At 48.9% G+C, this 57,671-nt stretch carries 36 protein-coding genes (2 of these 36 cut by a window edge); 29 read left to right on the top strand and 7 right to left on the bottom strand.

Features of this window, described 5'->3' with window-relative positions:
* A protein-coding gene (locus tag AC6ESO_RS27655; protein WP_497094222.1) for a Gfo/Idh/MocA family protein crosses the window boundary here: on the top strand, window positions 1–239 show its end. It extends 862 nt beyond the left edge of the window; the window shows 239 of its 1,101 coding nt (coding positions 863–1,101); its start codon lies off the left edge, out of view; its stop codon occupies window positions 237–239.
* 72 nt (window positions 240–311) lie between these two features.
* A complete protein-coding gene (locus AC6ESO_RS27650; RefSeq protein ID WP_497094221.1) occupies window positions 312–776 on the top strand; it encodes a DinB family protein in 465 nt (154 codons plus the stop codon).
* Here AC6ESO_RS27650 and sspI read toward each other — a convergent pair.
* Window positions 769–1,008, bottom strand: coding sequence for a small acid-soluble spore protein SspI (gene sspI, locus AC6ESO_RS27645; protein ID WP_497094220.1), 240 nt, complete (start codon window positions 1,006–1,008; stop codon window positions 769–771). The two genes, AC6ESO_RS27650 and sspI, sit on opposite strands and share 8 nt — an antisense overlap.
* Window positions 1,009–1,152: 144 nt before the next feature.
* Between sspI and AC6ESO_RS27640 the strand changes: the two genes are divergently transcribed.
* Together AC6ESO_RS27640 and AC6ESO_RS27635 are read left to right on the top strand one after the other, a co-directional pair.
* Window positions 1,153–1,818, top strand: a complete 666-nt coding sequence (locus AC6ESO_RS27640) for a potassium channel family protein (RefSeq protein WP_497094219.1) — start codon at window positions 1,153–1,155, stop codon at window positions 1,816–1,818.
* Between the two features lie 31 nt (window positions 1,819–1,849).
* Window positions 1,850–2,638 (top strand): TrmH family RNA methyltransferase, encoded by a 789-nt coding sequence (locus AC6ESO_RS27635; protein ID WP_497094242.1) that lies wholly within the window; start codon window positions 1,850–1,852, stop codon window positions 2,636–2,638.
* A gap of 134 nt (window positions 2,639–2,772) precedes the next feature.
* On the opposite strand, the gene AC6ESO_RS27630 is transcribed toward AC6ESO_RS27635, so the two are convergent.
* Window positions 2,773–4,590: a cache domain-containing sensor histidine kinase gene (locus tag AC6ESO_RS27630; RefSeq protein ID WP_497094218.1), complete on the bottom strand. Its 1,818-nt coding sequence runs from the start codon at window positions 4,588–4,590 to the stop codon at window positions 2,773–2,775.
* A complete protein-coding gene (locus tag AC6ESO_RS27625) occupies window positions 4,587–6,143 on the bottom strand; it encodes a response regulator transcription factor (protein WP_497094217.1) in 1,557 nt (518 codons plus the stop codon). Before AC6ESO_RS27625 ends, AC6ESO_RS27630 begins: the two co-directional genes overlap by 4 nt.
* Window positions 6,144–6,296: 153 nt before the next feature.
* On the opposite strand from AC6ESO_RS27625, the gene AC6ESO_RS27620 reads away from it, so the two are divergent.
* From AC6ESO_RS27620 to AC6ESO_RS27590, 7 genes are all read left to right on the top strand, one after another.
* Window positions 6,297–7,247 carry an ABC transporter permease subunit gene (locus AC6ESO_RS27620; protein ID WP_497094216.1) on the top strand — a complete coding sequence of 317 codons (951 nt, stop codon included), beginning with the start codon at window positions 6,297–6,299 and terminating at the stop codon, window positions 7,245–7,247.
* Between the two features lie 17 nt (window positions 7,248–7,264).
* Window positions 7,265–8,161 (top strand): carbohydrate ABC transporter permease, encoded by an 897-nt coding sequence (locus tag AC6ESO_RS27615; RefSeq protein ID WP_497094215.1) that lies wholly within the window; start codon window positions 7,265–7,267, stop codon window positions 8,159–8,161.
* Between the two features lie 45 nt (window positions 8,162–8,206).
* On the top strand, window positions 8,207–9,994 hold the full coding sequence (locus AC6ESO_RS27610) for a type 2 periplasmic-binding domain-containing protein (protein WP_497094214.1): 1,788 nt from the start codon (window positions 8,207–8,209) through the stop codon (window positions 9,992–9,994).
* Between the two features lie 109 nt (window positions 9,995–10,103).
* Entirely contained in the window at window positions 10,104–12,041 is a 1,938-nt protein-coding gene (locus AC6ESO_RS27605) for a right-handed parallel beta-helix repeat-containing protein (RefSeq protein WP_497094213.1), read from the top strand.
* The gene (locus AC6ESO_RS27600; RefSeq protein ID WP_497094212.1) at window positions 12,038–12,937 is read left to right on the top strand and encodes an aldo/keto reductase; all 900 of its coding nucleotides are present in this window, start codon (window positions 12,038–12,040) and stop codon (window positions 12,935–12,937) included. Before AC6ESO_RS27605 ends, AC6ESO_RS27600 begins: the two co-directional genes overlap by 4 nt.
* 20 nt (window positions 12,938–12,957) lie before the next feature.
* Window positions 12,958–14,886 carry a DUF8034 domain-containing protein gene (locus tag AC6ESO_RS27595; protein ID WP_497094211.1) on the top strand — a complete coding sequence of 643 codons (1,929 nt, stop codon included), beginning with the start codon at window positions 12,958–12,960 and terminating at the stop codon, window positions 14,884–14,886.
* On the top strand, window positions 14,883–16,481 hold the full coding sequence (locus AC6ESO_RS27590) for a glycoside hydrolase family 43 protein (RefSeq protein WP_497094210.1): 1,599 nt from the start codon (window positions 14,883–14,885) through the stop codon (window positions 16,479–16,481). Before AC6ESO_RS27595 ends, AC6ESO_RS27590 begins: the two co-directional genes overlap by 4 nt.
* 116 nt (window positions 16,482–16,597) lie before the next feature.
* Here AC6ESO_RS27590 and AC6ESO_RS27585 read toward each other — a convergent pair whose 3' ends face one another.
* Complete coding sequence (locus AC6ESO_RS27585; RefSeq protein ID WP_497094209.1) at window positions 16,598–17,776, bottom strand: helix-turn-helix domain-containing protein; 1,179 nt, start codon at window positions 17,774–17,776, stop codon at window positions 16,598–16,600.
* A gap of 381 nt (window positions 17,777–18,157) precedes the next feature.
* On the opposite strand from AC6ESO_RS27585, the gene AC6ESO_RS27580 reads away from it, so the two are divergent.
* The 10 genes from AC6ESO_RS27580 to AC6ESO_RS27535 all read left to right on the top strand — a co-directional run bounded on the left by AC6ESO_RS27580 (window position 18,158) and on the right by AC6ESO_RS27535 (window position 40,086).
* A complete protein-coding gene (locus AC6ESO_RS27580; RefSeq protein ID WP_497094208.1) occupies window positions 18,158–26,704 on the top strand; it encodes an InlB B-repeat-containing protein in 8,547 nt (2,848 codons plus the stop codon).
* 525 nt (window positions 26,705–27,229) lie between these two features.
* Complete coding sequence (locus tag AC6ESO_RS27575; RefSeq protein WP_497094207.1) at window positions 27,230–29,020, top strand: sensor histidine kinase; 1,791 nt, start codon at window positions 27,230–27,232, stop codon at window positions 29,018–29,020.
* The gene (locus AC6ESO_RS27570) at window positions 29,013–30,614 is read left to right on the top strand and encodes a response regulator (protein WP_497094206.1); all 1,602 of its coding nucleotides are present in this window, start codon (window positions 29,013–29,015) and stop codon (window positions 30,612–30,614) included. The genes AC6ESO_RS27575 and AC6ESO_RS27570 overlap by 8 nt, the downstream gene beginning before the upstream one ends.
* 107 nt (window positions 30,615–30,721) lie before the next feature.
* Window positions 30,722–32,116 (top strand): ABC transporter substrate-binding protein, encoded by a 1,395-nt coding sequence (locus tag AC6ESO_RS27565; protein ID WP_497094205.1) that lies wholly within the window; start codon window positions 30,722–30,724, stop codon window positions 32,114–32,116.
* Window positions 32,117–32,179: 63 nt separating this feature from the next.
* Window positions 32,180–33,058 (top strand): carbohydrate ABC transporter permease, encoded by an 879-nt coding sequence (locus tag AC6ESO_RS27560; protein WP_497094204.1) that lies wholly within the window; start codon window positions 32,180–32,182, stop codon window positions 33,056–33,058.
* Window positions 33,058–33,876, top strand: a complete 819-nt coding sequence (locus AC6ESO_RS27555) for a carbohydrate ABC transporter permease (protein WP_497094203.1) — start codon at window positions 33,058–33,060, stop codon at window positions 33,874–33,876. The genes AC6ESO_RS27560 and AC6ESO_RS27555 overlap by 1 nt, the downstream gene beginning before the upstream one ends.
* Before the next feature lie 33 nt (window positions 33,877–33,909).
* Window positions 33,910–34,995: a hypothetical protein gene (locus AC6ESO_RS27550; protein ID WP_497094202.1), complete on the top strand. Its 1,086-nt coding sequence runs from the start codon at window positions 33,910–33,912 to the stop codon at window positions 34,993–34,995.
* 9 nt (window positions 34,996–35,004) lie between these two features.
* Window positions 35,005–37,008: a discoidin domain-containing protein gene (locus tag AC6ESO_RS27545; RefSeq protein WP_497094201.1), complete on the top strand. Its 2,004-nt coding sequence runs from the start codon at window positions 35,005–35,007 to the stop codon at window positions 37,006–37,008.
* 30 nt (window positions 37,009–37,038) lie between these two features.
* Window positions 37,039–39,150 (top strand): alpha-galactosidase, encoded by a 2,112-nt coding sequence (locus AC6ESO_RS27540; protein ID WP_497094200.1) that lies wholly within the window; start codon window positions 37,039–37,041, stop codon window positions 39,148–39,150.
* A 15-nt stretch (window positions 39,151–39,165) separates the two neighbouring features.
* Window positions 39,166–40,086 (top strand): aldose epimerase family protein, encoded by a 921-nt coding sequence (locus tag AC6ESO_RS27535; protein WP_497094199.1) that lies wholly within the window; start codon window positions 39,166–39,168, stop codon window positions 40,084–40,086.
* 51 nt (window positions 40,087–40,137) lie between these two features.
* On the opposite strand, the gene AC6ESO_RS27530 is transcribed toward AC6ESO_RS27535, so the two are convergent.
* Window positions 40,138–41,013: a helix-turn-helix domain-containing protein gene (locus AC6ESO_RS27530; protein ID WP_497094198.1), complete on the bottom strand. Its 876-nt coding sequence runs from the start codon at window positions 41,011–41,013 to the stop codon at window positions 40,138–40,140.
* A gap of 216 nt (window positions 41,014–41,229) precedes the next feature.
* Here AC6ESO_RS27530 and AC6ESO_RS27525 point away from each other — a divergent pair, with 216 nt between their 5' ends.
* Window positions 41,230–44,565, top strand: a complete 3,336-nt coding sequence (locus AC6ESO_RS27525) for a DUF5107 domain-containing protein (RefSeq protein WP_497094241.1) — start codon at window positions 41,230–41,232, stop codon at window positions 44,563–44,565.
* A 70-nt stretch (window positions 44,566–44,635) separates the two neighbouring features.
* Here the strand turns inward: AC6ESO_RS27525 and AC6ESO_RS27520 are convergent, their stop codons facing one another.
* The gene (locus AC6ESO_RS27520) at window positions 44,636–45,526 is read right to left on the bottom strand and encodes a LysR family transcriptional regulator (protein WP_497094197.1); all 891 of its coding nucleotides are present in this window, start codon (window positions 45,524–45,526) and stop codon (window positions 44,636–44,638) included.
* A gap of 236 nt (window positions 45,527–45,762) precedes the next feature.
* Here AC6ESO_RS27520 and AC6ESO_RS27515 point away from each other — a divergent pair, with 236 nt between their 5' ends.
* The 7 genes from AC6ESO_RS27515 to AC6ESO_RS27485 all read left to right on the top strand — a co-directional run bounded on the left by AC6ESO_RS27515 (window position 45,763) and on the right by AC6ESO_RS27485 (window position 57,418).
* The gene (locus AC6ESO_RS27515; RefSeq protein ID WP_497094196.1) at window positions 45,763–47,517 is read left to right on the top strand and encodes a sensor histidine kinase; all 1,755 of its coding nucleotides are present in this window, start codon (window positions 45,763–45,765) and stop codon (window positions 47,515–47,517) included.
* On the top strand, window positions 47,510–49,195 hold the full coding sequence (locus AC6ESO_RS27510) for a response regulator transcription factor (RefSeq protein ID WP_497094195.1): 1,686 nt from the start codon (window positions 47,510–47,512) through the stop codon (window positions 49,193–49,195). The genes AC6ESO_RS27515 and AC6ESO_RS27510 overlap by 8 nt, the downstream gene beginning before the upstream one ends.
* A gap of 80 nt (window positions 49,196–49,275) precedes the next feature.
* The gene (locus tag AC6ESO_RS27505) at window positions 49,276–50,982 is read left to right on the top strand and encodes an extracellular solute-binding protein (RefSeq protein WP_497094194.1); all 1,707 of its coding nucleotides are present in this window, start codon (window positions 49,276–49,278) and stop codon (window positions 50,980–50,982) included.
* A gap of 79 nt (window positions 50,983–51,061) precedes the next feature.
* A complete protein-coding gene (locus AC6ESO_RS27500) occupies window positions 51,062–51,973 on the top strand; it encodes an ABC transporter permease (protein ID WP_497094193.1) in 912 nt (303 codons plus the stop codon).
* Between the two features lie 12 nt (window positions 51,974–51,985).
* On the top strand, window positions 51,986–52,870 hold the full coding sequence (locus AC6ESO_RS27495; RefSeq protein ID WP_497094192.1) for a carbohydrate ABC transporter permease: 885 nt from the start codon (window positions 51,986–51,988) through the stop codon (window positions 52,868–52,870).
* Window positions 52,871–52,914: 44 nt separating this feature from the next.
* Entirely contained in the window at window positions 52,915–55,359 is a 2,445-nt protein-coding gene (locus AC6ESO_RS27490) for a glycoside hydrolase family 38 N-terminal domain-containing protein (RefSeq protein ID WP_497094191.1), read from the top strand.
* Window positions 55,346–57,418 carry a DUF5054 domain-containing protein gene (locus tag AC6ESO_RS27485; protein ID WP_497094190.1) on the top strand — a complete coding sequence of 691 codons (2,073 nt, stop codon included), beginning with the start codon at window positions 55,346–55,348 and terminating at the stop codon, window positions 57,416–57,418. The genes AC6ESO_RS27490 and AC6ESO_RS27485 overlap by 14 nt, the downstream gene beginning before the upstream one ends.
* A gap of 210 nt (window positions 57,419–57,628) precedes the next feature.
* Here AC6ESO_RS27485 and AC6ESO_RS27480 read toward each other — a convergent pair whose 3' ends face one another.
* Window positions 57,629–57,671, bottom strand: the 3' portion of a protein-coding gene (locus tag AC6ESO_RS27480; protein ID WP_497094189.1) for a helix-turn-helix domain-containing protein. It continues 2,279 nt past the right edge of the window; only the last 43 of its 2,322 coding nucleotides appear in the window; its start codon lies off the right edge, out of view; it ends in the stop codon at window positions 57,629–57,631.

Below are 57,671 nucleotides of genomic sequence, written 5' to 3'. Positions count from 1 at the left end.
AGGTTCCGTTCACGCACGGCAATACCGATAATAACCGCGGCATCGGCGTAGCGGATATGGCACGTGCGATTGTCGAAGGCGGTCAACACCGCGCTAATGGGGCAATGGCTTATCATGTTCTTGAAGCGATGCATGGTATCCATGATGCATCCCGTGACGGCAAACACTACGTGATGGAGAGCACCTGCGACCGTCCGGAGCCGATGCCTGCGCTTGAAAGCGATACAGCTGTCGTATAAGATACACAGAAAAAGACATTCAAACCGCGTCTTGGTTTGAATGTCATTTTTCTATCTATAGGAGGGTCGCTTATGATCTCGAATGCCATTCGCAGCATGGAAGCTATGCTGGTTTCCGTGCCACAACGATTCCGATCTCTTGATCGTAACGAAATCGTGCAGCCCCTTTCGGAAGGGAAATGGTCGCGCCTACAGCTGCTGGGGCATCTATGCGATTCATCCATCCATAATTTATGCCGATTTGTTCAAATCGATGGGCATACTGAAGCAATACCGGTCATCGTTGCCTACGACCAAGAGAATTGGGTGAAGGTTCAGCGATATGTCGATGCTCCCCCGGAAGATGTACTTTCGTTATGGGTGAGCCTTAATCAATCCGTCTTGCGAGTTATAACAGGCTTATCGTCATCAAGCTTAGCACGTACAGGACAGTTCCCAAGCGGAACTACAGTCACATTAGAGTGGCTGATCAATGATTATGTCGATCATATGGAGCATCATTTACAGCAAATATTCGGGAACGAAGTCGTCAGCTAGGACTCGGGGATGCCGTTTCCGCCGCAGGATGGAGCTCGTCGTAGAGCGCCTGCACCATACGGTTGCGATCACTTTCGCCGCTGTTTTTCCAAATCATTTCAAACAGTACTCCAAGTCCAGGGAGTGCTTTCTCATCGCTTCCGATGGAGCCTTCAATGACGTCGGTCAATTCTTCCCCTGTTAAATTTTCTACCCGACGAACGATTGCCTGCCGCAAATCAAGATTGTTCAATCTGATCCCTCCATCACATACAGATTCGAGGTTTAATATCTCCTTATGGCCTTGATTTCATGCCGGAGGATGACGCAAGGCGTTCGGATATATAAGGAAATTGTGCTATAATAAGCTCAAATTGCTTCAAGGGAGATGGAAGTCTTGCCGAATAAGCAGTACGCGGTAATTGGCATGGGGCGGTTTGGTACAAGCGTCGCTCAATCGCTGTCAAAGCTTGGGTTTGACGTGCTGGCGATCGATTCGAATGAGCAGAAAATCGAAGACGTGTCCAATTGGGTGACGCATGCCGTAGCTGCAGATTCCACGGATGAAGATACGATGCGCTCACTCGGATTGCGTAACTTCGATGTTGTTGTTGTGGCGATTGGCGCAGACATTCAAGCGAGCATTCTAACGACGCTTATTTTGAAGGAATTTGGCGTTCCACAGCTGATCGTGAAAGCGCAAAGCGAGCTGCATGGCAAGGTGCTGACGAAGATCGGTGCGGACAAAGTCGTGTTTCCGGAGCGGGATATGGGCATGCGCGTTGCTCATCACTTGATCTCCCCCAACATCCTGGAGTACATAGAGCTGTCCAAGGATTACAGCATCGTCGAGATCAAGACTCCATCCTTTGCCGTCGGCAAAAACTTGAAGCAGCTTGATATTCGCGCCAAATACAAATGTAATGTACTCGCGATCAAGACAGGGAGCGAGCTCAATATTTCTCCTTATGCGGAGGATGTTATTAAAGCGGACGATGTGCTGGTTATTGTGGGCAAGAGTGAACATTTATCTGAATTAGAGCTTGATTATGCGGAAGGCTGATAATAGCGTGCAAACGAACAATAAACGAATGATGAGCATTACTTCAGTGCAAAATGAGAAAGTAAAAGCGATGGCTGCCTTGTTGGAGAAGAAGCACCGGGACCGTTCGGGCCGCTTCATTATCGAGGGGGTCCATTTGGTGCAGGAGGCGCTTCTAGCCGGTGCCGATGTGGAAACCATCGTGATCGATATGGAACGCGGTGTACCGGGCGAGCTCCGTACGCTGCTCAGCCAAACCGATTGCGAGCTGATTGAAGCTACTCCGGCTGTAATGGCCAAATGTACGGGCACGGACTCTCCGCCGCCGGTATTCGGCGTGGCTGCGAAGCCTTATGCGGATGTGTCCAAGCTGTATCAGCAGGACTCGCTGGTTGTCGTGCTGGATGGCGTGCGCGATCCCGGCAATGTAGGCACGATCATCCGCAGCGCTGACGCGGTCGGCGCTCATGCCGTCGTCCTCGGACAAGGCTGCGTCGATCTCTACAATCCGAAGACGGTGCGTTCTACGATGGGCTCGTTGTTCCATCTTCCGGTCATCGAAGGGAATCTCAGCGAGCTGCTGCCTGAAGCTAAGAAGCACGGAATTTCCCTTGTCGGGACAAGCCTGCAAGCATCGGCTACCTGTTACAGCTATAACTGGAGCGGGCCAACTTGGCTGCTGATGGGCAGCGAATCGCAAGGATTATCAGCGGATGTACTGGGGCAAGTAGATACGAGCATCATCATCCCGATGCACGGTCATTCGGAATCGCTTAATGTGGCGATGGCGAGTACGATTCTATTGTATGAGGCGCTAAGGCAGCGTCGGTACGCGGAGTAGGTTGCGCTGCTTAATTGTGAGTTGTAATTCATTTTGGCACTAGTTGTAACATTGTTTGGCATAGCGTAAAAACACCAAGTAGGCCAATCCTTATCATTGATAAGGGGTGGCCTACTTGGTGTTGCTTTGCCTAATTAAACGTTGCCAATCTCGAGCTCGGCCGCTTTGATCTCATGCGGTTGTCTGCAAGGGATTCGAACGATAATCGTCGTTCCTATGAGCTCGGAGCTCTCGATATCCAAACCGTAGGCTGGTCCAAACAAAAGCTTGATCCGCTCGTTAACGTTGTACAATCCTATGCTTCCTCTGTCGGAAGATTGTGAAGAGCGGGTCAGTTTTTGCCTGATTTCATTCAATTTCTCCGGTCCAATGCCGCTTCCGTTATCAGCTATTGTGATACGGAGATCATTCTCATTCCTATAACCCTGGATCGTAAGCAGATTGTTCTGACGCTTACGGTCGAAGCCGTGTATGAGGTAATTCTCGATAAGCGGCTGGAGAATCAATTTAATGACGCCATACCCCATAATCGATGGTTCGACTTCGATCTGGTAGTGAAAGAAGTTTTGGTATCTCGCATTGAATATTGTGAGGTACATGTTGCATAACTCGATTTCTTCAGCTAAAGTGACGACCGAATCTGCTTTGAGCGATGCCCGGAAGAGAGCAGCGAGCGACTGAATCATCTCTCCGCCCTCGTCATTCCCGTCGATCTCCAGTCTAGCTCGGATCGCTTCTAGGGAGTTGTACAAGAAATGAGGATTGATCTGATTCTCGAGTATTTTCATTTCCGCGATTTTTTGCTGAAGCTCGTAGACGTAAGACTTATTAATATGGTCCTGCAGGCTGTCGCACATTTTGTTGAAGTGGATGGCGATTTGTTCGAATTCATTATCTTTATTGTTTAAAGGGATCCGGTAAGCCAAATTGCTTTCAACCGTCTTGCTCATCGCTTTGACGATCCGGTTAACCCGCTTGGATATGATGCTAGTCACAAGAAAATAAACCGAGAAGATGAAGAGCAACAGAATAATGGCTGCGATATAAGTGGAGTTGTTAAAAATATTCAGCTGCTTCTTCAATGCTGACTTGGGCAATACGGCCGCATAGATAAAAGGGTCTTTATCGGAGCTGGCCATTCTGACAATGCTGTCCTCGGCCAACATCACGGAATCCGACGATTGGCGGAGCTGCTCGAAGTAGGGATATTTTCGCCCGTAATAGGCCGAAGACGAGTCGAACACAACCTCTCCATCCCTCGTTAACACAAGCAGATAGCCTTTCATGTCTTTGCCGAATTGATTGATGGTATATTGCAGATCGTCCATCCTGAATTCTACGATGAAACGGCCAAGAAAGAGACTGGAGCTCGGGTAGTAAAAGTTACTGGCGACGTCAAAGTAGTTCTTGGATGCTTGGGAGGCCACATATTCCCCCGGATGGGCAGGAATGATAAAGCTTTCCTGTGACGCATCCCGTAAACGGGGAATGTTCTGCAGGATCGCTTCCGTATGGTCAAAGAAGGCATAGTCCAAATCATACATGTACAAATAAGCCTTCTGCGAATGGCTGTTATAGAAGATGAGGTTGTTAATGTTAGGGTCAAGGCTTAATAGGTCTTCGAGTTTGTAAGCCATGTTCTTTCTCTCATAGGAGTCTAAGGGCACAGAGTCTGACTGGTCTGTAACGTCCATCATACTCATGATATAAGCAAATAACTGTTCGTCATCGTATATTTTGAGCAGGATGTCTTTAATCGTCTTTGTACGGTCGTTCATCGTATTCTGCAGTGCTGCGATAATTTGCTGATGGATTCCGATTTGTCCTTCCTTCAGTAATGCGTAGGATTGTCTGGACACATACCCTGTGAAAATATAGAGGGCAACGGATAGAACCAGAATATAGAGCAGCAGGATTCGGGTAAACAGCTTGATGCGTATCCGTTTTTTCATTTGAATTCTGCCGGTGACACACCGGTCGCCTTTTTGAAAATTTTATAAAAATGGCTTGGTTCCAAGTAACCGACTTTGGCTGCGATGTCCGTCATTTTCATGTCGGTTTGCAACAGCAGTTCCTTGGCCTTCTCGATTCGCAGATGGTTCAGGTAGCTGCTGAACAAGATCCCGGTTTCTTTCCGGAACAGCTGACCCAAATAAGACGCATTAATATTGAATTTATACGACAACGTCTTTAGCGATAAATCTTGATTGGAATGCTGCAAGACATAGTCCAAGATCGGTTTTATCGTCGCGTTGGCAGTGCCGCTCTTATCGCCGAAGAGATCCGAAGCGAGGGAAACAGTGTCATAAACAAGCTTAGCCAGATCATCGAATCGGGTAGAGGACTCGAATCGAAGGTAAAGATGCTTGAACTGATCCGGAACATGCTGCGGATTAACAACGGACTTTTTCACGGTGTTGGCGATTTGAAACAGCAGCTCAAGCAGCTCATTCTTGAGTTGTGAAAGCGGGAGATACGATGCGTCTTGCAGACCTCCTAACGCGGCCCGCGTCAATGCCAGACACTCTTCTTTCCTTCCGGCCAAAATCAGGTTATTGATGGTTTCGTATGGAAGGCTCGGTATCTGTTCTTGTCCGGAGTGGTTCTTCGTATCATCGTCGGAATCGATCAGACTGTTCGGAGGCAATAGGAAACTGTAGCCTTGCAGCTCTTTGGCGGACTGATAGCTGAGATCTGCGCCAAGCAGATCGGTTGTCCGTTGCCCGATCGTGATTAAGATTTGGAGGTCATTTCGAGCTTTAATCTCGGAAAGAAACAGCTTCAGTTGGCCTAGAAGGGGGGAGCCGCCGCTTGTTTCAGTGGGTTCAGAGAATATGGCAACCACGTCGTGAGAAGAGTCGCAGAAAGACAAACGCAGCGTTTCGTGGTTGAACCATCGAGCCAGCTGATCGCGGATCATTAAGGCAACCCTGTGCTTCTGCGCGTTATCTTCGCCGCTCAGTACTTTAATTAACGCAATGCGAAAACAATCGAGATTTAGCTCGATTTGAGCGATTTGTGATTTCTCTTTCAATTCGGCTCTTGAGATTGAACCTGTAACCCATCGAAGCAGGAGGTTCTCGCGAAATGCATTCAACTGTTCGGCAAGTCCGATCTGACGGTTCGCGGTATCCTGCAGTTTCTCGGCTATCGCGGAGATGCTTGCAACGAATTCGTTCTTATCCAGAGGTTTCAGCATGTAATTCTCTACACCAAGCTTGACTGCCTGCTTCAAATATAAGAAATCGTCATGACCGCTCAGGATAAGAATCCTGATGTCCCATCCGCGTTGATGGATGCTGCGAATGAGTTCGATTCCATCCATTTGCGGCATACGAACATCCGTAATCAGAAGATGGACTCGGTGTTTCTCCATCAGTTCAAGGGCTTCAATTCCGTTGTAAGCGTCCCCAATTACTTCAAGGCCAAAATCATCCCAAACGGTCGATTTCCTCAATGCTTCGACTACGATCGGTTCATCATCTACGATCAGCACGTTATACATGTGACAGGTCCCTCCAGTTAGCATCTAAGATAGCACAAATGAAGATCGTGTGAAAAGGCTCTAGAGTTTTGACAGTTCGATCGAGAGTTTTGACAATTGAGCGTCATCCTCCATCTCCGTTACCATTAGTGTCAAGGGAGGTGACACTCAACCATGAGCAGCACAGCAAGCAGTAAAACTGTAACCGTTTCCGAGAAGGAAGGCAAGAAACTGTTTTATATGGCGTTGCCATTCATAGCGCTGGTATTCGTCTTCAGCTACTTGCCTCTATACGGATGGATGTACGCGTTCTTCGATTACAAGCTCGGCCATAAGCTGTTCGATTCGGAGTTCAAAGGGTTCTTCTTCTTCAAAATGATTTTAAGCGATCCGATCACGGTCGACGAAGTGAAGCGGATTATGTCGAATACGCTAGGCATTAGTTTCTTAAGCTTGCTCGTTCAAGTATTGCCGCTACTATTCGCGTTATTCCTCGTGGAGATGAAGTTTGAGCCGCTGAAGAAAGCCATTCAAACGTTGACGACGCTTCCGAATTTCTTAAGCTGGCCGTTAGTGTATGCGTTTGCATTCTCCATGTTCTCGGAATCCGACGGCTTTATCAACAAGCTGCTGATACAGTTTCATATCATTGAAGATCCGATCAGCTTCTTGGTTAGTTCGAGCCATGTCTGGTTGACTCAAACGGCGTACTTGGCTTGGAAAACGATCGGTTGGACAGCCATTATTTACATAGCCGCCGTTACTTCGATAGACAACGAGCTGTATGAAGCGGCCAGGATCGACGGCGCCGGGAGGTTCCGGATCATGTGGTCCATCACGGTACCGCATTTGATGCCTACCTTCTTCGTACTGATGATGCTTAGCATAGCCAACTTCTTGAATAACGGCCTCGATCAGTACTTGGTTTTCCAGAACGCACTGAACACCGATTCCATCGAAGTGCTCGATCTCTATGTGTACAATGTCGGCATACGAAACGGCATGTCAGGCTATAATTATTCGTTTGCCACGGCGGTCGGCATATTGAAATCGGTTGTCAGCATTGCGCTCTTGTTCTCGGTGAACTTTGCCTCGAAGAAGGTTCGCGGAGAAGGAATCATTTAAAGAGGGGATTGCCCATCATGAAACAAAAGGCATCATTCGGTAGCTACAGCTTCAGCTTTATCAACAGTACAGTGTTTATCCTGTTCGCGCTGCTTTGTATTTTTCCCTTGTATTACATCTTCGTCCTTACGGTGAGCGATAACAAATGGGTAGCATCCGGTGCGCTGGTCGTTTTCCCGAAGGGGTTCAATGTCCAGAACTATGTTCATGTTCTCAAGCTTGATGGAATTGGCATGGCGCTGTGGGTTACGATTCTCAAAACGGTTGTCGGTACGGCTTGTACGCTCGCAGGCTCGTCATTCCTTGCATTCTTGTTCACAAAGCCTCACATGTTCATGAGGAAATTTCTATACCGGTTCGTGCTGGTCACGATGTACTTTAATGCAGGCTTGATTCCATGGTTTATCAATATAAAAAACCTTCATCTGATGAATACGTTCGCCGTTTATATCATTCCGTACATCGTTGCTCCGTTCTATATCATTCTGATCAAGACGTTTCTGGAGAGCATCCCGAGCGCATTGGAGGAGTCGGCGCAAATCGACGGAGCCGGTATATTTCGGGTATTCTGGAGCATCTTAGTACCGCTGTCCAAACCGATTCTGGCCACGGTTGCCGTATTCGAATCGGTCAATCAATGGAATAACCTGCGCGATAATTTGTTTCTCATCACAGATTCACGGTTAAACACGCTGCAATTTGTCTTGTACAAGTTCATGTCGGAAGCGGATGCGTTAGCCAGCAAAATTATGGTTAACGGCGGAGCGGGCTTATCGGCCTCGAATTTCACGCTCACACCGACCGCGGTCAGCATGACGATTGCCATGGTTGTTATTCTCCCGATTGTCTGCATCTATCCTATTATGCAACGTTATTTTACCAAAGGGATTATGCTAGGTGCAGTGAAAGGGTAGAACTACAATATAGACGCATGTATACAAATGGGGAGGCACACAAGAATGAAGAAGAAGGTTTCAGCTTTAGCGGCGGTGACAATCGCTACGATGCTCACTGCAAATTTGGCTGGCTGTGGAAGCTCGAACACGGGGACTAACGGTAATGTTACCGGAAATACGATGAGTGATACGGCTTCGAACGACAAGTCGAACGCGGCGAATTCGAATAACGCGACGACTGCAACTGAGGAGAAGGCGCCGCTTGAACCGGTCAAAATTTCGGCGTTGATTGGTCCGAGCAGTCTTTCCGGCGTTCAGAGCGATGAGATTTCAACAGAGATCTTCGAGAAGAAATTCGGCTTGAAAATCGATCATATCTTCGCCGGCGATAAATTCGACGAAAGGCTCTCCGCAATCATGGCAAGCGGCGATATGCCGGACCTGATCGAGTTCAAGGATAAAAAGCAATTCGAAAGCGCTGTCAAAGCAGGCGTTCTGATGTCCTTGGATGATCTGGTCGCGCAGTACGGCCCAGACATCACAAATAATCTGCCTTCGATGCTTCAATACATGAGAGACAATTATAGCGACGGATCAGGCAAGCTGTATGGCTTGGCATCGCAAATCGGCGTCAGTCAGCCAACTAACCTTCTTCATATGGCTCTCTATTCCAGATATGATCTCTACAAGAAAGCCGGATCTCCGGAACTGAAAACCTATGAGGATCTGCTGAATACATTGAAAACGATGCAAGCGGAATATCCGAAGAATGACAAAGGTCAGAAAGTATATCCATTGCAGCTGTGGAGCGATTGGGATTCCATCAGTATGAGCTTGGTCGACTTTACGATTCCGGGATACATGGGTGTCAGCGCGAACTCGGGAACGCTGCAATTCACGGAATACGATCCAACTACCAAACAGCTTAAGAGTGTATTTGATCCTTCCAGCGATTACATGAAAGGCGTGGAATTCTTCCATAAAGCGAATCAACAGGGTATCCTTGATCCGGATTCGATCTCCCAAAAATGGCCGAATGCAGAGAGCAAAACGAAAGAAGGCCGTGTGCTTACGACGATGTGGGGCTGGCAATCGCAAATCTTTAACGGCAATGATCTCGTCAAATCCAATCCGATGGCAGGCATGATTCCGCTGTTCCCGAAAGACGAAGCGAAAATGCTTGTACAAGCAGAATTGCCGGTCGGCGGCGGTTACGTATTCGGCATCGGCAAAAATGCTAAAAATGCGGACCGTATTATCCAACTGCTGAACTATTCCGCGACGGTACAGGGCTCGACTGAGCTGATGAACGGCGTCGAAGGGAAGGCATGGACGCTCAATAACGGCAAAGCCGAGTATGCGCCCGAATACTTGGAAAAAGTGGCGAAGAACGATCCTTCCACAGCCGGCTATGAAAGCTTCTTGATGCTAAATAAATGGAACATCGATCCAAGAACGAACGAGTCGATTACGCATGAAGGCTGGTCGCAGTTCGTGAAGAAGAACCTGACGTCGGCCGAGCAGGAGTGGGCAACTGCGAATAATTCGTTGAATGTGTATGACTATGCCAAGAAGAATCTGACGGTTGTTCAAGACGATGGCGTAGTGGCGCTCGCAGGAGCTCCATCGGATGATATCAAGGTGATCCAGCAGAAGCTGGGCGAAATCCTCAAAACGATGTCATGGAAAATGGTATACGCGAAGAATGACGCGCAATTCAACGAGCTGAAGCAAGAGCTGATCGATAAGGCAACACAATTAGGTGCGGATAAAAACTTCCAATGGGCTCAAACCGAGCTGGCTGCCGCATCTGCAAAAGCATCCCAATATACAGAATATCACGTTCAATAACAGACTGATTTATCCATAAGTGCAATGGGCGCCGCGGCTATATTTGGAATCTACGGGCTCCAAATATAGCCGCTTTCTGTTCAAGAACGGGTTGAAGGAGACGTTGAACTTGAATTATTACGTATCTGTTCATGGTAGGGATTGGAATCCGGGTACGGAAGAAGAACCATTCGCGACGCTTGCGAAGGCGCGCGAATGCGTTCGCTCCATTAATGGCCTAATGACGAAGGATATCGTCGTTTATATACGCGGAGGCGTCTATTATCTGGATAGCGAGATTGTGCTTGACGAACGAGATAGCGGTTCAAACGGATTTAACGTTCAGTACCGCAATTACCCAGGCGAAACGCCGATTCTCTACGGAGGACAGCGAATTACAAACTGGGAGCACATCAAATTTAGCGTCTATAAAGCGAAGGTTGATCGAAATTGGTCATTTCAATCCTTAATCGAACACGTTGAATGGGGGATTCGTCATGCAAGTAGCGCACTTACGGGTCCGGGGCAGTGGCATTTGGATACACAAGGAGGAGAACTGTTCTATTGGCCAAGAAGCGCAGATATCTCGAACGCGGTAATTGCCGCACCGACCATGACAAATATGTTCCGGATGGTTGGAAGCTCGCCTTCTACCCCAGTAAAGAACATCCAAGTTATTGGACTGCAGCTTCAATTAACGGATACTATCCAACAATTTGATTATGTAGACTCCATTGATTTTGTAAACGGCAACGCAGAGCGTGAAGAAACAAAGCACGGTCTCATTTATATGGAAAATGCGGAATCCATTATGGTTGTGAATTGCAAGATCTTGAATGCTGGCGTGTGCGGAATATGGCTCAACAAGCATGCACAGCATAACGAGATTTATGGAAACTGGATTGAAGGCTCCGGTTTAAACGGAGTTTATTTAACGGGTTGGTCCTTTGACCAGGGACCGTTTCTGTCTGCAGAAGATGCTTATGTCAACAAGTTCAATGTCGTATCCAACAATTTCATCTTTGACAGCGGAAAATTCGAGCTGACGCGAGGCTCCGGTATACAGCTTCATCAAAGCGGTGACAACGAGATCTCTCATAATCGTATTTTGAGAGCGCCGAGATATGGCATTTCAATGAAAGGCGATCGTTACGGAGTCCTCGAAAATCATGGATCTATTTATGGGATGCCAGTAACTAGAGACAATCGTTATGAATTTCTTTATACCCGAAATAATCGGATCTTGTTTAATGACATCTCCAACGTGATGACGAACTCCGAGGACGGAGCAGGCATTGAATCCTGGGGAGTGGGTACGGGGAATGTATACGATCATAATTGTGTACACGACTTTGTCAATCTCAACCATTGGCGCAATTGGTTCGGCGGCATCTATTTGGATGATTGCTCGGATTACATGACAGTCACGAACAACATCGTATACGGAATACACGGCGGACATGCTTTCGGCATTATGGAGAAAGGCATTGAGAATCGGGTATTTAATAACATTATTGCGAATAACGGTCTGACATGGGCGATCTGGATGCAAGAATTTGCCGAGGTCTCTTATGGTTTGAAGCTTGGCTGCAACATCCTATACAACAATAATACGACCGCGATTTATGGCTTCGAACACCTTCCCGAAGGTTTTGCGGGGAATCCCGTTTATACAACTGTTTATGATGGTGAGCTGCCGGAGAGGATTGCGGGTTTCGATCATAATCTCATTTACGAGCCGATGGGTTCAACAGATGTGCTTATGGGCGATAAAAGTACCGTTTATCTCTCCTATGAGAACTGGAAGGTGGCTTATGGACACGATGCACATACCGTACTCGGCAAGGATCCGCTCTTCGTGGATGCCGAGAATGGAGATTTTAGACTTTATTCGGACTCGCCTGCTTTGGCGCTCGGTTTTACACCGATCAATCAGAGCTTGATCGGTCTGAAGAGCGATTTCCCTTGGGAGCCAATTCAAACAACGCCTGTCAGTGCGTTAATAGAAGCTAATGGTATTCGCAATCTTCCTCGTTTACATCAAGCAGCGAAAGAGGTAACGCTATGATTTATACAACATTCGGCAAAACCGGCCTTAGAGTCTCCAAACTCGGCCTTGGCGGTGCACCGCTTGCAGGCGACTTTGGCAGGACGGATGAAGCGGAGGTGCAAAGCCTCGTGCACGAGGCAATCGATTCCGGAATTAATTTGATCGATACCGCGCCTAAGTATGGCATGGGCGAATCCGAACGTCGGATCGGCAAAGCGCTTGCTGGGCGTAGAAATAAAGTTATTCTCGCATCGAAAGCGGTCCGTTCGGATCTTCGCTACGATTACAACAGCACGATCCGCTCCGTTGAAGAGAGCTTACAGCGGCTGCAAACCGATTGGATCGATATCCTGCAGCTGCACGATGTGGAAACGCAACCGGTCAATCTTATTATGAACGAAACTGTTCCTGCACTCGAGCAGCTGAAAAAGGATGGGAAAATTCGTTTCACAGGCGTAACGACGCGTGTTATTCCTCTACTAATGGACTATATGAGAACAGGCAGTTTCGATGCCATTCAATTCTATACCCGTTATATGCTGATCGACCATACGGCTAAGGATGAAGTGATGCCTCTTGCGCAGGAAACCGGTATCGGCGTCATCAACGGCAGCGTTCTGGGACTGGGCATGCTGGCCGATGCTCCCGCTCATTTTCTGGAAGAGGAAATCTCGCGTAAAGCGCAAAGCCGCATCGACCAGCTGCGATTCCTGCGCAAGTCGGAGCCAAAGGGACTTATTGAACCGGCCATGCGGTTTAGTTTAAGCCATCCCGCTATTCAGGTGACATTAACGGGAACATCCTCGCGAACGTCTCTTCGAACCAACCTGTCCTACTGCGATGGGAGGGGCTTGGAAGAGGAAGAACTTCAGCGCGTCTATGATCTGTTCCAAGGTCAGCCATTGTTTGACTAGTTCTTAGAGGAGTGATTGAAATGCCATCAAGAATAAACGCGCTGCCAAAAGTACATGCGGCGTCACGCATAGTCCCTCCGCAATGGGCGCTTCAGGAGCAGCTGCTATTCGAAACCTTAAACAAAGCGGCTAAGGAATACGTCGAACGTTACACGCATCCGGACGGGACGCTCATTTGGTTTGATCATTGGCCGGGTATGGACGGATCGGACGATCCTTACGAGGGCTTCATGAACCTGGCACTGCTCTATGTGCTTGGCGGAAGCAGCGAGCTTTATGAAGTGTCGCGCAAAATCTGGGACGGTATCACCTGGCAGTGGACAGAATACGGTCAACTTCACCGGGAATTTGATGCCTATTATGACTGGATGCATCACGGAGAAGGCTATCTCTATCTCTATTTCCTTGGGTTGGCGGGGCCGGCGACGCTGAAGGACCGCCAGCGCGCCGTTAATTTCGCGCGCATGTACACAGGGGAAGATCCGGAAGCGCCAAACTATGATTCCGATATGAAGCTAATCCGCTCGCCGCTTAATGGGAGCCGAGGACCGCGTTTTGAAGTCGATGAAGAGGATTGGAGCACGCACCGCGGCATCCTCGACGATTATTTAGCCCCATATGAGGATATTCCGGGCGTGGATTTCGAAAACATGAAATGCGCTTGGTCGAACGACGGCATCTATGAGCACATCATCCGAATGATGAACGAACGAATGAACCGCGGCGATGTCCCTCTTAATTTGAACGCAACGGGATTGATTACGCATGCGTTTCTTCACACAGGGGATCAGAAGCTGAAAAACTGGGTGATCGAATATGTGGATGCATGGCAGGAACGGACTCGTTTAAACGGAGGCATCATTCCCGATAACATCGGATTGACAGGGCAAATCGGAGAGTATAATGACGGCAAATGGTGGGGCGGCTATTACGGTTGGCGCTGGCCACATGGGTTTATGACGATTATTGAACCGCTGACGAACGCATGCATGAATACCGTGTTGCTAACCGGGAATATGAATGGGCTGCGGCTAGCGAGGGAGCAGTTGGACGCTAATTGGAAGCTGGGACGAGAGAAAGACGGCAAATGGCTTGTTCCCTATAAGCATTTTGACTCCGGCTGGACGGACTTTCGTGAAGCGCTGCCCAAATATCCGATCTATCTATGGACGATGTCGATGGCGGACGAAGACCTGGACCGCGTCGAGCGAATTGCGAAGGACCATGACTGGAACGAAGTTATTGTGCCGGCATTCTCCGGAAGAGATCCTAGAACAGGCCGCGAAACGAAGCATTACATTGGCAATACGCAGCCATGGTTTCAATATATCCGCGGACTCAATCCGGACTATCCGGGACGAATTCTTAGCGCTAATTCCGAGATGATCGGCAACCAATTGGCCAAAATGCGGTCACCGCAAGGAGATCCGCGCAGCTGGACGGAGCATTATAGCGAAGGGATGTACTCCGCCATTCACATTTGGCAGGAGATGTGTCCGCTCTACTTTGAAGGTCTTGTTCAGCTGACTTTGGGAGGACCGATGCATATTTCTCATGGAGGGTTGCAGCATGGACGCGTGCGATATTTTGACGCGATGGCTGAACGCCCGGGGTTGCCTGCCGGAGTTTCAGCCCTAGTAGAGAAGCTAGAGGCGGATTCCATGACACTGCATTTGGTCAATATGAGCTCGTTCGACGACAGGGAATTAATCGTTCAGGCAGGTGTATTCGGCGAGCATAGATTTGGCCTTGGAGAAATAATCGACCAGATAGGCGAGGTTCAGGGATCCGTAGAAGTAAACGGGAAATGGCTGCACGTTTCGCTGCCTGCTGGAACAGGCATTACGCTGCGGTTATCGATGGAGCGTTACGTGAATGAACCTTCGTACGACTTGCCTTGGCCAAATCCAAGTCTAGAGCAACCGATTCGAGGAAGGAGCACGCCATGATGATCGATGCCAAACAGCAAGTCTTCAATCCGGTACTGCCCGGAGACAACCCCGATCCCTCGATAATTAGGGTAGGCTCCGACTATTATATGGTGACGTCGACGTTTCAGTTTTTCCCTGGCGTTCAAGTTCTCCATTCCCGCGATTTGGCAAATTGGAAGCCGATCGGTCATGTCATTACGCGGAAGAGTCAACTCGATCTAACGGGGATGCCTGATTCCTTCGGCGTATTTGCGCCGGATATCTCGTATTATAACGGCAAGTTCTGGGTTGTCGTTCCCTATTACCACGGTCAGCCCCGCTGCTCGGCGCTTCTGTTCACGGCAGAGCGACCGGAAGGGCCTTACAGCGAAGCGACCATGCTCAATCATCATTTTATTGATCCGTCGATCTTCAACGATGACGACGGGAAGCGCTATTTAGTGTTCGGCGGCGGCTGGGTGCATGAAATGAAGCATGACGGTTCCGGCCTCGTCGGTGAAGCTAAGCAGGTCTGGCCGGGAACGGGAGGCGCTGCCCCGGAAGCGCCGCATATCTTGAAACGAAACGACTGGTACTACCTCATGCTTGCTGAAGGGGGGACCTTCTTCGAACACATGGAAACGCTTTCGCGAAGCCGCTCGATTTGGGGACCATATGAACCTTGCCCGCATAATCCTGTGCTTATGCAGCGTGACTCCGGGAAATCAATACAGCGGGTGGGACACGGCAAGCTTGTTCAAGATGAGGAAGGCAACTGGTGGATGTTCCACCTCGGAGGACGGCCATTAACGCCAGGGGGCTATTGCCCGCTTGGCAGGGAGACGTTCCTTCAGCCGGTGCAATGGACGGATGATGAATGGTTCACGGTCGGAGACGCAGGTGAACCCTGCGAGTCTATAGTGCTTTCGCAGAGCGAGGTGGCTCAAGCAACGGCTTGCGATCTCCATGATCAGTTTTCCGGTACCGAGCTTTCCCCCGATTGGGAATGGGTTCGATATCCTGTCGAAGACGGGTATTCGTTGTCATCCGAAGGGCTTCGGATAGCTTGCAAACCGTTTATACCATTCTCACTCCAATCGACGCTAATAGTAACGAGACGCTGGCAGAGTTTTGGATTTGAGGCGACGGCCATGGTGGCCTTCCATCCTGAGAGCAGGGGCGAGGAAGCCGGGATGACGATGTATCGGGACACAGATGCGTTTCTGTTCTTCAATGTTCGAAACGGGCTCGGCCAGACGGCGGGCCAGTCTTTTGACGTGAAACGGTTGCACGAGAATCAAGAACACGAAGGCCTCTATTTAGAGGTGGGGCAATATGTGAAAGTGCTAAAGACAACGTTTGGAACATGGCGCCTGTCTATACGGCCTGGCGATCGTCTTTGGCTCAAAATCCGTTTAGAGCCGAAAACACAGATCATTACGCTGCTCTATTCGATAGACGGACTAGTCTTTGAAGAAACAGGCATCGCATTATCTGCGGAATTTCTGTACCCCGAACGAAGCAACCGCTTCTTGTGCTTCACTGCGCCGCGAATTGGTCTCTATGCCAAAGGGGTATACGGTGAGTCAAAGGGTTTTGCTCAATTCAGCTCCTTTACGATGCAGCCACTCTGATAATATGCAATGCAGCTTAAATGATTCAGTAACAGTGGCTAATGTGAAGACCCCCATATGGATGGGGGTCTTTTGTTGCCTGATAAGGTAATGAATATTTTTCATTCGGTGACGCGCTATCGGGCGGAATTTGATTCCTTTAATTGGTTATTACGGAAATCCATTGGCGAGACGCCAACGAACTTCTTGAACACTTTGGCAAAATGATTCTGATAATTGAAGCCGACGGCTATAGCAATATCACTGATGGATTTACGGGTTTGCAACAGTAGATGCTTGCTTTCCATAACTCGGAGATAATTCAGGTTTTCATTGAATCCTAAGCCGGTTTCCTTCTTCAGTCTACTTGAAATATAGGATGGATTCTTATCGAATTTCTTGGCAACATCTTCCAGTGTAATCTTATCAAACATATGGGACCGCAAATATTGAATAATGTCTTTGACAAGATTCGAGTGGACTTGGCTGGAGAATTGGGCAATGGCGGAAGTGAATTTCATCGTTACTTCTTTAAGCAGCGTAATAAATCCATTACTGGACGAAAAGGTTTCTGCAATTCGGCTATATTCTTCGGAAATCGTTCTGGCGTACGTATATTCAACGCCGTAGTCGATGGCAACTTGCGATAGGGCTGAGCAGGCTAATATGAAATGATTTTTAAGAGAACGTAATTGATCAGCTTTGGCCTGGACGATGCGGACAAAGTAATTTAAATAAATTTTGGTGTTGAAAATATCCTCGACCGCACTGTTATCACCGACGACCATTTTAGCTTTGATTAAAGCGAATACTTCGGCAGGGAGATAAAGCGATTCGTTCTCATAATAGATATTAACGAGCGATAGATTGGCAAGTCTGGAGACCTCATTCCATTGCACACCAAACGGCAAAGGAAACGGAACCGTTCCCGCCTGCGGATGGTAAAACCAATAAATCAGATTAACAATATGATTGTCTCTTTCTGCGCTCTTTGTCTCAATCGGCCCCAACACTAAGAATGGATACGAAGCGTTGTCTTCAAAATTAAGAACTAAAAAGCTTCGATTTAATGTTAGAGGAAACCTGCTAATGCCATTCGACGTCTTTTCGATTTGCTGGCGATTCAAACGCAAGGAATCGATCAGCATAGAAAGATGCTGCTTTTTATCAGGCGCTTGGGAGATTTCCGAGCTGTGATAGGCAAACGTAATTTGCAACTGATCATCTAAAGCATACGCGTTCGTACCGATCGAAATGGCTAAGCTTGTTGACTTTTCTATAAAGGAATCATTCTGCCGGAGGTATTGTTGAGACAAAACGGTTACACCACCTTCAATGTACGTGATAACGCATTCTTTTTTATTATAATAAAATATTCCAGCTAAATTCGTATCCAAAACATCATATATGTATCCAGTCGGATTTGGTCGACATTGTATACTCAATTTAGCTTAGAGAAGGGGGAACTGCGGGCCTATTTATGGCGTGTTTTCAAGGCATACCGAAAGTTTAATAGGAAACTTTGTACAATAAGAGAGATTTGCGCGTAATCCGCATCTTAGAATTTCACATATGCGAATGTATCTTATTGTTTTTGCTATGTCAATGAAATGCCATAGACTCAAGGGGCTGAAAATTCAGGAAACTGTGAAAAAGAAAAGAAGCAATTAATCGTTAAACGGAGGATCATGATGAAAATGAAATCAAGACAAGCAAAACAAATGCTGTCCGTTATTGCTTTAGGTACGCTTCTATTCAACGGAGTACTGCCTCAGAGTCTAACGCGCGTACATGCTGCAGACGCAAACGAGCCGCAGCAGCAGCAGCAGCAGCAAAGCACTGGGACATTTAATGAAGATGAAGTAAATCGCATTCTGGCCAGTCTGACCCCCGAGCAGAAAGCAAGCATTAACAAACTGACCGGAGCGGACATCGCACAGAAAATCCATGTGGATCCAAAGGATTTGCGCAGCTCCAAACCTATTAACGTTATCGTGCAATTCAAAGTGGATCCGGCTAAGATCCAAATCATCAAGCAATCCTTGGCGAACGGCGGTGCTAAGGTAAATGGTACAGCATTTACGAATGATTACGCCGAAGCTCAACAAAAAGTGAAAGATTCGCACGCTAGATTTAAAAGCTTTGTGACTACGCAGCCTACCACATCAATCGTTGGCGGTAAATCTGTCAACACGAGCATGAGAATTACTAGAGAATATTCTGAGGCGTTTAACGGTGTATCTCTATCTTTGCCTGCAAGTGAAGTGAATAAACTTGCCGATAATTCGGAAGTTGCTTCCGTTTGGTCTGTTGTACAATTCGATGTACCTAAACAAAGCTCAGCATCCGCTGCAGATACAAGCGGTTCTGTCGGCAATCCTACTTCGGCGCTGACTTGGATGGGCATTGATAAACTTCAAGCCGCAGGCCATACAGGTATGATTGAATCAGGTCCTCGTAAGGGTCAAAGAATTAAAGTCGGTGTCTTGGATACCGGGATTGATTATAATCATCCTGATTTAAAGGCCGTTTATAAAGGCGGACATGACTTTGTCAATAATACAGTCGATGTTTCAGGTAATGTAACTTTCGTGGATGACCTTGATCCGATGGAAACCACTTATCGGGATTGGCTGGCTGCAAAGGAGCAACCGAATCCACTTGTAAGTCCTACAGCGAACTATAAGGACTACATAACGGAACATGGTACGCATGTATCGGGGACAATTGCCGCGAATACGACAACGAATAATGCTGTCTATTCTGCGAACGGCGTCGCACCGAAAGTTGATCTTTACGGGTACCGCGTATTAGGTCCAGGTGGAAGCGGTTCCTCGGACGGGGTATTGAACGGGATTGATCAAGCCGCTAAGGATCATATGGATGTCATCAATCTTTCGCTAGGAAATACGGTGAACGATCCTATGTATCCGACAAGCATTGCCATTACCAATGCTACAATTGAAGGCGTTGTTTGTGCAATTGCGGCAGGTAATGCAGGCCCTGGTCAAGCTACCGTTGGTTCCCCGGGAACGTCAGCGCTTGCAATCACCGTTGGTGCCAGTACAATCCCGGAAAGCATTCCGGTCATGACCCTCAAGAACGGCTCAAAGTCTTATCAAGCACGTTTATTTGGAAGAAGCTTCATCCAAAGCGACGATCAATATAAAGGACAGACACTTCCGATTGTTGATGTCGGTCTAGGTACGATGGATGACTACAGCGGAAAAAACATGTCCGGTAAAATCGCTCTTGTTAAACGCGGCGGCGAGTATATGCAGACCAAAATCGCGAGTGCTCATCGCGCAGGCGCAGCGGGTATGATTATCTGGGATCATATTGATGATGCCGATACAGAAGGTTATATTCCGAATTACTTGGGCCTGAGTATGGATTATGCGTATTCCGTTTCCTTGACGCGAATCCAAGGGGAAGCACTTGCGAAAGCAATTGCGGCTGATCCCGATCATGCCACCATTACGTTCCCGGCTGCTCTGGACGCGCCGCTCGTAAAGAATGGGGACGAATTGGCAAGCTTTAGCTCAACGGGACCCGTGAAGGATTGGACGATTAAGCCGGACATCGTCGCTCCCGGCGTTGACATTCTGTCTACAGCTCCATTCGACGTTTATGAGCCGCAAGACACAGGGACGCCTGATTATACGAATCAGTATATGCAAATGTCCGGTACTTCCATGGCTACACCTCATGTAGCGGGGATTGCGGCATTGGTTCTGGCTGCTCACCCTGATTACAGTCCTGCCGATGTTAAGACGGCATTAATGAATACAGCCAAGGATATGAATACCGCTTCGAAGACTTATAGCGTGTATCAAGCAGGTGCTGGCGTTGTCGATCCTGCTCGCGCTATTGGGGCTAACATTAATATTCAAGTGCTGGAAAAAAGCTCTACGTATGATACCCCTACGGATTATACGACTATCCATCAAGTGGATAATCTGACGGGCAGTCTTTTCTTCGGCTTTAAAGGCAGAGGAGAGGGTGCAACGGACGGCTCGGATGACGTGGTTTCATCCAAAGCGTTTAACGTATCGAATAAGGGTACAAGCAGTAAAACATTTAAACTCAGTACAGAATTTATTACCACTAAATTTGCGCTTTCGCACCCTGTTGGTACGGGGACCGGCAATGATGTCAAGATCGATTTCTCTACAGACAACGCACCTGTGACATCCATTACGGTTGGCGGAGGCAGTAAGGTTAAAACAACAGCCCAAATTACGGTTCCTTCAAACGCGATTGATGGCACTTATGAAGGTTATATTCATCTCGTTAATGCCGCTGATTCGTCGGAGTCTTATCGCATTCCCTTTACGGTGACCGTAGCCGAAAAAGGAATCGATATGAGTGTAGACATAAAAGCATTTACACTTCCTTTCTCCATTACAGGAAACTGGAACCCGGATACAAACGGATCCGGAGGTACGTACTATTCCTTCTCTGTTAATAGTGCAATGGACAGCATGTACCTGGTATTGAAAGATAAGAACGGTAAATATTTAGGTGTCGTTCAAAATGCTGCGAGTATCGGCGGCGTAGGTCCGGGTGTCATTTATGGTCCTCTACCTATGCTTCTGGGAGGCGCATATCTTCCATTTACTAAGCCTTATGACGGATCATCACTAGATCAGTCCGGAATAGCAGCCAAACCGGCGATCATTACGGAAGGCTCTTATTCCGTGGAGATGATTGCTACTGACACAGCTGGCAAACGTTACAGAGCAGAAGATACGCTGTACGTGGATTTGACAGCGCCTACGATCGCCATGGACAGTGATTCAAAGCCGGGGATTTATGAAATCGATCCGACAGGCTATCAGCCTGGGCAAGAGATTCAAGGTTTCTATGGTACCGTATATGATAATAACATCGACATTATGAAGAATAATGGTGAAACTTCGGTTAGAAGTCCAGAGGATAATCGAACACCTGTGCCGGTAGATCAAGGCTTAAATGCAGTATGGGGTTACCAAGATGGTTATTGGCCAACTGTAATCTTCAAGACGGATTCGAAAGGTCGTTTCCATTTTGGAGTTTCTCCAGAGGACATCACGCCAGAAGGCACTAACTTCTGGGTTTACCCAAGCGACTATGCCGGGGCGGCTGATACGGATTCCACCTCGCAGCAGTATTATTTCATCAAAAAGGGCTCGCCTTATGTAACGGTTACATCTGCCGGAAACACAGATACTGTGTATCAGGATAAGACGGTAATGGATGCCAATAAACCATTCAAGGTTACCATCGCTTTGAAGCATGGTATTGGCATGACAGGCGGTAAATTTATGCTAAATAGTAATCTTTATTCATTTGCCAATATCAAACTTACAGATGAATATAAAAACTATTTAAGTAGCAAAGGAATTGACCCTTCAACTGTTGGATTAACAGTAAGCCAGCCGTATAGACATTCACAATATGCGGGTCTGACCACTGACGTTACGATATCAGGAATTAGTGACGCTGGCGCCCTTGATCGGGATATGAACATTGTAGATTTGGATGCAACGTATACAAACGCTGGCCCGATTTCTGGACCATGGAAATTCAACGTCTACAATACATTCTTTACGATGTCAGGTACAGAGTCGAGGGTTCCGGCTTTCACAACAAATGTACCTTATTTGCGACAGACTCAAGCTATGATTACAGGCGGTTTGTTTGCTGAATCGTTCAGACAGAATACGCTTAGCGGACAGTTCACAAACATTACGACCGATTCAGGCGCAAAGGTAATGGTTACCAGTCAAGATGGCAAATCGTATGTAACCGATAATCCTACATCCACGAACAATGCAATTCAATATTTGGGTAATATGACCGGTACTTATGCCGTTACAATGGATGTAAGTGATAAACCATACTCCGTCGAGCTTTCCATGCCGGGACATTTTAAGGGATACCTTAAAACCCCTGTAGTTGCTTCAACAAAGTATGGTTATCTAACGGGAGAATACAAGGATATCCCTTCTAGTCAAACGCCTTCATTATTAGCCGGAGATGTTAATGGCGATAATGTGATTGACATGAAGGATCTCATTGCAGAAATCCAGACGTATTTAAACTACAAAGACCTGATTGCTGCAAATAACCCGGTAAAAGTAAATCAAACATCTAAAATGAATTTCCTAAATAACAATAGAAATTTTGATGTTTCCTGGAAAAATCCGTTATCTTCCAGTGCTGCAATCGACTATTATGACTTCTATTTCATCTTCAAAAACTTTGGTCAAGTGAATCAGAATGCAGTTGATTTCGGTGTAATCCCTACTGCGCCGACTCCGCAGCTTTTGGTGGAACAAGCTGCTACCATTTCAAAGCTGTATGGGGGTAGCATTGACTTAAACGCTGGAGACGGCATGAAAGAAGTAATGGCTAAACTCGGTTTCGCAGGTCCATCGCAAACAACGTCCGTTACGACACTTCCAAAGTTAAGTGACTTGCAAAGTGGTGCGACCATAACATTAATACCAAATAACAGCGTGTTTCTGGATGACGTTATTTGGAGAACCAGCATTACGAAGATCCTTCTAGGTTCAACAGACGTAACCGATAAAGTAATCATCACTGCGGGGTACAATTATTTCGATCCAATTAAGGGTATGACTTTTGTGCCTTCTAAGATTACTTTACCAGGTTCACTCTTCCCGGCAGCCGGTAATTATGCAGTCAAAATCCAGGCCGCAGGTTATACAGATGTAACGACCAGCTTTTCAATTGGCGCAGCAACGATTCCGACGCCTACGATTCCGTTAGTCACCGATCCGGCCAAGGCGCATGTAGGTAAAGATTTAACACTTACATTTACGGAAGATGCGAGTGGTGAAGATTGGCGCAGCGGTATCAATAAAGTTGTGGTGAAAACAAAAGACTACCCAACCGGTATAGACATCACCGATTTGCTGGATGGCAGCGGTCAAAAATATTACGACATCAGCCAGCCAGGGCAAATTACGTTTAAGGCAGATCTCTTTAAGACCAATGCATCACCTGTCGTTGCAGCTTCGGCCATTGCTCCAGGCGGAGCCAATTATTTGCCTCAGCTGTATATGTTTGAATTCAGTTCAACAGGTGCCACCACGGGTACAATATACCCTCTTAAAACGGTAGGCTCTGATCCGCAAGGGATATATGGTGCTATGCAAGCCGTTGGATACGGCCTTACATTTGACAGTCAAGGCGGAGCTCCGGTTCAACCCATTGCTGTTGGAATTATTCCTTCGAAGAGTAGAAACGGAGCTAACCTTGTAGCAAACTCAACGTTGAAAAATCCTTCAACAACAAGACCCGGATATAACTTTATGGGCTGGTACAGCGATCCGGCACTTACGAGGTACTGGGATGCAAGCATCAATATTAGCTCAGACATTACCCTTTATGGCAAATGGCAAATGAATTTTACACAAAACTATGCTCTTCTTGATAAAGCGAAGCAAGATGGCTTGAAGTTCGACGGAACGAATGCCACTGTCAGCGGGAGAGGTTGGGTGCTAGGCGAAGGGAATCTGGATATTGGCATTGCGGAGTATGCCGCTAATATTCCTTGGTTAACGAGCAAGGCGAGTATTCAAAAAATTGAAGCTTCCTTCTACAAGATCAAGAATGATGGCGCACCTGAATCGACACTTACAACGTATACGCTAGATCCAAGCACGTATGACTTTGTAACGAATGGTACTGCTGGCAAGCTGACCTTTACGACTGCAACAGCAGCAGCAGCGGCACTAGCCGGACAAACAAGTCTGGGTCAAAAGTTTGCGTTTAGCGAAGCGCCAAGTCTCCTTATCGGAAGTCCGTATAGCGGTTACCAGCTGAAGGTTACAGCAATCGACGGTACGACGACTTTGTTGATCAATGATGTCAAGCTAGGTTATAGACGTCATATTGACCTAAACGGCGGGGCGTTAAAGAGTCCTACAGACACCTACTTCTGGGATACACTTGTAAACGGCAAAGCCGGCATCCCTAATATGACAACAGTAGTTGACGCCATTACTGGGAACGTTACTTCAGGTCCATTATTACATGTAACCAATGGAGGTCTTTCTGTAAGTCCATTGCTTTATCTGGATGCGGCAAGCTCAATCGGGAATACGTTTAACGGTACTGTAGCACTGACAAATAATGCTGTGTTATATCTAAGCTGGAAGAAAACGCCGCCAACTGTTCTTAAACAAGTCTTTGGGAACACGGTCGGCAGCGATATTAGTCTGCATTTCACCGATGACGGATTATGGAAAACCAATATTACTAAAGTTATGATTGGTTCTAAAGTATTGGTTCGTGAATCAGACTATACGATCTCCGCTGATGCAATCACGCTTAACCATTCCCTATTTACAGCTGGGCAAAAGGTGAATGTAGTGATTCAATCGGAAGGTTATGCAGATGCAATCGTTACGGATCAAGTGATCGGTTATTTGGTAAACTTTGAATCCAATGGCGGTGATTCCATTGCACCTCAAATCGTAACAAGAAGCGTAACAAGACCGGTTGATCCGATCAAGGTCGAGTACAGGTTTGCCGGTTGGTATGCGGATCAAGACTTAACAATGCCATTTGATTTTGCAAGTATTGTTACGAAACCAATGACTCTGTATGCCAGATATGCTTTAGCCACATCTATTGTTTCAACGGATGATTGGGATAACGCCGTGGGTAACGACATTACCCTTGAATTCAGTGACTCGGATTGGGCAAACGCAATTACAAGCATCAGTGTTGGCGGTACTCCTGTAGATAGCTCCACTTATAAAGTAGATACTGCTGCAGGTACAATCACGCTGGATAAGAGTCTATTCACGAAAGCAGCAGCTTTCAGTATCGCGATCAGCGCTGCCGGCTATGCCGATGTTTCACTTATCCAAGATGTCATTAACGGATATCAAGTACATTTCGTACTTCCGGTCGATGTTCCATTTGGCGGAGTCCAAGATCAAATCGTATCTCGCAGAATCACGCAACCGGAAGTTTACGGTTATGATTTGGTTTGGTACGCAGATGAGGCTCTTGCTAATCCTTGGGATTTCACAAGCTCCATCTATTCGGATCGTACACTTTATTTAGGAGCATGGACGCTCCATAAATTCAACGTGGCATTCGATAAACAAGACGGAAGCATAATGGATACTGTGGAAGTTGATTATGGCACTGCAACCACAGAACCAACAGCTCCGGCGAGAGAGGGCTATACGTTCGGAGGTTGGTATCAGGATGCTGCGGGTACACTTCCATGGGACTTTGCAACGAATACAGTAACAGCAGATACAACGTTATACGTGAAATGGCTAACCAATAGCTACAATGTTAGCTTTGACAGCCAGGGTGGCAGTGAAGTGGCAAGTATTCCAGTGGAATATAACACTACAGTTACAGAACCAACAGCGCCGACAAAAGACGGTTATACTTTCGCGGGTTGGTATCAGGATGCTGAAGGCACGCTTCCATGGGATTTTGCAACGAATGTAGTAACAGCAGATACAATTTTGTACGCGAACTGGATTTACATTCCAGAAAACGTGAATACAGGCGGTGGAGATGAAACGCCATCGATCCCAGAAACAAAACCAGAAACAAAACCGGAACCCACACCAACACCGGAGAAACCAGTATTGAATGGTGATATTGTCGATGTGGTGAAACTCGTAGAAGCTATCAAAACCAATCTTGCAACCGCTCCTGCGATCACATTCACTGATGAAGCTGCGACAAGCTGGAGTTCGAAAGCGGTAGGATTGGCGACACAAATCGGCTTCGTAACTGGTTATTCGGATGGTTCGTTCCATCCTAATGCGTCAGTCACACGCGCAGAATTCGCAACCATGCTTGTGAAGGCTCTTGGCATCACGGCGAAGGGTTCCGATAACTTTGCGGATGCGCAAGGAAATTGGGCGGCAAGCGCAATTGCAGCTCTGAAATCTAACGGCATCATTAACGGTTACGCTGACGGAAGCTTTAAGCCGAACAACGAGATCTCCCGTGCAGAAATTGTTGCTATTCTTTCGAAGGTGATGAACCTCAGCCCTGTAACAGGTGCATCGAAGTTCCATGACATTGTAGGAAGCTGGGCAGAAGAGCCTATCAACCAATTGGCGAATGCGGGAATTATCGGCGGCAAGGGAGACGGTAAATTTGATCCGAATTCCACGGCATCCCGCGCTGAGTCGGTAACGATGATCCTTCGTGCTCTGAATGTGATTCTTGATCTAGGTTTGGAATTGTAAAAAAAATGAAAAGTTGGGAGCTGTCTCAAAGACAGCTCCCAAGTAAATACCAAAGCCCCCGATCCATTCGGGGGCATCTTTGTTGTGCGCTCTTACCACTCCAGGTACTGAAGTAGTCGAGACCAAAGGCATGAAAATGCTAAGCTGCAGAATAATGCCTTCTAGACCAGGCGACGTCTGGGGCGAACGCGACACCATGTCCTTTTTATGAGACATACATGGATGAGGGAGAATTGATCAGACCCCCACATACAACTCAAATAGTTATGGCTTATAACATCAATGAGATTATACTCCCCATTTATCAATGGATTTGGGGAACAATTGGAACATACGGAATACGTATGTTCTTTTTTTGTCTCATTATTACCGCCTGCATCGTTAACTTATTGCCGCAACAAAATTTTAAACATAAAGAACACGATTTCTTTTCTTGTTCGGCCGAACTGCGATGGTAAAATAGATTAGATATAAAAGTGTACATGCAGCCCATGCCATATACCTGCTTTAACGGAGGAGACCCGAATGATCAAGTGGCTGTTTATCAACCGGAGCATACGTACCAAACTCGTCTTGAGCAGCGTGGTCATCTCTCTTATTCCGATGCTTATTCTTTCTTTCCTCTTCTACAGGTCCAGCTCGCTTTCGCTAGAGCGTACCATGGTCAGGAGCGCCGACCAGAACGCCGAATATTTGTCCAATGATCTGGATCAGTTTTTCCGCAGCCTCTCTTCGTCTGCCTTGCAGGTCTACGGCTTCAACCAATTGGTCAACTTCATGCGTAACGGTGCCAACTACAATAATGCGGATATCTTTCAGACCAAAGATGCGCTCGACAACTACTATCGCCTCGTTCAAAGCAAGAACAAAGATGTGATCAAGATCATGATGTACGGGCAGGACAATAAGCTGAGGGATTCCTGGTCGAGAGCGGCCAGTTACGATTCGATTCGGCTCGATGCTTCCGTCCCTCACGCAGATCAATTGCTGGATTTGCCGTTTCAGCATTCCCTGATGTTCACGTATTTGGACAAGGAGCAGGGGGAGCGGTTTTTCGTTTATGCCATCACCATCTATGATCCTTTCTATCGAAATAAATACGGTACGTTAGTGTTTTATACGAGAATGAGAGATTTCGTGAAGCAAATTGAAACCTACAATCGACCTCCGAACAATATCGTCCTGCAGAACGATCAAGGCGAAACCTTCTATCGCACGAACGATCAATTCAGTGAAGCGGTCCAAACCTATAAGCGCTCCGATGACTTTGCCACTTACGGCAAGCGCGAGCTTCAATTCACGGACCACCGGCAAGCATTGATCAGTACGTCTGCGCTTGATAACGGCAACGTCGGGCTAACGCTTCTATACTCGAGCAGCGAGCTCGCGGAGAACCGTCAAAATACGCTGCGGCTGACGGTCGGAGCTTTCGCCCTCGTGATGCTCATCATAGCGTTATTTTCATTTATGTCGCAGCAGTTTATTACGCGGCCTGTTCAGTCGCTAAGCAAAGCCATGCGGGCTGTCCGTAAAGGGGATTTCCATGTCACGCTTAAGCCGAGTCCGTGGCGCGACGATTTGTCCGAATTGACGAGAAACTTTAATTTCATGACCAACAAGATTCAAGAATTGATCGAGCAGGAATATCAGCTCCTCATTCGCAACAAGGAAGCGCAAATCATGGCGCTGCAAATGCAAATCAATCCGCATTTTCTATACAATACCCTTCAAACCATCGGAGGCAAGGCTGTATTAATCGGGGAATATGACATCCATGAAATGTGCAGAGCGCTGGGGGATCTGTTCCGTTACAACTTCTACGAAGGGAATAGCGAGTCCACAATCGGTCTGGAAATGGTGCACCTGAAAAATTATTTATATATTCAGCAGCTTCGTTTCGAGGAATCGCTCGTAACCGAGTTCGATGTGGAGCATGCGCTGCTTGACTGCAGCGTCATCCGATTCGTCCTGCAACCCATCGTAGAGAATGCGATTGTTCATGTATTAGGTAAAACCGATGACAGGCAGCTTCATCTGCAAATAACAGCGGTGCAGCAATCGGATCGGGCCATCATTAAGGTGCGGGATAACGGTCCTGGTATAGATGCCGAGCAACTGGCTAGGCTTAGAGCGGTTCTGGAGCATAGAAACACCGAAGTATTCAGCGGCATATCGATCGGCTTGAAAAACGTGAACGAGAGAATTCGCATGTACTACGGATCCGATTATGGGCTCGGAATCGAGAGCAATGAAGGCGAAGGAACGGAAGTTATGGTAACGATCCCTTACAGGAACAGAGGTGTGCAGCATGTATAAGGTTATGGTAGTGGACGATGAACCGTGGAGCCGTAAATCGATCAGCAAAATGATCAGCGAGCTTGCTCTGGACGTCGAGGTCATCGCGGAAGCGAGGCACGGGGAAGAGGCGCTTGCGCTTATCCCGATCCGAAGGCCGCATATCGTCGTGACCGACATGAATATGCCGGTATTGGACGGACAACAATTTTTGGAAGCGCTTCATGAAAGGTTCGGCGAAATCAAGGTCATCGTAATTAGCGGTTATTCGCAGTTCGAATATATGAAGGCGGCTGTCACGTATCAAGCATGCGAATATGTGCTCAAGCCGGTATCCGTTACGGATCTCGAGCATGCCCTCAAAAAGGCGATCCAAGCCTGCAACACGTACATGAGCATTCAGCAGCAAATGCGGTTCAATCAGGAGGTTCGGCATCTCAAGCGGGAGACATTTCTGCAAACCGTTACAAGCCATCGGATTACGAATACGGCGGATATACAGCGGGAGGCGGGAGAGCTCGGCATTGCCGTGGACGGCGGTTATCGGGTTGCGGTGTGCATGTTCCGACAGTTTAGCGAGGTGTCTCGAACCAAGTTTCACGGTAACGCAGATCTGTTCTTGTTCAGTTTGGAAAATATTTTGTACGAAGTGATGCGGGAGGACAAGCTGCTTGTCTATAAATCGGATGACCGTACTCGCATTTGCCTGCTTTTCCCCGATGCTTCCTATGATGAACAACGGGCTCAGCAGCTATTGAATGAATATCATGAAGCTGTCAGTAAAATGCTGCTCGTCGGCGTGGTAGCTGGGCTTAGCCGTACTTATGCAAAGCTCGAAGAGCTGCCTGCCGCTTATCAAGCGGCCAATGATGCGCTCCGAAATAATCGCCTGCTGGGGGACTCATTCGCATTCTCATCGGCCGAAAGCCCGGGAGCGGTACAGCCGGTTGAACTGCTGGGCTCCTTCGATTTGAAATCGATGAGGCAAGCGATCGGGGCCAATAATGCGAAAGACTTCAAGCGGCTGCTGAACGATTACTTCGAGAAGGTTGGCAGGCAGCCTCATGTCACCATTCGCCAGATCCAGCGCGATTTGAGGCAGATGATTGAGCTGTCGCGATCCGAATTGAAGGGGATCGAGGCAACGCAGTCCGTATTGCTCGACGCTGAAGAAGTGTCCCGAATTTTGGATAGGAAGGAGCTGCAGACGTTCCTCAGCCTGCTTACTCAAGCTATAGAAACCTACTGTGCCAGCGCCGGTGAGGCGGAGAATGTTCGCTCGGTTCGCGAAATCGCACTGTTCCTGGACGAGCATTACTTTGAGGATTTCAGTCTCATCGACGTTGCAACGCGGTTCCATATGGATGCCGCGTATTTGAGCAAGCTGTTCAAGAGCATCACGCGCGAGAATTTCACCGAATATGTCACGCGTAAACGCATGGAGAAGGCTTGCGAGCTGTTGAAATCGTCCGAGTGCAAAATCAACGAAATATCCGAGCTGGTCGGTTACGAGAATCAGCGATATTTCAGTCAGGTATTCAAGCGGTTTACCGGGCAGACGCCTTCCGAATACCGGGATGGAATCATTGGAGCAACGGAAATAACAAAAAATTGAACATTGCAAACACAAATTAATTCATTACGCGAAAAGTAGCCGACCGATAAGATAGACTCATGGACGAAACAACGTCCTCAGACAATACACGAAAAGGGGACTGGAAAATGAAAAAGAGTTTGGTCGGTCTGAGTGCCATTATCGCGATGCTTTCTCTGGCGGCATGCGGTAACACGAACAATGATGCGTCGTCTTCCGAGAATACATCTTCAACTGCAGCTTCGAATACGAATACGTCTTCAACGGAGAACACTTCCAATGCTGCTTCGAACACGGCTTCCAACGACACAGCGTCGACTAATGCACCGGAAGCGAGCACGGAACCGGTAACGATTTCGTTCATGCACTTCAAGAGCGACGTGACGGACGGCATTCAGAAAATCGTCGATCAGTTCGAAGCGGCTAATCCGAACATCAAAGTCGATGTTCAGCCCGTGAAATATGACGACTATTACACCATTCTGAAAACGAAATTGGCAGGCGGAGACATCCTGGACGTGTTCACGTTGAACGCCGGCGCACAAGCGAAATTGTTTGTAGACGGCGGTTATGTGGAGGATTTGACCGGGCAGGAGTTCCTGGACAATTTCGATGCGGACGTGCTGACATCGCAGGCAACGGACGGGAAGAACTATATTATGCCGCTGAACGCCGGACCGATCGCCGTATTCTATAACAAGAATATATACAATGAATTGAATCTTACGGTGCCGAGAACGTTCGACGCCATGATCGGGAATGCGAAGAAGATTAAAGAAGCGGGCAAAACGCCGTTCGCGCTCGGCTGGAAGGACGGCTGGCCGCTCGGCATGTGGATCGGCCGCGATTTGCCGAGCAACACGGCGCTTGCCGTGAACCAGCCGGACTTCTTCGACAAGCTGGAGACGGGCGGCTCCAAATTCGCCGACAATCCGGCGATGCAAACAACGCTTGATCATGCCCAGCAAATATTCGATCTCGGCAACAAGGACCAGCTCGGTCTCGGTTACAACGACGTCGTCGACCTGTTCGCCAAAGGCGATGTCGGCATGATGTACATGGGTACTTGGCCGCTTGCGGATATCCAGAAGAAGAATCCGGATTTGTACAATACCGGCATCGGGTACTTCCCGTATCCATTCAGCAATGACGAAAGCTTGAACAAATTGGAGTTTAACCCGGATGCATCGCTTGCGCTCGGCAGCAAATCCCAGCACAAAGACGCGGCAATGAAATTCCTTGCGTTCATGGCGAGCAAAGAAGGCGGAGACGCTTGGGTTAAGAATACGAACACGCTGAGCTATGTAAAAGGCGCAACAACCGACATCGCGCCGGCGTTGAACGATCTGAAGCCTTACTTCGATAACGGCCAGCTGTACAACTCGCAAGCCTACATGTCGAAAACAACGATCGATTGGACCGGTCAGCTCATCCAGCATCTGCAAAAAATGTTCTTTAAGAAAGAAACGCCGGACCAAGTCATTTCCGCACTGGATGACTGGGTGTCCAAGAACCATAAATAATTGTATCCCAGATGACGGCATAGGCGGCGCCTATGCCGTTACCTATAGGAAAGGAAATCGTCTATGAATAGCTTAAAGCGATCGATCCGCAGCGAGATGTGGTATGTGCTGTTTATACTCCCGGGGTTGTGTCTGTTTGCGTTTGCGGTGATCGTCCCGTTAGTCATTGGCGCGAAATATTCGTTCACGGATTGGGACGGCGTCGCACCTACCGCGAAATACATCGGTTGGGATAACTACGCGCAGGCATTGCGCGATCCTGACCTGTGGGCGGCGCTTCGCAACACGTTCAAGTACGCGATACTGGTAACGGTGCTTGTGAACCTCGTGTCGCTGCTGCTTGCCGTATTGCTTGATTCTTATTTGAAATTCAGAAAAGTGTTCCGCACGATCTTCTTCTTGCCCGTTGCGATCTCTACGGTGCTGTCGGCTTATATTTGGAGCTACAACTACAGTAACGGTCTGCCGAAGCTGCTCAGCTATTTCGGCGTCGATATGACAAGCCCGCTCGGCAATCCGAATCATGCGATGACGGCGCTCATCGTCATCTCGCTGTGGCAAGGGGTAGGCTCTCCGATGATCATCTATATCGCCGGTTTGCAGGGCATCCCGGGAGAGCTGACCGAAAGCGCCCGGATCGATGGCGCAGGCGCGTTCGGCGCTTTCCGTCATATTACGCTGCCGCTGCTTGCGCCTTCGATTACGATTAATTTGCTGCTCGTGCTAACGGGATCGCTTAAAGTGTTCGATCTCGTCTTCCTGACGACCGGCGGAGGTCCGGCTTTCTCGACCGAGGTCATCTCGACGTTTATTTACAATGTTTCATTCAACTCCGCTAAAGCGGGGTACGGTACGGCGTTATCGATGCTGTTCTTCCTCATTCTCGTCATTGTCACCATTGTGCAGCTGGCTATATTTAGAAGACGGGAGGTGGATATGTAATGAAACTGACGCATGCGATCGTCCTTACGCTGATTGCCTTGCTGGCGCTCATTTTCGTTTTTCCGCTGTACGTCGCACTGCTGATGGCGCTGAAATCCGCGAAGGAAACATTCGACTCCTTCTACGCGCTGCCGTCGACCTTGCATCTTGATAATTTCGTGCATGCATGGAAAACGTCGAAGTATCCGTCCGCGATTCGCAACAGTCTTTGGGTCAACCTCATTTCCGTAGCGCTGATCATATTCGTGTCCGCGCTTGCGGGGTACTCTATCGCCCGGCGGAATAAACCCATTTATAAATTCATCTACGTGCTGTTTCTTTCCGGGCTGATGGTTCCGTTCCAGGTCATCATGCTTCCGCTGTATAAGATGGGCAAGATGGCCCATATGATCGATACCCACTGGGGCATTGCTTTGATTTACGGCGGCTTCGGCGTTCAGATGGGGGTGCTGTTCTATGCGGGCTTCATCCGGGGGATTTCGCTTGAGATCGAGGAAGCGGCGCGGATCGACGGTTGTTCGACGCCGGGCATATTTGCCCGCATCGTACTTCCGCTGCTCAAGCCGGTCACCGCTACCGTCGTCGTACTGAATGCGCTGTATATTTGGAACGACTTCCTGCTCCCGCTGCTGTATCTGCAGGATAAAGCGTATCGCACCATTCCGCTGCAGCAGTATTACTTCTTCGGGCAGTACAGCAGCGACTTGAATTTGGCATTCGCTTATGCCGTAATGGGGCTTATTCCGATTATTGCGTTCTTCCTCTTCATGCAGAAATTCATTATTAAAGGCATCGCGGCAGGAGCTATTAAAGGATAAAGAAGAATCATCATTATGGGAGGGACGTACAGAATGAAACGAAGCTTTCAAGGATTGTTCGTTTTGCTGCTCATATTTACGATGATTGGACCTATTAACGTTGCGGAAGCGAAACCAACGAAAGTATCTGTAGGACAGGCGGGATCTGTCATAACCGCCGACAACGGATCGATTTCGCTCACATACGATTTGTCGACGGGGCGCGGCAGCTTTAAGCAAGGCAGTACAACGCTGATATCGAATTTCTATTCCGATTATGAGCTGTACGGGACGACCTCCCGCATTCATTCCTACGATCCCGGTAAGCGTTCGGCGAAGTGGGAGGCAATCGGCAATGACGAATACGGCAAGCACGGCGAGCGAATTACGATCAAGAGCGAGCTCGATTCAGGCCCGGCCATCACGCTGCGGCTGACGATGTACGAGGACCAGCCTTATTTTCTGTCCGACATGACGGTGAGCAGTGCGGCAAGCCAAACGATTGACGTGCTGGAGCCGATTGCTTCCGACAATCTGGATATCGGCTCGGGCACGGACAAACGGATCTATACGACGCCTTATACCAATAACTATGATTTCGGCGTAGCGCCCGTCGATAATTTCGGCAAAAGCCAGAACGGTTATGATCGCCCCTACGGCGTAGAGGATCAGTGGAGCGCGTTCAACGGAACAAGCTACTGGGTTACGGCGGTATTTGACAATGCGGCAAAGAACGGCATCATAGCCGGAGCGGCTACGGCAAAAGCTTGGAAAAGCATGCAGCATCTAGGCCAGGCGGCAGCACCGAACGGTCCGCTGACCGGCTTCTCCGTCTACAATGCCGGCGGACAGCAGAGCGGCACTTCTGTGTCGTCGGATGCCTTCTTTATTGGGTATTTCGATGATTACTGGACGGGCCTAGAGACTTTCGGACAAGCCTATGCCGTCCAAGAGCCGATGCTGCAGTGGAAAGGCGACGTACCGAGGGGCTACAACACTTGGTACAACTTCTACAGCCAGTACGCCACAGCCGATGCGATGTATGCCATGACGGATTACTTCGTCGCGCATCTGAAATCGCTTGGCTACAACTATATGAATTTGGACGCCAGCTATCAGGGGGTCAAAGGGCAGGAGTAAATCCGGAATTTGAAGGATTACGTTACTTATGTCCATAGCAAAGGCATGAAAGCCGGCTCCTATGAAGCGCCTTTTGCGATCTGGAATAAGCTGACCGATCTTGTACCTACGACGAACTTTACGTTCGGCGATATCGCGCTGAAGGATACGAACGGCAATCCGGTCATGTCCTATCTGAATACGCCGATTGTCGATGCGACGCATCAGGGCGGGCAGGCGTACTTGAAGTGGCTGATGAACACCAATCAAGTCGAGCCGGGCTTCGACTACGTCAAACTCGACTTTCTGGATCTCGGCATGTACGAAGGCAGCTTCTATGATAAGACCAAGAACGGGATACAAGCCTACCGAATCGGCATGAAGGTCATGCGCGATGCGCTGCTCGGCGCGCGGCAGAAGATCTTCATCGACGAATCGATCGCGCCGCTGCTGCCTTCGGGCTATGCCCACGGCAGAAGAACCGGCTGCGACACGGCCATCGGCCTCGATGACGGTGCCGGCATCCGTTATTCCGGCATTGAGCGCCAAGCGTTCAATGCGGCTGCGTCGTGGTGGACCAATGACACGTTGTACGCCTATAACGATGCCGACATGTCGATGCCCGAAAATATCGTGCAAGGCGTTTACGGAAAAAACACGCTGAATCAGGCAACGCTGCTCACGACCGCGATCGTGATGGGCGGCGGTCATTTGCTGCTTGGCGACGATGTTCCGTTCATCTCGGAGGACCGGATGAAGACGCTCGTCATGAACAAGGAGCTGCTGGACGTTGCAGACTTAGGCAAAGCGGCAAGACCGCTTAGCATGACGAACTTCTATCTGAAAGGCGAGCATTCGCCGGAGGCCCAGTATCTGAACGATAAGAATGGCGACGTCATCGTCGGCATTTCCAATTGGGATATGAACAACAGCAAGCCTGTAACTGTTCCATTTAAAGATCTGCATCTCAGCGCGGACAGGGCGTACACGCTTTCCGAGCTGTACAGCCAGACGTCGCTGGGATCGTTTACCGGCAGCTATTCACGCACGCTAAGACCAGGCGAATCCGTGATGATTCGCATCTCGGGTAAAGGCTCACGCAGCAACCCGGAGGCACCTGTCAACTTGGCGCTCGGCACAGGAGTTACTGCTTCGGCATCCACATCCTATGGGGCTGGTTTCGAAGCCCCGAACGTGATTGACGGCAATCTATCCACCCGTTGGAGCGCAGGCTGGCCAGCGAATAATGATTTTGGCAACCAGTGGCTCGAGATCAATTTCGGCGCTCCGACTAGCGTCAACCGTGTCGTTGTCAGCGAGTACGGCTACGAGAAGCAGGAATATGAAACATGGAATTATGCGCTCCAGTATTGGGATGACGCTGCATCGCAGTATGTCGACTTGACCAAAGGGCTGACGCTTGGAGACAGGAGAGAGCTGGACTTCAAGACGGTCGCGACTTCGAAAATCAGACTTTACATGAAATCCAGCCACTGGCTTGGCTCCGTCAATGAAATCGAAGCATACAACATTCCGGGCAATACCGGTTCCGTCATCGCGCAGGACGACAGCAACGGTTCGTTCTGGAGCTATTCGGACATCCGCGCGCAAACGCAGAGGATGCAAACGTTCACGCTGACGAGCGAATCTCTGCCTAAGATGGACGTGTATTATTACGAAAGCTATGTCAGCAAAGTGCCGGAAGACAATCTGTATATCGACATCGTGGAGCTGGGCACCAATATGCAACCGGTGAAGAAGCTGTTTAGCGCGGCCGTTCCGCCTTATAATCTCATGGGCTCCCCGCAGCCGTACTCGATTTACCCGAGGCTGACCGGGCTCGATACGACGAAGAAGTACGGATTTATTCTGCGGTCGCCGAATTCGCTGGACGACGGGTCCACCGATAACAAATACGGCTTCGCCTACAGCGGCGACGTTTATGCCGGCGGGAACGCTCAGTATTCCGGCGACTGCGGGCAGACCTGGTCGCCTCAGCCGGATACGGATTTGATTTTCACGATCTATAAATAAACAAACTTACACCTAAGAGGAGTGATCGCTGTGCCGATCGGCTATTTGGAAGATGCCCGTATGTTCACCATTCGCACCGCACGGTCATCCTATCTGTTCGGCATCAACGACAGCGGAACCGTGCAGCATCTCTATTGGGGGTCCCCGGTTCATGCCGGGGATTGCGCCGACTTGCTTAGAACGAAGCATCACAGCTCCTTCGATGCGGCCGTAGACCGCGAAACGGAAGAATACGGGGGTTGGGGCAGCCTCTTGTACGCGGAGCCGGCATTAAAAGCAACGTTCAGCGACGGCGTGCGCGATCTGTTGCTGAAGTTCGACGGCTACTCGATCGAGAAGCCCGAGGAGCTGGTCGTTCGTTTAGCGGACCATTACTACGCCCTTAAAGTGAGTCTGCATTACAACGTGTATCCCGAATTCGATCTGATCGAGCGATACATCACGATAACGAACGGCGAAACGTCTCCCGTACGCATCGAGCTAGTAATGTCTGCCGTCTGGTCGCTGCTTGCCCTCCCCGCATACCGGTTGACGCATGTCGCGGGACGGTGGGCAGGAGAGTATCAACTGCGAACGAATGTACTGTCCGAGGGGAAGAAAGTGCTGGAGTCCAGAAGAGGCTTTACGGGGCCGCACGCTAATCCTTGGTTTGCGATCGACGACGGGACAGCCAGCGAAACGAACGGCAATGTGTGGTTCGGCGCGCTCGGCTGGAGCGGCAATTGGAAAATCGTCGCAGAAAAAACGACGTTCGGACACCTCCGGATAACCGGTGGAATCAATGATTTCGACGGCAGCTTCACGCTTGCGCCGGGCGAATCCTTTACGTCTCCCGTCTTTACGGGCGGTTTTTCCGAGAATGGCTTTGGCGAGATGAGCCGTAAGCTTCACCGCTATCAGAAAGCCGCGATCCTTCCGGGCTCACGCGAACGCAAGGTGCTCTACAATTCGTGGGAAGCGACTGAATTCGCGGTCAACGTGCAGGATCAGAAAGCATTGGCGCGCAAAGCCGCGACCATCGGCGTCGAGCTGTTCGTCGTCGACGATGGCTGGTTTGGCGCACGGAGCAGCGACCGGGCAGGACTTGGCGATTGGCAGGTGAATCCGCAGAAATTCCCGAACGGCTTAAACGAGTTGATCGACGAGGTCAAATCGCTTGGCATGGATTTCGGGATCTGGGTGGAGCCTGAATCTGTGAATCCGGACAGTGATCTGTACCGCGCGCATCCGGAATGGGTCTATCAATTCCCAACGCGTACAGGCTCGCAGCTTCGGAATCAATTGCTGCTGAATCTCGGGCTTCCGGAAGTCAAACAGTTCGTCCTCGGCTTTATGACGGATTTGCTTAGTGCCTATGATATTTCCTTCATTAAATGGGATATGAACCGAACGGTAACCGAGCCGGGAATTGCGGATGAGCGGCAGCAAAGGGAGCATTCGGACTGGATTCGCCATGTGATCAACCTGTATGAGATATGGGCTGAGCTTCGAAGGCGCTTCCCGAACGTCGAGTTCGAGACATGCGCGGGCGGAGGTGCCCGAATCGACCTGGGTATCTTGCGTTATGCGGATCAAGCATGGATCAGCGATAATACGGACGCACTCGATCGATTGGCTATTCAGGAAGGCTTCGCCTACGCGTATGATCCGTCTGTCATGATGTGCTGGGTTACGGAGTCCCCTCACGGCATGAATGGAAGAAGGCTTCCGCTTTCCTTCCGGTTTCATAGCGCGATGATGGGTGGTCTCGGTATAGGAGCAAATATCGATCGCTGGTCAGATGAAGAACTGGCCGAAGCGAAGGGGTATGTGGAGCAGTATAAACGAATCCGATCGATTACGCTGCATGGCGATTTATATCGCTTGTCGTCATTGCGGCATTCAAACATTGCGGCATGCCAGTACGTAGCCAGAGACGGACAAGAATCCGTGGTATTCGCTTTCCAGAACGCGCAGCATTTTGGCGCTTGGGAACGCCGGCTTGCTCTGAGTGGCCTCGAATCGGATGCCTTGTACGAGGTCGATGCCGGAGATGGCCGAACGGTTGCGCTTCATGGCGGCTTTCTGATGCGTATTGGCGTGGCATTAGGATTCTCGGGCGATTGCCAGAGCCGAATGATTCACTTAAAGCGAATTCAGTAGCGGAGAAGATGATCGATGCAAACAAGCGGTACGCAAATCTACGAAACCAAGTATAGAGGATGCCTCTCGCTCGTAGCCGAAAATGAAACCGTTCGAGTGGAGACCATCCCTGAGCTCGGGGGGAAGCTGGTATCCCTACTCTATAAACCTACCGGCAAAGAATGGCTGCTTGATGCGGGGGACCGACCTTTGCGGAAGTTAGCTTACGGATCGCCTTTCTGCGATGGAGATATGAGCGGATGGGACGAATGTTTTCCGACCATAGATGCCTGCGCTTCGGGGGATGACGGCAGTCTGAAGCTGCCCGATCACGGCGAGGTATGGGCGCTTCCCTGGCAGGCGGAGCTAAGCGAAGATGCGATCGTTTGCGCTGTGGAGGGGAGACAGCTTTCTTACCGGCTGAGCAGAACGCTGTCATTACCGGGCGAGCGGCACCTACGGCTAAATTACTCGGTCCAACATCTCGGCGGAGCTCCGTTCTCTTTTCTATGGGCTGCGCATCCCCAGTTTGCCGTGAATGAGCCGACGCGAATTGTTACGCCGGAATCGGTGCGTGAGATGGCTTGCGTTTACGGGAAGGCGGACCGCGATTTCATGATCCCCGATGTTTGGGCTTATGGACCCGAAACGACAGGCGAGGGCACCAAATTTTATTATAAGGGGTCCGTACCGGAGGGCTGGTCAGGTTTGCTTGGCATGAACAGTCAAACCTATATGATCGTATCCGTTCCGAAGGACGCCGTCCCCCACTTAGGCGTCTGGATCGATCAAGGTAAATTCAACGATAGAACAACCATTGCGCTGGAACCCGGCATTGGTTACTACGACTCGTTGGAGCGGGCTGAGCGGGGTGGCACGGCAGTCCATTTACGAGCCGGCGAAAGGTATAGCTGGTCCGTCGACATCCTGCTTGGACACGGGGATTGGCGAGAGTGAGAAGGTAAACAGCCCCGGATGATCGTTCATCCGGGGTTTTTCTTGCATAGATTAGCCTTTAGGGATTTTTCGATATTCGGTAGGCGAGTAGCCCATGAGCTTCTTGAATAGGCGGGAGAAATAATAGGGATCGGCAAGACCGACGGAGGCGGCGATCTCTCGCACGGTTAAGTCCGTTAAATCGAGCATGCTCGCGGCATGCTGCATCTTCATGCGAAGGAAATAATCGATAGGGGAAAAACCGGTTTCCTTATTGAACAGGTGAATCAAGTGCTGCGTCGAAATGCCGGCGGATCTGGCAAGCTCGGGGAGCCGAACGGTAGTCCCCACATGTTCGTTCATATACCGCATCGCTTTCTCCAGATACTGGTCCCGCTTATGATCCTGGCTTGCATGCATGAGTTCTTGGCCAACGCCGCTCAATACCCATCGCATGGTCTGCGAGACGTAAACGTGAGCGTGGATCGAATACGGCCTGTCCGAAATGATCGCAAGCGATTGTTCGATGCTAGAGACGAATTCAGAAACAATCGAGCGAGGAAGCGGGGTAGCCTTGTGCTCGTCGAGCCCATACAAATGAGTCAATTCCCGAGCATGATCTCCCTTCAAATGGAACCAATAAATACTCCAGGGTTCCTGTTCGGAAGCCCAATAGCGGTGAGGCATGCCAGCCGGAATCACGACAAGACTGCCGGGCCCGATGTCGAGAGGCTCTCCGCCGCTTATGACCACTTTGCCATGACCGCCGATGCAATAGATGAAGATATGGGCGTCCGCGCCTTCCGTCCGCTCCCTGTAGTGGTGCTTGGCATGCGGAAAAAAACCGATATCGCTTACGAATAATTGCCGGGTCAGTTCGGTTCCGGCAAGCTCGCGCTGCATATACTCCGGAAGGACGAAGAGACGCTGTTCTCGGAATCCTTCCATTTTTTTCGTAGCGTTGATAGAATCAAATCCCTTCGTTCGTCAGGGGTGCATGATTACTGCTATTGTATCTAGGGTTGAGGCGATATGCAAGATCGATAAATCCGAATATAGTCCATCATTATCCGTTGATGTTCAATTGTTCTTCCAGACGCTGTTCGTTAAAGTAGGGATAAGGTTTAATCATTTAATAGGGAGTGACTGCAATTGACTCAATATATGGGACGTTCCCGCGTCTGGGAAGAGATCGTCGACATTCCTACGTACGATGTAGGGAAACCCGACAAAAATCCAATGTTTCTGGAAAAGCGCGTATATCAGGGCAGTTCCGGCAAAGTGTACCCCCATCCCGTTATCGATAAAATAGAGGACGAGAAAACCCCTCATCCCTATCGCATCGTCATCTTGGAAAACGAATATTTGCGCATCGAAATCATGCCTGAGCTCGGCGGCCGGATCTATCGCGCGGTCGATCGCACGAACAATTACGATTTCGTTTACTATAACCAGGTGATCAAGCCGGCGCTCGTCGGGCTGGCGGGGCCTTGGATTTCGGGAGGCATCGAGTTTAACTGGCCGCAGCATCATCGTCCAAACACGTACGGCCCGGTAGAATACCGTATGGAGGAAAAAGAAGACGGCAGCGCCACCGTTTGGGTGAGCGAGATCGACCGCATGTACGGGACGAAAGTGACGGCGGGTTTCACGCTGTATCCGGACAAAGCGTATTTGGAAATAGCCGCACAGCTCTACAACCGTACGCCGGAGCCGCAAACGTTCCTGTGGTGGGCAAACCCCGCGGTTGCGGTCAACGATCATACGCAATCGGTGTTTCCGCCGGACGTAAACGCCGTATATGACCATGGCAAACGCGACGTGTCCAAATTCCCAATCGCTACCGGCACGTATTACAAAATGGACTATTCCGAGGGCGTCGACATCTCCCGTTACAAGAACATTCCCGTTCCGACCTCTTACATGGCGTACAAATCCGACTACAACTTCGTTGGAGGCTACGATCACGCGCTGAAAGCAGGCTTGCTGCACGTCGCGAATCATCATATTTCGCCGGGCAAAAAACAATGGACATGGGGCAATGGGGAATTCGGGCAAGCGTGGGATCGCAATTTAACCGACGAAGACGGACCGTACATCGAGCTAATGACCGGCGTTTACACGGACAATCAACCCGATTTTACGTGGCTGCAGCCTTACGAAGAGAAGTCCTTTAAACAATACTTCATGCCGTACAAAGATATCGGAGTCGTCAAAAATGCGACGACCGAAGCCGCGGTTAACTTGGAAGTCGACGAGAATCTTGCCTTGGCTGCCATCTATGTCTACACGACATCCCGAGTGGAAGGCGCAACGCTGGAGCTGTCGGACAATGGCCGGTCGTATTTCTGCGAAAGCTTGACGCTTACTCCGCTGCAGGGCTTTCAAGCCGAAGTTCGTCTGGATTCAGGCGTTAAGGCGCACGAGCTCACGTTGTCGGTAAAGGATGGATCCGGTTCCTTGCTCGTCAGCTATACACCTAAGAAACCGCAAATCGAAGAAATGCCCGAGGCGGCGAAGCCTTTGCCGGAACCGCAGGAGCTGAAGACGAACGAGCAGCTGTATTTGGCCGGGCTTCATTTGGAGCAATACCGGCATGCGACGTTCGAGCCGGAGGCCTATTACCTCGAAGGACTGAAGCGGGATCCTAGTGATATCCGAATCAACGTCGCATACGGAACGCTGCTGCTCCGCAAAGGGTTGTTGGAAGAAAGCGAACGTCGCTTCCGCGTTGCGATCAAGAGTTTGACTTGGCGCAATCCGAATCCTTACGACGGCGAAGCTTACTATCAGTTGGGCGTTTCGTTAAAGCTTCAAGGAAGACAACAAGAAGCGTTTGCCGCCTTTTACAAATCCGTTTGGTCGGCAGCCTGGCAAGACAGCGGCTACTTCTCCTTAGCGCAAATCGCGACCGAGCAAGGACAGCTGTCCGAAGCATTGGAGCTGGTCGAACGTTCGCTCGTCCGCAACTCGCGCAATTACAAAGCAAGAAATTTGAAAGCAGCGCTGCTTCGCTGGCTCGGTCGGCCGGAGGAAGCGATTACGTTCGGCAGTGAAACGCTCCGACTGGATATCGCTGACTTCGGTGCGTACAACGAGCTGAGACTGGTATTGGAAGCGGCAGGGGATATCGAGAAAGCGGAATCGGTGTATGAGGAATTCCTTTTCTTGTTGAGAGCGGACGCACATAACCACTTGTCATTAGCTTCCGACTATGCCGACGCCGGGCTATACGCCGAGGCTATTGAAGTGTTGAATATGATAGCAGACAGCAGTTCGGACAACACGTATCCAATGATCCATTACACGCTTGGCTATTTGTACGGCCACGTGGGTCAACCTGAGCTGTCGATCAAGCATTTGCAAGCCGGAGAAGCGGCATCCCCGGACTATTGTTTCCCGAACACGTTGTTCGACTTAACGGTTCTGACATTCGCAACGAGCCATGGGCTAAGTGATGCCAAAGCGCACTATTACTTGGGCAACTTGTACTATGACAAGAAAGTCCCGGATAAAGCGATTGCTCATTGGGAGACGTCTCTGACGATTGACTCTTCCTTCGCGACCGTGAGCCGGAACTTAGCGCTTGCTTACTACAACAAGCTCGGCGACAAGGATAGGGCCCTCCAAGCATTGGAACGAGCATTCGCTTGCAATCAAGATGATGCAAGGGTCTTCTACGAGCTGGATCAGTTGCATAAAAAAATCGGAATCTCTCCAGAAGACCGACTAGCACGTTTGTCCGCATACGTACATCTCGTGGAACGAAGAGACGATCTCTACTTGGAGTATGTCACGCTCCATAATCGCCTCGGCCGCCACCAGAATGCAGTCGAACTTCTCGCAGCGCGACAGTTTCATCCGTGGGAAGGCGGAGAAGGAAAAGCGACAGGCCAATACGTGCTCTCTCACGTAGAACTGGCAAAAGCATGCTTGTCCGAAGAGAACTATGACGAAGCGATCAATTGGCTGAAGAAGGCGCTCGTCTATCCGGAAAATCTCGGCGAAGGTAAACTCACGGGAGCGCAAGAAAACAATATTTACTATTATCTCGGCTGTGCCTATGCGGCATTAGGGCAAGCGGAAGAAGCCCAAACGGCATTCGGTGCCGCATCGGTTGGACTCGAGGAACCGGCGAGCGCGATGTTTTACAACGATCAGCCGCCGGATATGATCTATTATCAGGGCTTGGCTTGGCTAAAGCTCGGTAACGGCAAGGAAGCCAAAAGACGGTTCTACAAGCTGATCGACTACGCGGAGAAACATGTGTTCGATGATGTCAAAATCGATTATTTCGCGATCTCGCTGCCTGACTTCCTCGTCTTCGAGGACGATTTGAACCTGAGGAACGAAATTCACTGCCGGTACATGAGAGGGCTGGGCTTGTCGGGACTCGGAAGCGGGAAGGAAGCAGCCGAAGAGCTTGCTGCAGTTCTTCGGCTTGACGTGAATCATATCGGTGCATGCCTTCATTCCTTCCATTCTCAAACGATCTTATAACCCAAATTAGGTATCATGGCAAAATAAAAAAGTCCTGATGATCAAGAAACCTTTGATGCATCGGGACTTTTTATTGCCAATCAAGGCTTTTGAAATAGTGGATCACAAACTCACGAAACTTCTGAGCTGCAGTGGACAAATAATGTTTTCTAGACCAGGCAAGACCTAATGACATGCTGCCTCCCAAGTCTGAGATTTTTACTTTATTCGGCGTCAGGTCCATTCTTGTTCGCCAAGCCAAATCAGGAGCGAAAGCAATGCCATGTCCTTTTTTCAACAGCAGCAGCACCGCATCTACATCATCTACTTCAATCGTCGTCCTTGGAGTAAAGCCGGCAGCATTCATACACAAGCGATCAGTCATATTCCTGAACCAATACCCGGTATGTAATCCAACGAACGATTCCTGCTTCAGTTCATGTAACGAGACACTTTCACGTCCTAGTAAAGGATGATGATCCGGTACGAACAGATGGATTTCTTCCGTTCGCAGCAGCTCCCACTCGATATCGGGGCCTTCAATCTGGGCAAACGTGAGACACATATCGATTTCCCCGTTTTCGAGCATTTGGTTCATGACTTCGGTTGGTTCTACGATTTGACGAAAATTCACGTTCGGATGCAGCTGCAAGAATGCGCCGAGCATTTCCGGCAAGAGGTTCGTAAGGGAGACTGCAAGCGTTATTACTCCCCGATCCAATCCGGACATGTCCCGGATTTCCCGCGCAGCTTCCTCCAGCTCTTGAAAAACATGTTCTACCCGCTTAAGAAGCGCCTTTCCATACGCGTTTAATCGGATCGTGCGGCCTTGCCGGTCGAATAAGGGAACGCCGAAATGCTCCTCGAGTCTGGATATTGTTCTGCTCAGAGAAGGCTGAGCGATTTGTAAAATCTCCGCCGCTTTCGTCATTTGCTCTAGTTTGGCCGTTGTTACAAAGTATTGCAATTGAAGCAGCTCCAACTGTGATATCCCCCTACGATTGAGTATTATACATTATTTCTCATTATCCCTATACTTAGATCAATTTGAGGGCTGGAAATGCTTTTTTTTTTTGGCATTTACGCGTGATTGGACAGGTTCTTTATACCAATTACTATCGATTGGGGAGGGAATTTCCATGAGATATAGAATGTTATTACCTTTGTCTAACTCCAATACGTCCAACAATCCTACTTCAATGAATTCGGGGGCTCAGCATGCGGATATTCAAGGCACCATTTAAAGCAGGTATTTTTACAAAGCTGCTGCTATCATTTCTAGTCGTAATCATTCCGATCTTTAGCATCAGCATCTTTATCATCCAATCCGCCGAGAAGAACATGCGAGAGGAGTTGTCGCAATCCGTCCTAACGAATGTCCATTTCTATATGAGTTCGTTTGAAAACGAAATGGCTCGTATTATCCAGATCAATAAAGAGCTTATTTTCAACGAGGATTTTCTCAAAATTCGAACGATCGCCGCGGATATGGACGATTACACAAGAGTTCAGACGATTCTTAAAGTGAAAGACAGGCTGAATTTACTGAAAACATCCAGTTTATATGTGGACAATGTCAAGGTGTACATCCCTTCCATGGAGAGAGGGATATTCTCCAACAGCTACGACAATCACATTCCGTCAGACGAGCTAAACGCTCTAAAGATGTCAGGCCGCTCTGGATCGAAGATCACTTACTGGAAGAAGGGCCTCTTTCTGAGTGAAGTATATCCCGATCCGTTTCAGAAGCTGCCTTTGACGATTGCGCTTGGAGTTGATCTATCCACGAAGAAGATTCAGGAAACGCTTCGTCAAATCGTCGACATGAATGGGGCGGGCGCCTCCTTTATCAATGTTAAACAGAATTGGACATTTTCGGATGGGAAAAACGATCAAATATCTCCTGAGCTAAGGAAGTTCCTAAACAACCCGGATATTAGCGGAAGACCGAGTGATCAAGGCAACATCAACATGAACGGCATGAATTACTTAATTACGTATGAGTACTCGAAGCTGCTAGATACCTATTTAGTTGTGTATATTCCTGCTGATGAAGTGTTGGGTCCCTTGGATACCTACCGTAAGTTTTTATGGCTGTTATCTATTTTATCCACCATTATTATCGTTGCCTTTTCTTACTGGATCTTCCGCTTAATTCATCGGCCGCTCAAACGGCTTGTCACTTCCTTTCGCAGGGTGGAAAAGGGGGATTTGCAGGTCGAGATTGACCATAACTACACCGACGAATTCAAATACTTATATGGACAATTCAATGCAATGGTCAGCCAGTTACATAAGCTGATCGGCGAGGTTTATGAGGAGCGCATTCGTTCCCAGCAAGCAGAGCTTAAACAGCTGCAATCTCAGATTAATCCGCACTTTCTATATAACAGCTTCTTTATGCTGCAGGGACTTGTTCGGATGCGCAATATTGAAACGGCGGAACCGCTCATTCAACACCTCGGGGACTATTTCAAATTTATAACTCGTACGGGAAATGAAACCGTCACGCTCGATCAAGAGGTTCAACACTCGAAGGCCTATACCGAGATACAGACGCTGCGTTTCTCCAGACAAATCAGAGTGGAATGGGAGGAGCTGCCGGAGATGTTCCGCAGGCTGTCCGTTCCTAGGCTTATCCTGCAACCCGTCATTGAGAACGCTTATGTGCACGGTCTGGAAGACAAGGTTTCGGATGGTATCCTTTCCATCCGATTTGAAATAGACGATGAGGACTTAGTGATTAAAGTGGAGGACAATGGGGAGAACATTTCGGAAGCGGGTCTAAATGACTTGCGAAATCGGATACAATCACATGTTCTGGAGAAAGAATCCACCGGTATTCTGAATGTGCATCGACGCCTGAAATTACGATATGGCGAGCAGTATGGACTTTCCGTGTCTCGAGGAGCAGAGGGTGGCGTTCGGGTGGAGATGAGATTATCTGCTAAGGGAGTGGAGAAGGTTGTATAGATTACTCATTGTCGATAATGAACCATTTATCGTAGAAAGTATTCTGGATTTGTTTGAAAGAAAGGCTATTCCCGAATTGGAGCTGCTTTGCGCCTACTCTTCGGCAGAAGCGCTCCGCTGCATGCGAACGGTGAAGATCGATATCGTCTTGACGGATATTCGAATGCCTGGCATGAGCGGCTTAGAGCTCCATCGCGAGATCATCAACTACTGGCCAAGATGCAAGGTCATCTTTCTAACGGGATACAACGATTTTGATTATATACATGAAGCGATGCGTAACGGAGGCGTCGATTACTTATTAAAGACTGAAGGAGAAGAGGCGATCGTCGCTTCCGTTCAGAAAGCACTGACGGCTCTATCAGAAGCGGTCGAGGCTGAAGCGTATATTACTAAATCGAAGCAGCAGATGCAAGCGATGACACCATTACTGCAGAAAGAGCTGCTTATGGAGCTTGTACAAGGGGGGACGCTTGCAAATGGCGCGCTTAGCCGAAGCTTTGAGGAAGCTGACATTGAACTTGATCCTACTAAACCTGTCGTTGCTATGATCGGCAGGATAGACAATTGGAAGAAGGACACGCGTCCTTTTGACAAATCGTTATATCTATTTGCCATTCAGAACATTGCGAAGGAATATCTAGCGGCGAAGGTGCAATTTATTTCGTTTGATTTTGAGAGAAAAACAAAGCTGCTGTGGCTGATTCAGCCCAATGAGCAGATGGGAGATTTGACAACCGCCGAGCTTGCCGAGCTAGAGCAGCGTTGTCTTATTTTTCTAAAGGGAACGGCGGAGATGATGCAAGACTCTTGCAGTGTTTTACTCAAGCTGAATCTTTCCATTGCCATAGGCGCTTCGTTCAAGGAGTGGGATCGCATATCGGAGCAATTCGAGCATTTGCAGCAGCTCCTAAACCGGGGGCTTGGGCTAAGTCAGCAGCTGCTGCTTATAGAGCCAACGATCACGATTACCTCAGCCGATCAAGTAGAGCATGATCAACGAAAGCAGCTCAAGAGGCTGAATTTGCTGCATACCTTGCTGGAGAACGGGCAGAAGGAGCAATTTATGGCTGAATATGTTGGCATTATGACAGCGCTGACAGAGTGCGCGGCTGCTAAGAATGCAATAAAGACGGAAGTTTATTTCACACTCGTCTCCATCTTCTTATCTTATATCAACCGCTGGGAAGTTCAGAGTGAGGTTGGAGACCGAGTCCATTTGGGTAAAATGACGGCCCTTGATTGTCATGATAACTGGAAGGAAGTTGTGGATTATTTCTATAAGCTGGCGGAGGCGCTGTTTGAGCACAAACAGGCAGGCAAAGGAAATCAGGAGCACGATGTGATTCGGATGGTGCAGCGTTATGTTCAGCAGAACATAGCAGGGGATTTGACGCTTAATCGTATTGGCGATGTGGTTGGACACAATCCTTCGTATCTATCTCGGTTGTACAAGCAGGTCACGAATGAAGGCTTATCCGACTATATTATGACGGCGAGGCTTGCGAAAACCAAAGAACTGCTGGAAGAAAATCGCTTGAAAATCCATGAGATTTCTACTTCTGTCGGCTTTTTATCGGAGCAGTCGTTCTTTCGCTTCTTTCGCAAGGCTCTGCAGATGACGCCTCAGGAATATCGGGATAGTGTCGTGATGTCTAGAAATGCGAGTGTAAAGTAAAGAAAGGCGAATAGATGGCTGCCCCTTCGTCTACTTATAATCAACTTGTAAGCAATACATCCAAACCAGGGGGTTACGAAATGGCAAGAAAAGAAAGGATTACACTCTTCGCCGCGTGCTTACTTACAACTTCGCTTATGCTTTCTGCATGCGGGGAAAACAACAATGCGGGCAATGAAGCTTCGAAGCAGTCAACTGAGAGTGAAGCGACAACCGCAAATAACGGCGCAAATACAAATACGACATCGACTAACACGGACGCTGAAGGCACGGTTGACCCATTCGGTAAATACGATCCGCCTATTACCGTACATTCTGTGCGGATGGCCCTCCCGGCAGATCGCTTTGAGAATGGCGATACGAATGAGAATAATGTTTGGACTAGAGAGTATGACAGCGCTTTAGGCATTAAGCTTGTGTACGACTGGCTAGGCGATCCAAGCGGCGATAGCAATAAATTGGATATTTCCATTGCTTCTAATGACATTCCGGATGTATTCGGCGTCACTACGAAGCAGATGAACCAGTTGGTAGAAGGCGAGCAAATTCAAGATTTAACAGAGGTATGGGAGAAGTACGCTTCACCTGCACTGAAGGAATTGGCAAATCAAGATGGAGGCCTTGCGCTTAAAGCGGCTACGTTCGACGGCAAGCTGATGGCCATTCCGAAATTTGGCGGAAACATTACAAGCGCCGATATTCTGTGGTTGCGTACGGACTGGCTGGATAAATTGGGCATGAAGCCGCCTAAGACTATGGATGAGCTGCTTAAAATCTCCGAAGCGTTCATCACCAAGGATCCGGACGGCAATGGCAAGAATGACACGTTCGGACTGGCGATCAGCAAAGAGCTTGGCGGTTTGACGGGCTTCTACAACGGCTTCCACGCTTATCCCGGCATTTGGGTGAAAGACGCTTCAGGCAAGCTGACGAACGGAAACATCGCCCCTGAAATGAAAATGGCATTAGCGAAGCTTCAAGAGCTGTATAAAGCAGGTTATTTGGATAAAGAGTTTGCCGTGAAAGATGGCGGAAAAGTCATCGAATCCATCTCTCAAAACAAAGTGGGTATCTATTACGGGGCAAACTGGTATTCCTACTGGCCGTTCAACGATGCCAGAAAGCAGAATCCAGGCATGGAATGGAAGCCGTTCCCGATCGTTTCCGCAGATGATAAGCCGGCAGTCGCAGGCGTAGGCTTCCCTGTATACGAATATTATGTGGCTAAAGATGGCTTCGAGCATCCTGAAGTGATCGTGAAAATGCTAAACCTATGGCTGGAACGTGCTTATGGGCAGACGGCGGACTGGGCGAAGTATTCCGTATCCGCAAAAGGAACAGAGCTCTTCCAATATCCGGTATTCCAAGTATTCGCACCTAATAAGGACGTTCCGGATAACTACCTTGCAGTGAAGGGGGCAGTGGAATCCAAAGATACGTCTGCGTTGAATCCGGAGCAGAAGTCGCTGTACGAGAAAATTACGGCGTTTATGAACGGCGACCAAGAACAGTGGGCTACTTATCGCCAAGCAGGTCCGACGGAATCTTCATTCGAGGTATTGGCCGGTTATAAAGATACCTTACTTACGACGGGTTACCTAGGCGCCAATACGCCGACGATGGTCGAGAAACAAGGCGTGCTGGACAAATTGCAAAATGAAACCTTTACCAAAATCATTATGGGCGCTGCGCCGATCGAAGAATTCGATAAGTTCGTCGAGCAATGGAAGAAGCTTGGCGGCGATCAAATTACATCTGAAGTGAATGATTGGGCAGCAAAGCAGTAATAGGAAGTGAATAGAAAGAGAGAGGAGAGTCCCTCACTCCTCTCTCTTTACTTTTATAGGGAAACTAGGAGGTGCCTCTATGTACAGAAGGTTGAGAAAGGAACTTCCGCTGCATGCCATGATTTTTCCCAGCTTTATTTTCGCTCTCATATTCAGTTATTTTCCTATGGTTGGGATCGTGCTCGCCTTTCAAAAGTTTATTCGCCTTAAAGGCAAGGGGTTAATGGGCTTTTTCCATTCCAAATGGGTAGGGTTCGATAACTTTCATTATATCTTTATGATGCCGGATACGATGCAGGCGATCCAGAACACGCTCATTATTGCCTCTATTAAAATTGTTGTCGGCCTTATTGTACCTATTGCGATCGCCCTGCTGCTCAATGAAGTTCGAAACGCTTTAATTAAGCGCGGTATTCAGACGCTGATCTATTTGCCTCACTTTCTGTCCTGGATTATTTTGGGCGGTATACTAATTGACATTCTGTCCCCCGAGTCAGGGATTGTCAACCAAGTGATAAAGAGTCTGGGTTTTGAACCTATCTTCTTCTTAGGCAGCAACGATTGGTTCCGGCCAGTGCTAATTATATCGGATGTTTGGAAGGAGTTCGGCTTCAGTACGATCGTCTATTTAGCTGCGATTACAAGCGTGAACCCGTCCTTATACGAAGCAGCTGTCATCGATGGCGCTACACGCATGCAGCAAACGAGGCATATTACGGTTCCGACCATTTTCCCAATTGTGATCTTGATGATGACGTTAAGCCTAGGCAATGTGCTTAATGCAGGATTCGATCAAATTTTCACCCTGTATAATGCGACCGTATACGAAACAGGCGATATATTGGATACACTCGTCTATCGTACCGGTATCGTCAACGCGCAATACAGTGTTGCAACGGCGATGGGACTGTTCAAATCCGTCGTGTCCTTACTGCTGATTAGCATCTCGTATTGGCTCGCGTACCGACTATCTAACTATCGCATATTTTAGGGGGACAAACCTATGATTCATCGTCCGTCATTTAAATACCGTACGTTTAGCGTATTTAATCATGTTTTTCTTATTCTGTTATCGCTTCTATGTCTGGCTCCGATGGTGCATGTACTTGCCATTTCGTTTAGCACCAGCACTGCCGCGTCTGCCGGTCTAGTCAAGCTATGGCCTGTCGATGCGACAGCGGCGTCGTATTCGTTTATTCTATCGAACTCTCAGTTTGTGAAGTCGTTCTTCATTTCGATAGAGCGCTGCGTGCTTGGGGTAACGATCAGCATATTCTTTACGATCCTGCTGGCTTATCCTTTGTCCAAGGAAGTTAAGGATTTCCGATTTCGGACCTTGTACGCCTGGTATTTCATGTTCACGGTACTGTTTGGCGGCGGGCTTATTCCGTGGTATATGACGATTAAGATGTTCTCGCTCGACAACTCGATATGGGGATTAGTGCTGCCGGGAGCGGTACAAGTGTTTAATGCCGTTCTCATGCTGAATTTCTTCCGCGGCTTGCCGAAGGAACTGGAGGAGTCCGCATTCATTGACGGGGCTTCGCATTGGACGACATTGTGGCGAATTCTTGTGCCGATTTCGATGCCATCGATTGCGACCATCCTGTTGTTTGCCTTTGTCGGTCAATGGAACTCCTGGTTTGACGGGCTGATTCTGATGAAGTCACCGGACAAATATCCGCTTGCTACTTATTTGCAGACGATCATCATCAGACCCGATTTCAATAAAATCAGCATGCTGCAGGCGAAGCATATGTCCGAGATTTCCGACCGTACGACGAAAGCCGCTCAAATTATTGTAGGCTCATTGCCAATCTTGCTTGTATATCCGTTCCTGCAAAGGTTCTTCGTGAAAGGAATCGTTGTGGGAAGCGTGAAAGAGTAGCACTGTAAATATCATTCGTTTGTTGGAGAGGACTATACATTCATATGGCCAAGCTGAGCCGCAACTGGCGCATTTTCGTGATTCATCACTCACATACCGATATCGGCTATACAAGAAGACAAGAACGAATCGAGCAATTCCATGTCGATTTCATTCGGCAAGCCCTGCAAATTACGAAGCAAATTGAGCAAGGGCAGAAAGCGGAGTGGAAAGGGTTCAAGTGGACGTGCGAAACCTTCTGGGCTGTCGAGAAGTTTCTGGAGGAAGCGAGCGAAGAGGAGAAACGTGACTTTGCGGAAGCTGTTCGCAGCGGCGATATCGAGCTGTCCGGGACCTATCTGAATATGACGGAGCTCGCCGATTACGATTTGCTGCAAGCCATTCATGCCAAGGCTGCCGAATACGGAAGAAGCATTGGCGTGCACGTGGATTCGGCCATGACGGCCGACATTAACGGCTATAGCTGGGGTTATGGACAAAGCTTATTGGATTCGGGCGTGCAGCATTTATTCTCCTGCATTCATACGCATCACGGCATGTTCGCTTTGGGACGGAAGCAGACGCCTTTCTGGTGGGAGACGCCAAAGGGAGAGAAATTGCTCGTCTGGAACGGGGATCATTATTTCTTAGGCAACGAGCTGGGGATGTGTCCGGATGCCGTAGGCAGCTATATCATTCGCGATGAGTTCCATACGCCGGCGATCGTCAGCAACCACGATGAAATGATGGATACACGGATTGACCGCTATTTAAGCTTGCTTGAACAAGAGAATTATCCGTATGATTTCGTGCCGGTAACGGTCTCGGGCCTTGCGACAGACAACGGAGCGCCGAACGGAGCGATTATGGACGTCATCAACAGATGGAACGCCGAGCATGGGGACCGGGTGCAGATTCAAATGGCGACCTTAAGCGAATTTTTCAATCATTTGAAGGAACAGCCGATCGATATCCCTGTCTATGCCGGAGATTGGCCGGATTGGTGGTCGGATGGCGCAGGTTCTACTCCGATGCATACGCAAATTTTCAAGGATGGCCAACGCGTGCTTCGCAAGGTGAAGAGGCTTGATCCGCAGCAGCGTATTGTAGGCCGTCAGGAGTTTGAAGAGATTGAGCGTCAGCTCGTGATGTACGCGGAGCATACTTGGGGATTCCATACTTCCGTCCACCAGCCGTGGCACTTTAATGTTCAAATGCTTGAGGTGCGGAAGCTTGCCTATGCCGCCAATGGCAGCCGTCTGGCGCATTCCGCGTTAGATAAAGTGCGCAATGCGATGGGGGGCACGCTGCTTCACCCTGGCCGCGCGTTCCGTTACCGCGTCGCGAATACGGAGCTTCAGCATTCCAGGCAGCTTGTAGAAATGGAATGGGAGGGCTTCGAGAACGAAACCTTCAAGGAGGGCATCGAAGTCATCGATGAAAGCACGGGACTTGTCGTCCCTCATCAGCCCGGCTATCAAAGCGTAACGATAGAAGCCAGTCTTGAACCAGGTGAGCAGAAGGCGTTCAGGCTTCGTCCGGCCAAGGTTTCTAAGGCGAAAACAACGAATAATTTCAGGCTGCTTGCCACGGACGGCGTTGACGACGTTCATGATATGTTTCCGAGCGGAAGAGCGGAAGGGGCCGTTGTTGCAAATCAGTATTCCATTGAATCCCCATTCGTTCGGATTTGCTGGACGGAAGAGAAAGGCATCATTTCTTGGATCAACAAGGAAACCGGGGAAGAACTGATTCGCGAAGACAGCAAGCATGGGGCGTTCACGCCTGTTTATGAAGTGACGCCTGCCGTTTCGGCTCGCGGTTCGATGGGGCGCAATCGGAAAGGGATGAACGTTCGCCGTTCGGCCGGTCGCCTAGTAACAGCGAAACGATTGGATAACGGGCCGATGTTCGGTTCCGTAGAGCTGCAGTTTGAGCTTCCCGGCGTAAGCTATTATTCCTTGTTCCTAAAGGCGTATGCGACGATTAACCGAGTTGATGTTGCGGTGCGGCTGCATAAAGATTCCGTGTGGGAACCGGAGAATGTCTATTTCTCATTGCCGTTTACATCGGGATCAGAAAGCGAAGAGACGTTATGGATCGAGAAAGCGGGCGCGCTGGTTCGTCCATGGGTAGACCAAATACCGGGCTCTCTCCTTGATTTCACTTGCATTCAAGAAGGACTTGCATATGTGAGCGATAAAGGCTCGCTTATGCTGGCAACGCCGGATACGCCGCTTCTGCAGTTGGGCACGCTTGAGTATGGCAAACGCCTGCTGCATACGCAGCAAACGGAAGATATAAAGCCTGAGCTATACATATGGGCGATGACGAATTACTGGGAAACGAATTTCAAAGCAACGCTGGGCGGCTTCTACGAGTTCCGCTATGGTTTGGAATGGAGCGGGAATGTAGCATCCGCTGCTGAAGCGATTGGACATTGCCATACGATGAGCGCAGGACTGACGGTTTGGCGCATTGGAGAGGAAGAACCGGATGAACGCAATTAAACGGGTCCATGTCATTTTCAAAACGCATTTGGATATCGGATTTACCCATATGGCGCAAGATGTGCTCGATCGATATATGAACAGCTTTATCCCGCAAGCGTTGGAGCTATCGGAGAAGCTTGCTCGCGAAGATGGGGCGGCCAAGTTCGTATGGACGACGGGCTCATGGTTAATCAAGCAATATCTGCAAAACGCGTCGGAGCCGATGCGCGCGCGTATGGAGGAAGGCATTCGGGAGGGACGCATCGTATGGCACGGCCTGCCGTTTACGACCCACACGGAGATCATGGATGAGCGTTTGTTTGAGTATGGGCTTTCGCTTGCGCAAGAGCTCGATGAAACGTACGGCCGCAAAACGATTGCTTCCAAAATGACGGATGTCCCCGGCCATACCATTGCCATTGTCCCGATGATGGCTGGCAGAGGCATTCAATATCTTCACCTCGGCGTGAATCCGGTAAGCAAAAATCCGGCGGTTCCGAAGCTATTCGTGTGGCGCGCGGCAGATGGTTCGGAAATCATCGTGAATTATGCCGACACTTACGGCAGGCCCTTCTATATGGACGGGATGGAGGACGCGCTGTACTTTGCGCATACCGGCGATAACGATGGTCCGCCAACGCTTGCGGAAGTACGAGCGTTATATGAGAAGCTTCAGCATGATTATCCAGGGGCCGACATCATGGCGTCAACCATGGATGCGTACGCCGAGAAGCTGCTTGCAATCAAGCATCTATTGCCGGTCGTTACGGAGGAAATCGGAGATTCGTGGATACACGGCATCTCCTCTGATCCGTGGAAGATCGCTCGATATCGCGAGCTGCTTCGTTTGCGTGACAAGTGGGTGAGTTCCGGTGCGCTGGATCCGCAAAGCGGAGCTTACGCCCGGTTTTGCGATGATTTAATGCTAATTCCGGAGCATACATGGGGCTTGAACGAGTCCGTCTATCTGGTTGACTTTGGCAGCTATTCGCCATCTTCTCTGGCTGCCGCGAGAGAGCGGGACGTGGTCGACGACACGAAGTGGAGAAAGTTCGACTATCTCCGTCAATTGGCAAACCCGATTCGCCGCTACAGCGAAGTGGAGCGTTCATGGCAGGAACAGCGCGACTATTTATCTCGGGCTATTTCCGCTCTGCCGGAAGCTTTGGCAAGAGAAGCGGTGAGTGCGCTTGAGCAGCTTCATCCTACTTCGGAACGCCGAGTGCCCGTTCATGCTGAGCCTATGATTATTGGCAAATCCTACGAGCTGGGAACATTCCGCGTCGCGTTCTCTTCTGAGGGCTCCATTTGCTCATTGATCGATGGAGGAGGGAAAGTGTGGGCGGATGAAGATCACCAGCTGGGCAGCTTCGTCTATGAAACGTTCAGCAAAGAGAGCTTTGACCGCTATTTTAATGAATATGTAACCAACCTGCCCATCCACCACAGCTGGGCAGAGGCGGATTTAGGCAAACCGGGCATTGAGTTTGTTGATCCGAAGCCGGAGCATCGACAGTTTAAGGCAAGAGTCGAGCGGATCGAGCTGGACAGAGAGCCGGATTATGATATCGTGATCGTAGAATTAACGCTTCCGGATCACGTGCTTGAGCATCATGGAGCTCCGAAAAAGCTAAGCATTCGATATCAATTTCAGCGAAGCGCTCCGCATTTAGAGGTAGAGCTGGAATGGCAAGGGAAGCAAGCTAGCCGTCTGCCTGAAGCAAGTTGGGTCTCATTCTCTCCTCTTGTCGATAATCCGAATCTATGGGAAATGGATAAGCTGGGACGCCGTATTTCGCCTTTGTCTGTAGTCAAGAACGGCAATCGAAATATGCATGGGGTTCAGTCCGGATTATACTATGCCGGCGCGGACGGCACCGCGGTCATCGAAACGTTGGATACGCCTATCGTTTGTCCGGGAGAACGGAGAATCCTTCAGTTCGATAATCGCTTTGCCCCGCTTGACGGCGGGTTTCACTTTAATCTGCATAACAACGTATGGGGCACAAATTTCGTCATGTGGTTCGAGGATGATATGAAATACCGATTCCGTCTTACGCTGCAGTCAAACGAATAATAGTCATGATGATTTAGATAGATACAAATCTATATAATATGACGGGATAGGTATTTTACAGGAATAACCTTCATTACTATAATGGGGTCTAACTCTGGACGCAATGAAAATGAAAAACCACCTCCTTGCGGAGGTGGTTTTTCATCGCATTCGAATGACTGCGTATTCTCGTCCGAGGCTGATTCAGATTATGCAACGGCACTAAGCCGGTCAACGGTCGTTATTTATGTTCTTCAATCTATATTCGGTAAGC

The organism is Paenibacillus rhizoryzae, from assembly GCF_059686995.1.
The sequence above is the reverse complement of the archived record's forward strand: the minus strand, read 5'-3'. Positions and strand labels throughout refer to the sequence as shown.

Excerpts from the sequence above, each read along its gene's own strand:
- AC6ESO_RS27650 (WP_497094221.1), top strand. The coding sequence starts at position 312 with ATGATCTCGAATGCCATTCGCAGCATGGAAGCTATGCTGGTTTCCGTG.
- AC6ESO_RS27635 (WP_497094242.1), top strand. The coding sequence starts at position 1,850 with ATGAGCATTACTTCAGTGCAAAATGAGAAAGTAAAAGCGATGGCTGCC.
- AC6ESO_RS27630 (WP_497094218.1), bottom strand. The coding sequence starts at position 4,590 with ATGAAAAAACGGATACGCATCAAGCTGTTTACCCGAATCCTGCTGCTC.
- AC6ESO_RS27625 (WP_497094217.1), bottom strand. The coding sequence starts at position 6,143 with ATGTATAACGTGCTGATCGTAGATGATGAACCGATCGTAGTCGAAGCA.
- AC6ESO_RS27620 (WP_497094216.1), top strand. The coding sequence starts at position 6,297 with ATGAGCAGCACAGCAAGCAGTAAAACTGTAACCGTTTCCGAGAAGGAA.
- AC6ESO_RS27615 (WP_497094215.1), top strand. The coding sequence starts at position 7,265 with ATGAAACAAAAGGCATCATTCGGTAGCTACAGCTTCAGCTTTATCAAC.
- AC6ESO_RS27610 (WP_497094214.1), top strand. The coding sequence starts at position 8,207 with ATGAAGAAGAAGGTTTCAGCTTTAGCGGCGGTGACAATCGCTACGATG.
- AC6ESO_RS27600 (WP_497094212.1), top strand. The coding sequence starts at position 12,038 with ATGATTTATACAACATTCGGCAAAACCGGCCTTAGAGTCTCCAAACTC.
- AC6ESO_RS27595 (WP_497094211.1), top strand. The coding sequence starts at position 12,958 with ATGCCATCAAGAATAAACGCGCTGCCAAAAGTACATGCGGCGTCACGC.
- AC6ESO_RS27590 (WP_497094210.1), top strand. The coding sequence starts at position 14,883 with ATGATGATCGATGCCAAACAGCAAGTCTTCAATCCGGTACTGCCCGGA.
- AC6ESO_RS27580 (WP_497094208.1), top strand. The coding sequence starts at position 18,158 with ATGAAATCAAGACAAGCAAAACAAATGCTGTCCGTTATTGCTTTAGGT.
- AC6ESO_RS27575 (WP_497094207.1), top strand. The coding sequence starts at position 27,230 with ATGATCAAGTGGCTGTTTATCAACCGGAGCATACGTACCAAACTCGTC.
- AC6ESO_RS27570 (WP_497094206.1), top strand. The coding sequence starts at position 29,013 with ATGTATAAGGTTATGGTAGTGGACGATGAACCGTGGAGCCGTAAATCG.
- AC6ESO_RS27565 (WP_497094205.1), top strand. The coding sequence starts at position 30,722 with ATGAAAAAGAGTTTGGTCGGTCTGAGTGCCATTATCGCGATGCTTTCT.
- AC6ESO_RS27560 (WP_497094204.1), top strand. The coding sequence starts at position 32,180 with ATGAATAGCTTAAAGCGATCGATCCGCAGCGAGATGTGGTATGTGCTG.
- AC6ESO_RS27555 (WP_497094203.1), top strand. The coding sequence starts at position 33,058 with ATGAAACTGACGCATGCGATCGTCCTTACGCTGATTGCCTTGCTGGCG.
- AC6ESO_RS27550 (WP_497094202.1), top strand. The coding sequence starts at position 33,910 with ATGAAACGAAGCTTTCAAGGATTGTTCGTTTTGCTGCTCATATTTACG.
- AC6ESO_RS27535 (WP_497094199.1), top strand. The coding sequence starts at position 39,166 with ATGCAAACAAGCGGTACGCAAATCTACGAAACCAAGTATAGAGGATGC.
- AC6ESO_RS27530 (WP_497094198.1), bottom strand. The coding sequence starts at position 41,013 with ATGGAAGGATTCCGAGAACAGCGTCTCTTCGTCCTTCCGGAGTATATG.
- AC6ESO_RS27525 (WP_497094241.1), top strand. The coding sequence starts at position 41,230 with ATGGGACGTTCCCGCGTCTGGGAAGAGATCGTCGACATTCCTACGTAC.
- AC6ESO_RS27515 (WP_497094196.1), top strand. The coding sequence starts at position 45,763 with ATGCGGATATTCAAGGCACCATTTAAAGCAGGTATTTTTACAAAGCTG.
- AC6ESO_RS27505 (WP_497094194.1), top strand. The coding sequence starts at position 49,276 with ATGGCAAGAAAAGAAAGGATTACACTCTTCGCCGCGTGCTTACTTACA.
- AC6ESO_RS27500 (WP_497094193.1), top strand. The coding sequence starts at position 51,062 with ATGTACAGAAGGTTGAGAAAGGAACTTCCGCTGCATGCCATGATTTTT.
- AC6ESO_RS27495 (WP_497094192.1), top strand. The coding sequence starts at position 51,986 with ATGATTCATCGTCCGTCATTTAAATACCGTACGTTTAGCGTATTTAAT.
- AC6ESO_RS27490 (WP_497094191.1), top strand. The coding sequence starts at position 52,915 with ATGGCCAAGCTGAGCCGCAACTGGCGCATTTTCGTGATTCATCACTCA.
- AC6ESO_RS27485 (WP_497094190.1), top strand. The coding sequence starts at position 55,346 with ATGAACGCAATTAAACGGGTCCATGTCATTTTCAAAACGCATTTGGAT.